Below are 56,426 nucleotides of genomic sequence, written 5' to 3'. Positions count from 1 at the left end.
CGTGCGTCCTCCGCCACGCTGGCCCGGCCCACCTTCACCTTAACGCAGGGGCCGACCGGTGCGTCGATGCGGCGTTGCTCGTGGCCGATCAGGCGGCAGCTGGTCACCTGCGGCGTCTCTCCGGGAGGCTGGACCCACTGCAGCCAGCCGGCCTCCAGGCCGAAGCGCGCGGCCGGTGGGAGCGCCCGCAGCGCTTCGGGGACGCCGGTGCCGGAGGTGGCCTGCTGCAGCTCGCCGGCGGCCCTTTCGGCACCGGCGGCGAAGAAGTGCCGGCAGGCGTCGATGCATTCGTCCAGGCCCTCGGTGCTGAACCCGGGCAACGGGGCGATCTCCGAGATGGCCCGGCATCCTTCCTCGCCCTCCCAGAACAGCAGGGCGCCGTGGCGCTCCGCAACCGGGGCCGTGCCGGGCAGAAGCGCCACCCGGTAGCGGCGAACCTCTACCGAGCGCAGCTGCGTGGACACGGTTAGGGGTTGTGCTTGAAGCGCCGGAAGTTCGGCTTGCGTTTCTCCAGGTAGGCGTTACGGCCCTCCTGCCCCTCTTCGGTCATGTAGAAGAGCATGGTGGCGTTGCCGGCCAGCTCCTGGATGCCGGCCTGCCCGTCGACGCCGGCGTTGAATGCGGACTTGAGTGCGCGCAGGGCGATGGGCGAGTGCTCGAGGATGCGCTGGCACCAGGCCACGGTCTCGCGCTCGAGCTCGCTGAGCGGCACCACCTTGTTGACCAGGTCCATGGCCCGCGCCTCCTCGGCGTCGTACTGCCGGCACAGGAACCAGATCTCCCGGGCCTTCTTCTGGCCGACGACGCTGGCCATGTAGCTGGCTCCGAAGCCGCCGTCGAAGGAGCCCACCCGCGGTCCGGTCTGGCCGAAGCGCGCGTTGTCGGCGGCCACCGTCAGGTCGCAGATCAGGTGCAGCACGTGGCCGCCACCGATGGCGTAGCCGGCCACCATGGCGATCACCGGCTTCGGACAGGAGCGGATGTCGCGCTGCAGGTCGAGGACGTTCAGGTGGTGGGTGCCCTGCTCGTCCTGGTAGCCGGAGTCGCCGCGCACCCGCTGATCACCGCCCGAGCAGAAGGCCAGGTCGCCGTAGCCGGTCAGGATGACCACGCCGATCTCCTGGTCGAAGCGGGCATCGGCGAGGGCCTGCTGCATCTCAAGGACGGTGCGCGGCCGGAAGGCGTTGCGCACCTCGGGGCGGTTGATGGTGATCTTCGCGATCCCGTCGGCCTTGTGATAGAGGACGTCCGTGTAGCCGCTGGAGCAGTCGGTCCAGTCCAGCGCCGTTTCGATGGAGTTCGGGTGCTCTTCGCTCATATCAGGGGTGCTCACCGGTGCAGATGCGTTGGATGACTGCGGCCACCGCCTCGGGGGCCTCGGCGTGGCAGTTATGCCCGACGCCATCGATTTTGACAACCGTAAGCCCCGGGGTCTGGGTGGCCAGGTCGTCGGCGATGGCCGAGAACTTCTGATCCCGCGCGCCGGCGATGTAGGCGCAGGGGGCTGCGAGGCGGCGCAGCGCCGGGCGCAGATCCGGCTGTCCGGCCAGGCTGGCGGCGCGCAGGGTGTCCGCCAGGTGCTCGGGGTGGTGGTGGGCCCGGCGCTGGATCAGCGCCCGCCGACGCGCCTCGCTCAGGTCGGCGAACACCGGCTGGCGATACCACGCATCCAGGCTCTCCGGCCATGAGCCAATGCCCAGGCGTCGCGCCCAGGCGTCATCGTGGTGACGCCGCTGCGCCCGCTCCGAGGCCTCCTGCAGCCCCGGGTGGGCGCCCTCTAGGATCAGCGCGCTGATTCGCTGGGGATGCCGGTCGGCAAGCGCGAGGGCCAGGCGACCGCCGAGGGAGTAGCCAACCAGGGCGAAGCGCGGCGGCAGTTCGGGGGCCAGGCGCGCCCAGAGGGCGTCGGCCAGCGCATCAAAGGTTTGCCCCGGCGGCGGTGCGCCGTCGTGTCCAGGCAGGGGCGGGGTTCGGCAGCGCAACCCCGGCGCCAGCGCCTCGGCCACCGGCCGCCACTCGTCGGGATCGCCCAGGAAGCCGTGCAGGCAGACGACATCGGGGGTGTGGGCGGTGGGTCCTGCATCCGCCATCGGTCACAACGCCTCGAGGGCGCGGAACAGGGCCGCTATCTGCCCGCTGCCGGCGCCGGGCGGGCACACCACTTCGATGACGCTGCCGCCGGGCCTGGATCGCGCCTCGCGGTGAGCCGCCTGGAGGCTGTCGCCGTCGCCGCAGTGCCAGTAGGGCAGCCGGAACTGCTCGGCCGCACGGGCGAACCCGTAGCCGTGGGGCATGCGGAACAGGCGGCGATGGGCCTCGCCGGTCTCTTCGCGGGCCGGCAGCAGATCGAAGATGCCGCCGCCATCGTTGTTGAGCACCACCACCACGCAGGTATGTCGGGCCTCGCCGAGCAGGGCCAGGCTGTTGAGGTCGTGCAGGGCCGATAGGTCGCCGACCACCAGCGTGACGCCGTCCCGGTGGTGGTGGGCGAAACCGGCGGCGGTGGCGATCAGCCCATCGATGCCGCTGACGCCGCGTTGCGTGACGCAGGGGTTGCCGTGGGCGGGTGCGGCGAAGAGATCGAAGACCCGGATCGGTAGGCTGTTGCCGGGGAACAGCGCCATGCCTGGTGGCAGCACCTGGCTGATTCGCTCGGCGGCGGCCGGCTCCGCGAACGGGGCGTTGGCCAGCGCCGTGCGGCACGCCTCGGCCACCCGGGCGCGGGCCTCGGCAAGGCCGGGTAGTGGCGGCTGTGGCGCGTCGGGGCGAAGGGTGCGGCATGCGGCGGCGATATCCGCCTGAACCGTGGTCGCGTGCCAGTCGGGGTCGAGATCCTCATCGCCACGGGTGACCAGCCAGCGCTGCGGTGCGTGGTCGGCGAGCCAGGCGGGCAGCCGGCGGCCGGTGAGCCGGCCACCGAACTGGACGACCTGGCGGGCGTGGCCCAGGGCCTCGCGCCCGGCGGCCGTGGCAAGCAATAGCTCCGCCCCGCCGACCACGCACGGGTGGGCGCGCAAGCGCAGCTGGCTGCCGGGGTCGGCGAGGACGGGGATGTTGCCGGCGGCGGCGGTCTCCAGCACCGCTTCGGCCTCGTCGCTGCGCAGCTCACCGGCGACGAACAGCTGCGGTGGGTCCGCCTCCTTAAGCGGCGGCGCCGCTACTTGCCCCTGGTGGCCGGGTGGCAGGGGCGGGGGCGCCGCGGGTTGTTCGGCGCCCCCGTAGAGGGGTTCGCGCAGCGGCATGTTGATATGGATGGGCCCGCTGCCGCCGGGGTCGGTGGCGGCGGTCAGGGTGGCGTCCAGACGCCGGTTCAGCCAGCGGCCGCACAGCGCCATCTCGGGTGTCGGCAGTGCCAGGGTGGCCCGTACCAGCGGGGCGAAGAGGCCCTCCTGGGGCATGGCCTGGTTGGCGCCGCAGTCGTGTAGTTCGGGCGGTCGATCGGCGCTGATCACCACCAGGGGTAGCCGGCTCTGCCGGGCCTCCGCGACCGCGGGGTGGAGGTTCGGCACTGCTGTGCCCGAGGTGGTGATCACCGCTACCGGGCGCTGGCTGGCGCGAATCAGCCCCAATGCGTAGAAGGCCAGGCCGCGTTCGTCGAAGTGGGTGTGCACGCGCAGCCCGCAGGCGGCCTCGGTTCGTCGGGCGGCGGCCAGTGCCAGAGGGGCACTGCGGCTGCCGGGGGCGATGCAGAAGTCCACCACGCCGTGGCCGTGCAGACGGTCGATAAGGCTGCCGGCCCAGGTGGCGTTGAGGTCCTCGGTGCGCACGCTGTCCCCCGGACTAGCCCTGCACGGCGGAGAGGAAGGACTCGATCTTGGCCTCCAGCTCCTGCCACTCGGCCTCGGGCTCGGAGCCCTGGACGATGCCGACGCCGGAGTAGCACCAGGCCCGGTCGCCGGCGACCAGCGCCGAGCGGATAGCCACGGCCAGCTCCGAGGCATCGCCGGAAAGCAGGCCGATGACCCCGCTGTACCAGCCGCGGCGGAAACCCTCCTGGCGGCTGATCAGGTCCTGGGCCCGGCGGCGCGGGAAGCCGCAGACCGCCGGTGTCGGGTGGAGGGCATCGAGCAGTTGGTGGTCGCCGACCCCCGGGCGCAGGGTCGCCTCGATGGGCAGCCGGCGGTGCTGGATGCGGTCGAGTTTGAGCACTCCGGCCTGCTCGGGGGCGTCGATGCGGATCGCCCAAGGCTCGAGTTCCCCGCGGATGTAGCGGGTGACCCAGGCGTGTTCGCGGACCAGCTTGGAGTCCTCCCGCAAGGACGCCTCCAGGGCGGCGTCCTCCGCCGCGGTCTCACCGCGGCGCACAGTGCCGGCCAGGGATTCGGTCTGGACCGAACGCCCGCTGCGGTAGAACAGCCGCTCCGGCGAGCAGCCCATGAAGATCCGTCCGGCGTGCTCGATGGCGAAGCAGTAGCTGCCGTCGGTGATCGCCGACCAGCGGCGCAGCGTGGTGAAGGCGGCCAGCGGGCGGTCGAGTCGGAGGGCTACCTGCCGGGCCAGCACCGCCTTGTGCACGTGGCCGACCCGGATGTCCCGGAGGATCGCCTCGATGCGGCTGCTGCACTCGGCGAAATCCAGGTCCTCCGTGCGGTCGGTGACCCGTGCCGGCCGGTGTTCGCTCACGGCTGCCGGGCGCAGATCCTCAAGGAGCCCGGTCAGCTCGCTCCGGCGTTGCCGGAGTTCCGCAGCACTTTCGGCGTACAGGTTGACACTCAGCTGCTGCCCGGCGCGGTTGCCTTGCAGTTCCACTGCGGGGAGTAGGGCCAGGCTGGCCGGGAAACCCTGCCACTCGCCGGCACCGGAGCGGCCATCGAAGGAGAAGGCGCAGAGCAGGTGGACCCCGGGGTGGCGCGCCAGGCTCTGGGCGTGGCGCAGCAGCGCGGGGTGGTCGTCCGGGGTGTCGGCCGTGTACCGCCAAGCGGCGCCGATGCCGGCCAGGCGGATCTGACCGGAGCGGTCCTGCCAGTAGCAGCGCGGCGCCAGCGGGTTGGCCTCCAGCCAAGCGAGCGGGTCGACCTCCGGTACGGGCACGCTGGCTCGCACCAGGCCCGGGCTCTCGAACCGCCACTGCCGCACCTGCACGAGCAGGTCCTCGATGGCCTGCTCCGCGGGGTCGCAGGGGCTCCCTCGACGGTGGCCGGCGTCCCCGCTCGGTGGGGTACCCGGCACGTTGGCACGTTGCGGGCTGTGAGGCATCGCGATCCAGGGGTTGGTGGTGCTGCGCCCGGCACGGATCAGGGTGTCGCGCAGGGGTTATACACTACCTGAACGAGCACTCGCGCGCACGCATGCGGCGTGCGGTTGGCGGTTCGGCGGCGCGGTGCCTGCGCGGCCCCGTGGGCCGGTTCAGCGGCGACGCACGAACCGGCCGGTCAGAGCCTCGATGCCGGCGATGCGCTCGGTGACCGCCTGCAGCCGTTCGTCGGTTCGCAGCGATTCGCCGGTGACCCGCTCGGCCACCCCCTCGATGCTCGAGACGCTGCGCGCGATCTCCTGCGAGGTGGCCCCCTGCTGTTCGGTGGCGGTGGCGATCTGGCCGGCCATGTCGCGGATCTCGTCGACGGCCGCCTGGATCTCCTGCAGCGAGCTGCTGGACTCGTCGGCGTGCGCCAGGGTCTGCTCGGCGCGACTGCGGCTCTCACGCATGGCCTCGACGGCCTCGGCCGAGCCGCTCTGCAGCGACTCGATGATGCCATCGATCTCGCGGGTCGATTCCGCCGTCTGCCCGGCGAGCTTGCGCACCTCCTCGGCGACGACGGTAAAGCTGCGCCCCGCCTCGCCGGCGCGGGCGGATTCCACCGACGCATTCAGGGCGAGCAGGTGGGTCTGCTTGGTGATCTTGCCGATGAGGGTGGCCGCCTTGCCGATGCGCTCCGCCTCGCCGTTGACCCGTTCGATGGTGGCCGCGGCGTTCTCGATGTCGCGGACCAGGGAGCGCACCGCGGCGGTGCTCTGTTCCACGGTCTGCCGGCCCCGCTCGGTCTGTTTCCCGGCGCGCTCGGTGGCATCGGCGGTGGCCGAAGCGTTCTGGGCCACCTCCTGGACCGTCGCGCTCATCTGTTCCATGGCGGTGGCTACGCTGCGGGTTTCGTCGCTCTGCTGCTGCGCCTCGTCGCGCACCGCGTGCATCGACTGGCGGGCCTCGGCGGCCTCTGCGGAGAGGCGGCGGGCGTCGTCCCCCAGGCGCTTGGCGATGGCCTGGGTCTCGGAGGCGAGGTGCAGCAGCGCCAGCTGGATCGACGCTCGATCGTCGCGGCGGCCGAGGTAGATCGCCTCGCTGAGCGGGTCATCGAGCAGCGCTCGGGCCTGCTCGCGGGCGCCACGGAGCTGACTCAGCACCTGCAGGCCGGCGGCGCCGAGGGCGGCGATGCCGGCGATGCCGAGCGACAGCTGGCCCCCGGTGCCGACCGGCAGCAGGGCGCCGAGGGCGACGCCGAGCAGTGCGGCCAGCGCACCGCCGGCCAGCCAGACGCCACCGCCCGGGCGCCGCCGTTCGATCAGCCCGGCGGGCAGGGGGCCCTTGTCCGGCTCCGCGGCGCGCAGGCGCCGGTAAGCGCGTTCGGCCCGCTCGATCACCGCCTCGTCGCCGATCTGCTGACGCACCGACTGGATCTCGGTGATGTTGCCCGTATCGTCTCGGATGGGCGTGGCGTAGGCGTGAACCCAGTAGTGATCGCCGTTCTTGCAGCGGTTCTTGATCACCCCCATCCACGGTTGCCCGGACTGCAGGCGCTGCCACATGTGCTCGAACACCACCCGCGGCATGTCCGGGTGACGGATCACGTTGTGGGGTTGCCCGATGAGTTCGTCCGGTTGGTAGCCGCTGATGCGGACAAAGTCCTCGTTGATGTAGCGGATCCGTCCGCGGGAGTCGGTGGTCGACAGGATGTTGGCGCCATCCCAGACGGCAACACGGCGCTGCGTGACCGGTTCGTTGACTCGCAACGCGGAGCCCTCCTCTGTGTCGGCGGCGGCGCGGCCGCGCCTGAACCAATGTATGATCCAGAGTACGGTCTTTCGTTGGTGGAGTCACTTCCCTGTGGGCGCGGTCGGGGTTGGGCCAACCGCTGCTCCGGGGCTACAGTGATCCCGTGGGGAATCGGTCCCCGCAGGGCCGTGGGCCGCTGGTTCCTGCACTGCTGAGGGTGGACGTTTGCCCAGATTGAATGCCGAGTCCGACCCGGACGACTTACTTACCCTGGCCGCCGAGTCGGTGGGCTTGGGCGTATGGCGTATCGACCTGCAGACCGAGTGCATCGAGCTGTGTCCGCGCGCCCGGGCCCTCTTCGGCTTGACCGACGACGCCCCGCGGCCGGCCCGCGAGGGGCTGGACCACTATGCCCTCGAGCATCGCGAGCGGTTGCAGGAGGCCTATCGCCGGTGCATCGATGACGGCACCGCCTACGATGTCGAGTTCCAAGCCCGGGTTGCCGGCGGGGAGCAGCGCTGGCTGCGCGCGACCGGGACGCCGGTGCGCGATGCCGCCGGCCGGATGACCGCGGTGGCCGGCGCCCTGCTCGATATCGAGGATTATAAGGCGCGCGAGTCCGAGCACGCCGAGGCGCGGGTGGCGGCCGAGCGCACGGACCGGGCCAAGTCGGAGTTCCTCTCGGCGATGAGCCACGAGCTGCGCACCCCGCTCAACGCCATCGTCGGCTTCGCGCAGCTGCTCTATGCCGACGATGAGCTCGATGCCGCCACCCGCAGCGAATACTTGCGCCACATCCTCAGTGCCGGCTGGCACCTGCGTGATCTGGTCGGCGACATCCTGGATCTGGCGCGGATCGAGGCCGGCCGTGCGTCACTGACGCCGGAGACGGTGCGCGTCTCCGATCTGCTGCAGGAGGGTCTGCGCCTCGTGCGTGATCAGGCCGCCGACCACGGCGTCAGCCTGCGCCTGGAGGGTTCCGGGCGCTCCAGCGGGGTGTGTGTCTGGGCGGACCGGCTGCGGCTCAAGCAGGTGGTGCTGAACCTGCTGACCAACGCCATCAAGTACAACCGTGAGGGCGGATCGGTGGTCCTCAGCTACGGATGCGACGAGGCCGGGCAGGTGTGGGTCGACGTGGCCGACACGGGGCTGGGGATTGATCCGGAGCGCCGCGAGGGGCTCTTCGAGACCTTCGACCGGCTCGGGCGCGAGACGGGAAGCATCGAGGGCGTGGGGATCGGGCTACCGCTGGCGCTGCGGCTCAGCCGCCTGATGGGCGGTGATCTGCATTTGGTCGAGAGCGCACCGGATCAGGGCTCCCGCTTCCGGCTGAGCCTGCCCGGCATCGACGGTGAGGGCTGGGATCGGCACCACACGCCGAGCCTCGACCCGCAGTTGCTGGATGAGCGCGCCGATGATCCGCCCCTGCGTGTGCTGGCGGTGGAGGACAATCGGGTCAACATGCTGCTGCTCAGCGGTTTGGTGGCCAAGCGCCGGGGCGTGGAGCTGCTCGAGGCCTACGACGGAGGCACCGGGCTGGAGATGGCCAAGCGCAAGCGGCCGGATCTGATCCTGCTCGACATGCACCTGCCGGATACCGACGGCTTTGCCTTGGCCCGGCAGCTGCGCGCCGATCCGGCGCTGCACGAGACACCGCTGGTGGCGGTCAGCGCCGATGCCAGCGACGAGGTCCGTCGCCGAGCCCTGGACGAGGGGTTCAACGACTATATCGTCAAGCCTTTCGAGCTGGAGCAGCTCGATGCGCTGATCCGCGAGGTCCGGCTGAGTCGCTAGCCGTGGGAGCCGGGGTGCAGCAGGACGCCACCACCTACTGCCTGACGCTGTTCCTTGCCGAGGCGATGCGGGTCAGAGTGGGCCGGCTCGGGATGGTGGGATTCCCCGCCGGCTGGTGGGTCTACACGGGCAGCGCGCGGCGCAACATGGATGCCCGGGTCGCCCGGCACCTGCGCCGGGACAAACCGCGGCGCTGGCACCTGGACTACCTGACCGGCGACCGGCGCGTCATCGTGGTGTCGGTCACCCGGCACGCCGAGCCGGAGTGTCGGCGCAACCGCCGCAATGGCGGTATCGTGGTGGTGTCGGGCTTCGGCGCTAGCGACTGCGTGGCCGGCTGTGGTAGCCACCTGCGCTGGCTCGGCGCGGCGCCTGTGCCGGACGCTGCGAGTGGCGGCGCCGATAGCCTCCGGCAGCACCCGCAATCCCCGGAAAGAGGACACCCATGTACGTAGATCCCATGCCCCTGAGCGCTTACCCCTGGTACCTGCGCCCTTGGTTCTGGTGGCAGCGGCGGCGCGCCGGCTCGGTGTCCGAACCGATCCGCCTGTGGGCGCGCCGGCCCCGGTTGCTGGCGCCGCTGATGCTCCTCGGGGCGGCGTTCGAGCGCCGGCGCGCCGACCTCGAGCCCGGTCTGCGCGGGTTGGTGGGGCTGCGCGTGGGGCAGCTCAACGAATGCCCTTTCACGGTTGATCAGAGCGCCCACAGCCTCCAACGACAGGGTGTGCCCTGGGAGAAGATCCGTGCGGTCGCCGATTGGGCCGAGGGGGAGGGTTTCACCAGCCGGGAGCGGGTGGTGCTCGGCTACGTCGAGGCGGTCACGCGCAGCGACACCCCGGTCAGCGCCGACGTGGTCGGGGCGGTGAAGCGCCATCTGGATGATGAGGCCCTGATCGAACTCACCGGGCTGGTGGCCTTCCACAACATGACCACCAAGTTCAACAATGCCCTCGATGTCCCGCCCCAGGGGCTGTGCGTGCTGAGCGTCAACGAGCGTGGCGAGGCGGTGGCCCGGGAGGCGAACCCGGCCCGGGGCGAGTAGGGTATCCTCCGAGAGGTGTGGATCCGAGTGACGAGGAGGTCCCGTGAGCACGCTGGAGCAAGCCCTGATTGGCAACTGCGCCTTTGCCGCGCTGGTCAACCGCCAGGCCGAGATCACCTGGGCCTGTATGCCCCGCTTCGACGGCGATCCGGTGTTCTGCTCCCTGCTCGGCGATCCGGCCGCCGGCGCCGGGGCGGGGCGGTTCGCCATCGAACTCGAGGGGTTGGCGCGCACCGAGCAGTGGTACGAGCGGAACACCGCCATCGTGGTGACGCGGCTCTACGATCATCAGGGCGGGGTGGTGGAGGTGACCGACTTCGCCCCGCGCTTCGAGCAGTTCGGACGAACCTTCCGCCCGGTGGAGTTGATCCGCCAGGTGCGCCGGGTGGCCGGTTCGCCCCTGATTCGGCTGGTGGTGCGGCCGGTGTTCGATCATGGTCGGGCGTTGCCCAGCGTCACCCAGGGCAGCAATCACGTGCGCTACGTCGGCCCGGGCCAAGTCCTGCGCCTGACCACCGACGCCTCGCTGACCGCGATCCAGGATGAGACCCCGTTCATCCTCGAGGACGACCTGACGCTCGTGTTCGGTCCCGACGAGACGCTGCCCCAGTCGCCCCATGAGACGGGCTACCAGTTCTATGAGCACACCTGCATCTATTGGCAGGAGTGGGTGCGCAACCTGGCCATCCCCTTCGAGTGGCAGGAGGCGGTGATCCGCGCCGCGATCACGCTTAAGCTCAACACCTACGAGGACACCGGTGCGGTGATCGCCGCGGTGACCACCTCGGTCCCCGAGGCGCCGGATACCGGTCGCAACTGGGACTACCGGTACTGCTGGCTGCGTGACGCGTACTTCGTGATCAACGCCCTCAACCGGCTGGGGGCGACCAAGACGATGGAGCACTACGTGCGCTTCATCATCAACACCACCGCCGGTATCGAGGGTCGCTCCCTGCGCCCGGTGTATCGCATCAACGGCCGCGATGATCTCTTCGAGACCATCGCCTACGGGTTGCCCGGATACCGGGAGATGGGCCCGGTCCGCATCGGCAACCAGGCCTACGAGCAGCAGCAGAACGACGTCTACGGCTCGGTGATCCTGGCCACGGCGCACCTGTTCTTCGATGAGCGCCTGCGCCGCCGCGGCGATGAAGCGCTGTTCCGTCGCCTTGAGCAGCTCGGCGAGCAGGCCGTGGCCGTCTACCGCGAGCCGGATGCCGGCCCCTGGGAGTTCCGCGGTTTTGAGAAGGTGCACACTTTCTCGGCGGCAATCTGCTGGGCGGCTGCCCGCAACCTGCGCGCTATCGCCGCTAAACTGGGGCTGATGGAGCGGGCCGACTACTGGCGCCGCCGCGCCGACGAGATGGCAGCCACCATCCGCACCGAGGCCTGGAACGAGCAGCGCAACAGCTACATGGCCAGCTTCGGCGGCCAGGATCTCGACGCCAGTCTGATGCTGCTCTACGAATGGGGTTTCCTGCGCGCGGGCGACCCGCGTCTGGCCGGAACCGTGCGCGCCGTGGAGCAGGAGCTGCGCCACGGCGACTTCCTGTTCCGCTACGTCCACGAGGACGACTTCGGCAAGCCGCACACGGCCTTCACCACCTGCACCTTCTGGTATATCGATGCCCTGGCCGCGGTCGGGCGTGACGCGGAGGCCCGCGCGCTGTTCGAGCGCCTGCTCGAGTGCCGCAATCACGTCGGTCTGCTCTCGGAGGATATCGACCCGTACACTGGAGAACTCTGGGGCAACTTCCCGCAGACCTACAGCATGGTCGGACTCATTAACTCGGCCATGCGCCTGAGTCGTACTTGGGAGGAACCGCTGTGAGTCGACTGGTGACCGTTTCCAACCGTGTGGCCCTGCCCAGCCAGCTGCAGGCGGCCCAGGGTGGGCTCGCTGTCGGCCTGCGCTCGGCGCTGGAGGAGTCTGGCGGGATCTGGTTCGGCTGGGACGGCGGCGTCGACGAGCGCATCGACGGGTTGCGCCAGCCGCGCGTGCAGACCGCCAACGGGGTGCGTTACGCCACCCTGCGTCTGAGTCGCAGTGAATACAACCGGTACTACCTGGGGTACGCCAACCAGGTGCTGTGGCCGCTGTTCCACTACCGCATGTCCTTCGTGCACTGCCGCCGGGAGCGCGTCGAGGGCTACTGGGAGGTGAACCGGCTGTTCGCCGAGCACCTACCGCCGCTGCTTGAGGGCGACGAGGTTATCTGGGTCCATGACTACCACTTCATCCCGCTCGGGCAGTTGCTGCGCGAACAGGGCGTCGAGGCGCCCATCGGCTTCTTCCTGCACACCCCCTTCCCGCCCTGGGATGTCTACCGCGCTCTACCGGGCCACGAGCGTCTGCTTGAGTCCCTGTGCCGCTACGACCTGGTGGGGTTCCAGACAGCCATCGACCGGGACAACTTCTTCGACTGCCTGGCGCATTACCGCCCGCAGCTCCCGCGCCCCCGGGCCGAGGTCTTCCCCATCAGCATCGATGTCGATCAGGTAGCCCGCGAGGCCCAGCGGGGTTACAACTCCCAGCAGGGGCGGCGGCTGCAGCAGAGTCTGCGCGATCGGCGGCTGATGATCGGGGTCGACCGGCTCGACTACAGCAAGGGCCTGCGCAACCGGTTCGAGGCCTACGAGGCCCTGCTCGAGCAGCACAGCGAGCAGCGCGGGGATGTGGTCTTCCTGCAGATCGCCCCCGTCTCACGCGGGGATGTGCCCGAGTACGAGGAGATCCGCCAGCACCTGGAGTACCTGGCCGGCCACATCAATGGTCGTTTCGCGGAGTACGACTGGGTGCCGCTGCGCTACCTCAACCGCGGCTTCCACCGCTCGAACATCCTTGGCTTTCTGGCGCGCAGCGATGTCGGGCTGATCACCCCGATGCGCGACGGCATGAACCTGGTGGCGAAGGAGTTCGTCGCCGCTCAGGATCCCGGTGATCCGGGTGCCCTTGTGCTCTCGCGCTATGCGGGCGCGGCGCAGGAGTTGGATGGCGCGGTGCTGGTCAATCCCTACGATGTGGACCAGATGGTCGATGCTATGCACCAGGCGCTGACCATGCCGCTGGGTGAGCGACGCGAGCGCTGGCAGCAGATGATCGAGGCCCTGCGCCGGCAGGATATCCACCGCTGGCGGACGGAGTTCATCCAGGCCCTGCACGATGCTCACCGCGCAAGGAGTTCGGAGGCGCTGTGACCCGTTACCTGCTGGCCGACATCGGCGGTACGCATACCCGCGTGGCGGAGGCGGTTCCGGGCGAACCCCCGGGGCCGGTCACGCAGTACCGCAATCGCGATCTCGCCGGCCCCAGCGAGGCGCTGCAGCGCCACCGCACCGGGCACGCCGACGAAGACTGGTGGGTGGCGGCGGCAGTGGCCGGACCCGTGGCTCAGGGGGAGGTTCGGCTGACCAACCTCGGCTGGCAGCTCGAGGTCGGCGAGCTGGCGTGCCGTACCGGGGCGGCTCGTGCCGAGCTGGTTAACGACTACCAGGCGCTGGCCCGCGCTCTGCCCGAACTGGATCCGGCGGCGCACTGCACTGTGCTGCGATCCGGTACGCCGGCGTCGGGTGGGGCGATGGCGGTGCTTGGGCCGGGCACGGGCCTGGGCGTCTCCGGGCTGGTGCCGGCCGTCCGGGGCTGGGGGGTGATCGCCGGCGAGGGCGGCCACGTCACCCTCGCCGCCGCCGACGAGACCGAGGCAACGTTGCTCGGTGCCTTGCGCGGGGAACTCGGCCACGTCTCCGCCGAGGCGGTGCTCAGTGGGCCCGGGTTGAGCCGGCTGCACCGGGTGCTCCACGGGGTCGAGGCGGCCCCGGAGGCCATTACTGCCGCCGACGGCGAGGCCGACCCGGCGGCCCGGGAGACCATCGACCGTTTCCTCGCCCTGCTCGGCGGGACCGCCGGCAACCTCGCGCTCACCCTGGGTGCGCGCGCAGGTGTGTTCCTCGCCGGCGGGATCCTGCCGCGGTTGAGTGCCTCGCGGCTAGCCGACTCGCCGTTGCTCGAGCGCTTCCTGGCCAAAGGGCGCTTCCGTAGCTACCTCGAGCCGGTGCCGGTTTGGCGCATCGACGATCCGGCGGCAGCTGCGCTGCTCGGGCTGCGCGCGTGGCTGGATGACTTGCGGTACCCTTGAGACCCGAGTGGATTCAGGCATGCGGCTGGCAGGCGAGGCCTTCTGACCATGGCATCATCCCGCATCCCGGCGGACGAGGCGCACCGCCTCGAGGCCCTGGCGCGGTACCAAGGCGGTGAAAGCGGCCCCGAGGTGGCCTTTGACCGGCTGGTGGGCTTGTGCGCAAGGGTCTTCGAGGTGCCCATCGCTTTCATCTCGCTGGTCGAGCGCGAGCGGCAATGGTTCAAGGCGGCTCGCGGGCTGGAGCTGACGGAGACGCCGCGCGAGATCGCCTTCTGCAACTGCGTGATCGAGACCGGGGATCCGCTGGTGGTCACTGACAGCCACCGGGATCCGTACTACGCGGACCATCCGCTGGTTACCGGGCCCCCGCACCTGCGCTTTTACGCCGGGGTGCCGCTGGTCGTCGATGGCGGCGCGCGGATCGGCACCCTATGCCTCGGGGATCGCCGGCCGCGGACCCTCTCCGGCGCCGAGCTGGAGACCCTGCAGGAGCTGGCGGCCATGGTGGTGGACGAGTTCGAGCTGCGCCGGGCCAACCAGCGTCTCGATCAAGAGCGGGCGCGCGCCGAGCGGGCGGCCACCGAGCTGCGCCGCGCCAACCTCGAACTGCAGCAGGCCCGCGAGGAGGCCGAGCGGGGTAATCGGGCCAAGAGCCAGTTCCTCTCAAGCATGAGCCACGAACTGCGCACGCCGCTGAACGCCGTGCTCGGTTTCGCCCAGATCCTCGATCAGGACCCGCGCGAGCCGCTCTCCGAGCGCCAGGCCGGCTACGTCGAGCAGATCCTCGGGGGTGGTCGGCACTTGCTGTCGCTGATCGACGACATCCTCGATCTCTCCCGGGTTGAGGCCGGTCGGGTGCAGCTGCAGCCGGAGTGGGTGGCGCCGGGGTCGCTGGTTGATCAGTGCGTCGAGCTGCTCGGTCCCCTGGCCGCCGATGCTGGGGTGCACCTGTCGGTGCAGCAGGCCGCTGATGCCCCGGCAACGATCCGGGCCGATCCACAGCGCATCCGGCAGGTGCTGTTCAACCTGCTCAGCAATGCCGTGAAGTACAACCGGCCGCAGGGGCGGGTGGACCTCGAGGTCGAAGCGTCCGCCGCCAACCGGATCCGGTTCCGGGTGCGGGACACCGGGGTCGGCATCCCTGAGGAGCGCCAGCGCGAGGTCTTCTACCCCTTCAATCGCCTGGGCCTGGAATCCTCGGAGGTGGAGGGGACCGGAATCGGCCTGGTGGTGACTCGCCGCCTGGTTGAGCAGATGGGCGGAGAGCTAGGCTTCTCCAGCGAGCCCGGGGTCGGGTCGGTCTTCTGGGTCGAACTGCCCTGTTTCCCTGCGGAGAGCGAGGTTTCCGGCGATGGATAAGCCGAGCTACGAGGGCAGCGGGCTGGTCAACCTGATGGCCTCCCTGGGTCGCGCATTCGCGGCCGGGTCGAGCCACTATCCAGCCCTCGACCTCGATCCGGACCTGGGGCTGGAGGATGCCCGCACGGTGATCCTCTGGATTATCGACGGCCTCGGCGACCACTTCCTGGCCCGACAGCCGGCCAGCACACTGGCCCGAGACCGGGTTCGGGGGCTGACCTCGGTTTTCCCGGCCACCACCTCGGCGGCGCTGACCAGTATCATTACCGGCCGCCCACCGCGGGGGCACGGGGTCACAGGCTGGTTCATGTACGTCCACGAGCTCGGCGCCGTCACCGCCTGGCTGCCTTTCGGGCCGCGGGTGGGCAAGGGGCAGTGGTCCGGTATCGAGCCGGAAAGCGCCGAGTTGCTTCAGCGCGACCCGATCTGGGATCGCTTCGAGGCCGAGACGCACGTCGTCCAGCCCTCTTGGCTGGTCGATACGCCGTACAGCCGCGGGGTCACGGGACGCTATGCCCGGCGCCACGGTTATCAGGGGCTGGACGAGCTGCGCGAGGTGCTCGTGCGGATCGCCCGCGAGCCCGGCCGGCAGCGCCGATTCGTCTACGCCTACTGGCCGGATCTGGATACGCTGAGCCATCAGCACGGGGTCGACAGTGCGCCGGTGCGCGATCAGTTTCGCTCCATCGATATCGCCTGGCAGCGACTGCTCGACGGGGTCCAGGGTACCGATACCGTGGTGCTGGCCACGGCCGATCACGGCCTGATCGACACCGCCCCCGAGCGGACCCTCTACCTCGAGGACCATCCGGAACTCGCCGAGATGCTGGCCCTGCCGCTGTGCGGCGAGCCGCGGGCGGCTTACTGCTACCTGCGTCCCGGCACCGAGACCGACTTCCAGCTCTATTGTCGGGAGCGCCTGGGGGCCGTCTGCCAGGTCGCCCGGGCCGAAGAGCTGCTTGCAGCCGGTTGGTTCGGTCCGATGCCCGAGCACCCCCGGCTGCGCCGGAGGATCGGCGACTGGGTGTTGTTGCCTGCGGACGGCTGGGTGATCAAGGATCGGCTGGTGGGTGAGGGCCGTTTCGCCCAGGTGGGCGTGCACGGTGGCGCCTCGGCCAGTGAGCAGTGGGTGCCGCTGATTGCCGCACGGCCGTGATAGCATCAGCAGGATGGAATCCCTGCTCTACACCGCCGAGGTGCCCTTCGAGGCCGCGCGACGCGTTGGCCGGGGCTGGCACGGCCACTCCTTCCGGCTGCGTGTGCGGGCGGCGCCCGATGGTGGTGCCGCCGATCCGGACGCGCTGGCCGATGCGTGCGCCCGCGTGACGGCGCCATTTGACTACACGCTCCTCAACGAGCGCCTCGAGGATCCCGCTGACGACCGGCTGCTCGACGAGCTCGGCCGGTGCTTGCGCACCGCTGGCGTGACCCCGCGGCGGCTGGCGCTGCGCAGTGCCCCGGATCGCGGCGTCGGCCGCGGTGAGGTGGACTGGGCGTGGCGGGCCTTCCGGTTCGAGGCGGCCCATCGGCTGCCCTACGTCCCCGAAGGCCACCCGTGCGGGCGCATGCACGGGCACGGGTACCTGGTGGTGCTCGAGGCCACCGGCGCCGATGCTGAGGGGCTGGGGGCGGCGTGGGCGCCGCTGGGCGAGGCCCTGGACCGCGCCTGCCTGAACGACTTCCTGGACAACCCCACCAGTGAACTCATTGCCGTCTGGCTCTGGGAGCAGCTCCGTCCCCGCTGCCCCGGGCTTACCCGATTGCATGTCCATGAGACGGAGCACTCTGGCTGCACCTACGACGGCGAGCGGCACACCATCTGGAAGGCCCAGCGTTTTGAGGCCGCCACCTGCGTTTCGGGGCCCGGAGATCGACGCGGCCGGTTGCACGGGCACGGCTATCGGCTGCGGGTCCATGTCACTGCCCCGCTGGACCGCGTGCTCGGCTGGACGTTGGACTACGGCGACGTCAAGGCGGCCTTCGCGCCTGTGCGCCAGGCGCTGGACCACCAGCGCCTGGACGCGATCGCCGGTCTCGAGGCCGGGGACGTGGCCAGTCTGGCCGCCTGGGTGGCGCGCTCCGCGCACCAGCGGCTGCCGGAACTCCACCGCGTGGACTGCTACGAGCGCGACGGCGTCGGGGCCATCGCCTGGCCGGATTGAGCCGTGAGCTACGCCGTCCACAGTCTGTTCTATACCCTGCAGGGCGAAGGAGGGCGAAGCGGCCGGCCGGCTGTCTTTGTGCGTTTTGCCGGCTGCAACCTGTGGAGCGGCCGGGAGTCCGATCGAGCGACGGCCGTCTGCAGGTTCTGCGATACCGAGTTCGTGGGTACCGGCGGTCCCGGCGGGGGGCGTTTCGGTGACGCCGGGGAGCTGGCCGCGGCGGTGGCGGCGCAGTGGCCCGACGGCGGTGCGCCCTATGTCGTTTGCACCGGCGGTGAACCGGCGTTACAGCTCGACGCGGACCTGCTGGCAGCCCTGCACGCCCGGGGGTTTGAGGTGGCCGTGGAGACCAACGGCACCTTGCCCCTGGCGCCGGGCGTGGACTGGCTTTGCGTTAGCCCCAAAGCAGGGACCGAGCTGGCGGTCACCGCCGGTGACGAACTCAAGCTGATCTATCCGCAGCCCGGAGCAGAGCCGGAGCGCTACGCCCACCTGGCATTCCGCCACTTCTATCTCCAGCCCTTGGACGATGCCCAGCGCGATGCGCATACCCGTGCGGCACTGGACTACTGCCGTGCGCACCCGCAGTGGTGGCTGAGCATGCAGATCCACAAAGACCTGGGTATCCCGTAGCCCTCGGGGCGCCGCTTGCGCTCGGCCGGGGACCCAGGCAACGTGGACCCTCAGGTCCGCCTCTGGCGAGGGGAAAGGTCATGTTCGAGGTCAGTCTGGATACTGTCTGCTTTATCATCCGCAAGTGCCGGGAGTTCCAGGCTAAGGAGGCGGTGGTCATCCCCGACTCGCCGGATGGCCCCGAGGACGACTGGGCGCTTCAGGTCCTTGCCGACCACGCCGATGACCTGAGCGTGCAAGAGCTGCGTGCCACCTTCGAGGACATGGAGCCGGCGGAGCAGGCCGAGGTCGTGGCGCTGATGTGGATCGGACGCGGCGATTTCGATGCCAGCGAGTGGACGGAGGCGCGCAGCGAGGCGAAGTCGGCGTGGAACCCGCGGACCGCTGACTATATCCTCGCTACGCCGCTGGCGGCCGACTACCTGGAAGAGGGACTGGATGCCTTCGGTTTCGAGTGTGACGACTGAAGGCCGCGCGGGCCGGCTACGACCGCCCGAGCCGGTTCGATAGCCAGGTGTCCAGGCGCTGGATCTCGGGCATGCAGACCGCGTGCTCCATAGGGAAATCGTGCCACTCCACGGGATGGCCTGCGGCCTCCAGCTCGGCAGCCGCCTGGCGGCCGAGTTCGATGGGAACGATCGGATCCTGCGTCCCGTGGGCCATGAAGACCGGGGCCCGTGCCCCGTCGTGGCCGGTCTCCGTGGCGCTCGGCAACCAGCCCGAAAGCGCAATGACCCCGGCCGGCGGGGTTGACGAGTTGAGCGCCGTGTAGAGGGCGGTGGCGGCGCCCTGCGAGAAGCCTGCGAGGAACAGGCGCTCGGCGGGGGTGCCGCGTTCCACCTCCCGGCGCATCAGCGCCTCGATCTGCAGTCGTGCTCGCTCGAGCCCCGGCGTATCCTCATCGATGCCGCCGCCGCCAAGGCCCCGGATGTCGTACCACGCCGGCATGGACATGCCGCCGTTGACCGTGACCGGCTGGACCGGGGCGTGGGGGAAGATCAAGCGCACGCCGTAACCGGCGCTCTGGCGGAGTTCATCGACGATGGGCGCGAAGTCGTGGCCGTCGGCGCCCAGGCCGTGGAGCCAGATGATGCTGGCGGAAACGTTCTCGCCGGTGCGCTTCTCCACGCACTCGAGCAGGGAGGTCTCGTTCATGCTTGATCCTTGGTGGTGACTCGGTTGGCCATACGCTCCAGCCGTTCACGATCCTCCTGGTGCCAGGCCAGGGCGTCGCTGGCCTGGACGGCGGCGTCGAGGATCGGCGCCACCCACGGGGGCTGCTCGGGGCTGATGCGGTAGTGGACCCATTGCCCGCGGCGTCGACACTCGACCAGCCCGGCCTCGCGGAGCATGGCCAGATGGCGGGAGATCTTGGGCTGAATAATGCCCAGTGCTTCAGTGAGCTCGCAGACGCATAACCAGCCCTCGCGGCGCAGCAGAAGCAGGCAACGCAGCCGCGTGGGGTCGCCGAAGAGTCGGAACAGGTGGTCGGGCGTCAGGGGCATGCGCTCAGGGTAGGGGGCGCGCGGTATTCGTTCAAGCGAATAGCTATGGCGCCCCCCCCCCCCCCCGGCCCGCCCCGGGGGGGGGGGGGGGGGGGCGCCGTCTTAGCGTCCGCTCACGCGGCCTTGGTGGTCTTCGCGGCCAGGCTACTGGTGCTCTCGCGGACCGACTGCTGCAGGTCCTCGGTCATCGCCTGGCTGAGCTGGGCCAGAGTCCGGGCGTCCTTGGCGAGGCTGTCCGAGGTCTCGCGGGCCGCCTCCACGCTCTTCTGCAGGTAGTTCTGCAGCTGCTCCGGCGACTGGACCTCGCTTGCCTCGCGCAGGTTGCCGAGGGTGGCGTCGGTGTAGCGCCGGGCCATGTCCAGCTGGTAATCGGTCATCTTCTCCCAGTGCTCGAGCATCTTGCTGTTCACACCGTGGAAGGGCTCGGCATAGGGCCCGAACTGGGTCTGCATCTGCTTGATCATCTCTTGGTAGTTCATCATTGCCACCGCTCCTTTCGCGCCGTTCCGGGCTTTGTCTCGATTGTTGCCATGCAGCATAGCAGTGGCCATGTTGCGTCGCAACAAAATCGGTTGAAAAAAACTCGTGGGTGGCAGGTTGCGAGGCCCCCAACTTGTGCCAATATATGGGGTGCGACCGACAGCAAGACCTGACCCTGGTCCTCATGGAGGTCGCGTCACGATGATTAATACAGAGGTTGTTTGAGATGTCAGAGCGTCAACAAGGTACGGTTAAGTGGTTCGACAACGCCAAGGGCTACGGCTTCATCAGCCGCGAGGGGGGTGAAGACGTGTTCGTCCACTTCCGTGCCATCCGGGGCGACGGTTTCCGCTCCCTGGACGAGGGTCAAGCGGTCGAGTTCAGCGTGACCCGCAGCCCCAAGGGCCTGCAGGCCGAGGACGTCGCAGCGCTTTAAACCGCCGCCAGAGCGGCAGTAAGCTGCCATTGAGAGAAAGGCCCGCCCCTGGCGGGCCTTTCTCGTTGTGGGACGTGCGTGTGCGCCCCGGCGACATGTGCTAAACAGAGGGGTCCACAGAGGGAGTTGCCCCACCCATGTCCGAACGCGTCTTCACCCTGGAAGTCCACCCCTGCCTCCCGCCGTCACTCGCCCGCCTGCGCGAGCTGGTCGATGACCTCTACTATTCCTGGGACCGGCGAGTCCGGGGGCTGTTCTACCAGATTGACCCCGAGTGCTGGGAGGCCAGCGGCCACAACCCCAAGGTTTTCCTGCGCCGGGTTCCCCAGGAGGCGTTAGAGCGTGCCGCCGAGGACCCGACCTTCCTGGAAGACTACAACCGGACCCTTTCCGCCTACGACACCTATCTGGAGCAGGACACGTCGCCGGAGGTTGCCCCGCACCTGGATCCGGACCAGGACCTGGTGGCCTACTTCTGCGCCGAGTTCGGCCTGCACGAGAGCCTGCCCCTTTACTCTGGCGGCCTCGGCATCCTCGCCGGTGACCACTGCAAGGCGGCCAGCGATCTGCGCGTGCCGCTGATCGCGGTCGGGTTGCTCTATCGCCAGGGCTACTTCATCCAGAGCATCGATCACGAAGGGCGCCAGGTGGCGCACTACGTGCCCACCGAGGTGGCGCAGCTGCCCGCCTACCCACGCCAGGATGGTGACGGCGAGGAGCTGCGGGTGGCTGTCGACTTCCCCGGACGATCGGTGCAGCTGCGCATCTGGTCGGTGCGGGCCGGCCACGTGCGTCTGTACATGCTCGACAGCGATGTGCCCGAGAACACCCCCGAGGATCGCTCGATCACCTATCAGCTCTACGGCGGCGGCACCGAGATGCGCATCAAGCAGGAGCTCTGCCTCGGCATCGGGGGCGTACGGGCGCTGCGCAAGCTTGGCGTGGCGCCGACGGTCTGGCACTTGAACGAGGGGCACTCGGCCTTCCAGCTCGTCGAGCGCTGCCGCGAGTGGGTGGCGGCCGGCGTCGATTTCGTCACGGCGATGGAGGGCGTCGCCGGGGGCTCGGTGTTTACGACGCACACGCCGGTGGCGGCGGGTCACGACATCTTCGATCCGGAGATGGTCCGCGAATACTTGGGGGCTGCGCTCGGGGACTCCGGGCTCGATATCGATACCTTGCTGGCGCTGGGCAACGGGCGGGCTGAGCAGCCGGGTTTCAACATGACCAGCCTGGCCCTGCGCGGATCGCGCTTCCACAACGGGGTCAGCCGAATCCACGGCCGCGTGGCCTCGGAGATGGAGGCGCGCATCTGGCCTGATGTGCCGGCTCAGGAGAACCCCATCCACGCCATCACCAACGGCGTGCACGTGCCGACCTTCCTGGCCCAGGAGTGGGGCAATCTCTTCGATCAGCGCTGGCCGGCCTGGCGCAGCGAGCTGAGCAACGAGGCGTTCTGGAGCGTGGTCGACGAGCTGCCCGATCACCGCTACTGGAGCATGCGCCAGAGCCTGAAGTCGCAGATGCTCCGCGACGTCTGTGCCCGGGTCGAGGCGCGGTGCAAGCGCAACGGCATGGCCGAGGCGATGATCCGGCGCATGACCCGCTTCATCCGCGACCCCGAGGCCGATGTCCTCGTGCTCGGTTTTGCCCGCCGCTTTGCCACCTACAAGCGCGCTCTGCTGATCTTCCGCGACCTCGAGCGTCTCAAGCAGCTGCTCAACGATCCCGAGCGGCCGATGATCCTGATCTTCGCCGGCAAGGCCCACCCGCACGATGAGCAGGGCCAGGAGATGATTCGGCGGATCCACGAGCTGACCCTCGATCCCGATCTGATCGGGCGGCTTCTGCTGCTGGAGAACTACGACATGGCGCTGGCGCGCAAGCTGGTGACCGGTGTCGACGTGTGGCTGAACAATCCGGAGTACCCCCTGGAGGCGTGCGGCACCTCCGGTCAGAAGGCGGCCATCAACGGGGTGGTCAATCTCTCGGTTCTGGATGGCTGGTGGGATGAGGGCTACGCCGGGGACAACGGCTGGGCGATCTACCCCCACGCGCCGGGCTTCGATCCGGAGTACCGTGACGGCGAGGAGGCCCGCGACCTGCTCGATACCCTTGCCGGTGAGGTGGCGCCGCTCTACTTCGATCGCGGTGAGCGCGGCTACTCGGCCGGCTGGGTGCAGATGTCCAAGGCCTCGATGCGCAGGACGCTGCCCCGGTTCAATGCGCAGCGCATGGTGATGGACTATGTGCGCGATCTCTATGGCCCGGCCGCCCGACATCATCGGCGCCTGACCGACGAGGAGTTGGCCGGCGCCGCTGGTCTGGCCGCCTGGAAGGAGCATGTGCGGGCCTGCTGGGACGGGACGGCCCTGGAGCTGATCGACGAGGCCCCGGACGCCCTGCGCCACGGAGAGCCGCTGCGTCTGCGGGTGAAGGCGCAGCTCAACGGGCTGGGTGGCGATGATGTCACCGTCGAGTGCCGCTTCAGCCCGGTGCCCCACCCCCGGGATCCGGGCCAGACCCAGCGTTTCGTGTTCTCGCCCACTGGCGGTGATGACGACAGGGATCCGCTGTTCTCCCTGGACATTCAACCCCGCCTCAACGGCTTGCAGTACTTCCGTATCTGCATGTACCCGAGCCACCCGCTGCTCGGTCACCCGCTGGAGCTGGGGCGGATGCGCTGGCTCTAGGCGGCGACCGCCGCCTAGAGCCGGCCGTAGAGTTCGTTGAGGGCGCGCAGCTGCCCGGCCAGGGGGTCGGGCAGCCACTCCCATTCAAAACGCCAGCGCCAGTTGCCCTCGGCAACCCCGGGCACGTTCATGCGGTGCTCGCCGCCCAGCGCCAGCAGATCCTGCAACGGGATCACGGCCAGTCCCGCCACCGACGCCAGCGCTGCCCGGATCAGCGGCCACGGCATCGGTTCGCCGGGGTGGCCCAGGTAGGCGTGGAGCCGCTGCGCCGTCGCCTCCGGTAGGTCGGCGTACCAGCCCAGGGTGGTGTCGTTGTCGTGGGTACCGGTGTAGACGACGCAGTGCCGGTGGTGCTGGTGGGGTAGGTAGGGGTTGGCGGCGTCGCTGTCGAAGGCGAAGTGCAGCACCTTCATCCCCGGCAGGGCGAAGCGCTCGCGGAGCCGCTCCACGTCCTCGGTGATCACGCCCAGATCCTCGGCCACCAGCGGGACCCGACCGAAGCGCTCCTCCACCGCCTCGAGTAGGGCGTCCCCGGGGGCTGCCTCCCAGTATCCGTCCCGGGCGGTGGGCGCCTCGGCCGGGATCGCCCAGCAGGCGCTCAGCCCCCGGAAGTGATCGATGCGCACGAAGTCGAACAGGGCCAGCTGGGTGGCCAGCCGCTCGAGCCACCACGCGAAGCCGTCGCCCTGCAGGCGCTGCCAGTCGTAGAGCGGGTTGCCCCAGCGCTGGCCCTCGGCGGAGAAATAGTCCGGTGGCACGCCGGCGACGAGGGCCGCATGCCCCTCGTCGTCGAGTCGGAAGTACCGCCGGTGGGCCCAGGTATCGGCGCTGTCGTGGGCGACGAAAATGGGGACGTCGCCGAAGAACTGGACACCGCGCTCGGCGGCGTAGTCGCGCAACGCCTGCCACTGGCTGAAGAAGAGGTACTGTTCAAAGATGTGGCGGTCGATCCGCCCGGCCAGCCGGTGGGTGGCTGCCTCCAGCGCCGCCGGTTCGCGGTCCCGCTCGGCGGCGGGCCACGTCCACCAGGCCGCGTCGCCGTGCTCCTCGCGCAGGGCGGCGTAGAGGGCGTAGTCCTCCAGCCAGTGGCCCTGCTCGCGCCGGAAGGCGTCGATCTGCGCCTCGGTCGGTGCGTCACCTTGTTCGCGCAGCCGCTGGTGGGCGCGGTGCAGGCAGGAGCGGCGCCAGGCCCGCAGCGCGACAGGATCGTCTCCGGTCTCTGGGGGGTGAAGCTCCTCCGGCGTCAGCCACCCCCGCTCGGCCAGTGCGTTTAGGTCGATGTAGCACGGCTCGCCCGCGTGAACCGACAACCCCTGGTAGGGGCTGAGGTCGTCGTGGGTGGGGCCGAGCGGCAGCATCTGCCAGATGGTGAAGCCGCTTGCCGCCAGCCAGTCCACGAAGCGGTAGGCGTGCTGCCCCAGGTCGCCGTTGCCTGCGGGCCCAGGCAGGGCGCTGAGGTGAACCAGCACCCCAGCCCGGCGCCGCTCGGCCAGCTCCGCGCCGCTCACGGCTCGGCGCGTCCGTGGCGCATCACGCCGCCGCGCTCGGGCGAGCCCCGGCCCTGGCGCGCGAAGGCGTGGCTCAGGTGCTCCGGCGGCTCCTGGCCCAGGGCGTGGTACAGCGCGGCGAGTTGGATCCGATAGAGGTGGTCGAAGTCGCGGATCACGTCGGCGGGGTTGTAGTCGCCGAACCACCAGAACCAGTCCGAACTCTCGCAGATGGCCAGCTGCGCCTCGGCGCGTTCCCGGGCGGCTTCGTCGAGCGCGCCGATACGCTGATCGAACGCCTGCTTGGCCTCGGCAAGCAGCTCCCAGGCCCGATCCTTGTCCACCTCGCCGATCCAGGTGGAGAGGGTGCCGTAGACCCAGCTGCCGGCCACCAGTCGTGACAGGGGGCGCGGCTCGAGTTCCTCGGCCGCCTCGGCGAAGGTGGTCAGCACCAGTCCCGGGTGATCGCCGAGCCGCTGATACAGGCCGTTGAGAAAATGGAAACCGTTGGCGGGGTAGTGCTCCCAGGCGTTCTCGCCGTCCATGATGATCGGGATGACCGTCTGTTCCGGTGCCTCGCAGCCGGCGGCGATGGCCTCCATGCGGCTGATTAGATTGGCGACGGCGTCGTCGCCGTGCCAGTCGGAGAACTCGAAGCCGATGGCGTCGGACAGCCCGTCGTCGCGGAAGAAGCAGCGGGTTCCGTCGCCGCTGTCGCCCTCGGCGTCGAGGGCGTAGGCCCGGTGCCACTGGCCGTTGCCGGTGCCCTCCGGGCCGAGGCTGTTGTCCAGGACCGCGCCGCCGCTGGCCGCCCAGCGGAATCCGAACTCCTGCAGTAGCCTCAGGGTGGCCTGGCTGATCGCCCCCTCCGACGGCCAGCACCCCCGCGGCCGGTGGCCGAAGGTGTGCTCAAAGCGCCGTATGCCCTGCTCGAGGTGCCAGCGCGCCCGGTCCTCGCCGCCGGGATAGCGGTCGACCACCGGCATGGAACTCTCGGGCCAGGACTCGCGGGCGCACTGCAGATCCTGGAGCAGTGGCAGGATGGGGTGCCCATAGGGGGTCATCGACAGCTCGACCCGCCCGGTCTCGGCCAGGTGGCGGTAGCGGTGGGGCAGGCCGGCGAGCAGCTCGCCGATTACGCCGAGCAGTTCGCGTCGGTCGTGGAGGGTAAAGCCCTTGCCCTGGTCGATCAGCCGCTGGACCCGCGGCTCGCCGCGGCGGACGGTCTCGCCCATCCAGCCCAGGTGGTACCAGGTGATCAGATCCACCAAGAAGGCGTCGCTGAGGTAGCGCATGCTCGCCGGGTGGGCGCTGACCATCTCGGCGATCTCGAGCAGGTGCCGGAATGCCGGGAACGGGTCCGCTAGCCGCTGGCGGTTGATGCGCTGGCACTGCTCGACCAGGCGGCGCCGCTCGTGCTCGTTGACCGGCAGGGTGGGCATGGCCAGGGCGCGCAGCAGGGGGTCGCGCAGCCGTTCGCCGCTTTCCAGGAAGCCGGCGATCTGGCGGCTGTAGTCCTCCAGCTGCTCGAGGAGAACCGGGGAGAAGTTGACCACTGCGCGCGCCGCCGGGTTGGCCTCGAGGTGGGCGGCCATGTCGGCGTAGTCCTTGATCCCGTGCAGGTAGGTCCAAGGTAGTAGGTAGTCGCCGGTGCCGGGGTCGAGGTAGCTCGGCTGGTGCATGTGCCAGCACAGCACCACGCGCACGGGCTGGGTCTCTGTCGCGTTCGGGTCGCTGGCATCAATAGACAACGTGGATCTCCTGGCCGAGCATTTCCGGGGTGACGAGGACAACACCGCTGGGGCTGACCGTAAAGCGCCGCGCGTCCTCCTCGGGATCTTCGCCGATCACGGTCCCCGCCTGGATGTGGCAGTACTTGTCGATCACCGCGTTGCGGATCCGACAGTCGGGCTCGATATGGGCCTCGGGGAGGATCACCGAGTCCTCAACCCGGGTGCGTTCATCGACGATCACCGACGAGAACAGTAGCGAGCGCCGTAGCCGCGCCCCGGAGATGATGCACCCGCCGGAGACCATGGAGTCGACTACGGTGCCGCGGCGGCCCTCCTCGTCGAAGACGAACTTGGCCGGGGGCAGCTGCTCCTGGAAGGTCCAGATCGGCCACTTGCGGTCATAGAGGTTGAGCTCCGGGGTGACGTCGATCAGCTCAAGGTTGGTCCGCCAGAAGGCGTCGATGGTTCCTACGTCCCGCCAGTACGCCTGGTCCCCGGTGGTCGGCTCCCGGAAGGGGTAGGCCATGACTCGGGCCTGGTCGATCAGCTGCGGGATGATGTCCTTGCCGAAGTCATGCTCCGAGCCGCTGCGGGCGTCCGCCCCGAGGGTTCGGAAGAGGAAGTCCCGGTTGAAGACGTAGACCCCCATGGAGGCCAGCGCACGGTCGTCGCGGCCGGGGATCGGCGTGGGGTTGGCCGGCTTCTCGTCGAAGCGAACCACCCGGCTGTCGTCATCGATGCCCATGACGCCGAAGGCGCTGGCTTCCTCGATGGGGACCTCGAGGCAACTGACGGTGACGTCGGCGCCGCTCTCCACGTGGTAGGCAAGCAGCGGCCCGTAGTCCATCTTGTAGATGTGGTCGCCGGCGAGGATCAGGACGTAGTCGGGATCGTGCAGCCGGACGATGTCCAGGCTCTGATAAACCGCATCGGCCGTGCCTTGGTACCAGGAGTCGGCGATGCGCTGCTGGGCTGGCAGCAGTTCGACGAACTCGCCGAAGTCGCTGCTCAGCGAGCTCCAGCCCTGACGGATGTGCCGGATCAGGGAGTGGGCCTTGTACTGGGTGAGTACGCCAATGCGCCGCACGCCGGAATTAATGCAGTTGGACAGGGGGAAGTCGATGATGCGGAACTTGCCGCCGAACGGAACCGCCGGTTTGGCACGCCACTGGGTGAGCTCGCGCAGCCGCGTGCCGCGGCCGCCGGCGAGGATCAGGGCCAGGGTGTCTCGGGTCAGGCGGCTGACGAAACGGGGAGAGCGATGGGATAACACGTCGGATCTTCCTGGTGACAGAGGCCTGAAGGGCAGTATGGACGGCTTTTCCGGCGATCGACAGGGTATTGCGTGCCAGCGCCCCTTCCGGCAGGGTCCATTGAAGCCGGCGAGCGGGGTGTGCGCGTGAATCGATCCATTCAGAAGGATGCCGGGGGTGACGACCGGCAGCGTATCGCGGAGGGCCGTCACGCCGACCCCTTCGCCTACCTCGGCGGGCCCCACGGCGCCGAGCGCCGGGTGCGGATCTACCACCCGGAAGCCGTGGAGGTAACCTTCAAGGACGGCACCGCGGTGCCCCGTATCGCGGGTACCGACTTCTTCGAGGCGCCGCTGCCCGCCGCCCTGCAGGCGCCGTACGTTTTCTGCTGGCGCGACGCTGGCGGGAGCTGGCGCAGCACCTACGACCCCTACAGCTTCCCGCCGGTGCTCTCCGAGTTCGATCTGCACCTCTACGCCGAGGGGCGGCACTGGCACGCCCAGCGCTTTCTAGGCGCGCACTGCACCACGGTGGAGGGGGTGGCGGGCGTGGCCTTTGCCGTCTGGGCGCCCAACGCCGAGCGGGTCAGCGTGGTGGGCGACTTCAACCGCTGGGACGGGCGTCTTCACCCCATGCGGTTGCGCCTCGAGGCCGGGGTGTGGGAGCTGTTTATCCCCGGGCTGGAGCCGGGGGCGTTGTACAAGTTCGAGTTACGCGGTCACGGCGGTTGTGGCCCCATGCTCAAGACCGACCCCTGTGCCCGGCGTTACCAGCAAAGGCCCGAAACGGCCGCCGTGGTCGAGCCGCCGGAGGCCTACGCCTGGGAGGACGGCGAGTGGATGGAGCGCCGGCGCCGGGAGGGCAGCGCCTGGCAGCAGGCGCCCTGGTCGATCTACGAGGTCCACCTTGGCTCCTGGCAGCGCGATGCGCAGGGCGGTTTCCTCGACTACCGCACCCTTGCCCACGAGCTGGTCGCGTACGTCCAGCGCACTGGGTTTACCCACATCGAGCTGCTGCCGATCACCGAGCACCCGCTGGACGACTCTTGGGGCTACCAGACCACCGGCTACTTTGCCCCGACCAGCCGCTTCGGCGGCCCGGATGATTTCCGCTACTTCATTGACTACTGCCACCGCCACGGCATCGGAGTGATCCTGGACTGGGTGCCCGCCCACTTCCCGCGGGACGCCTGGGCGCTGGCCCGCTTCGACGGTACGCCGCTCTACGAGCACGCCGATCCCCGCCAGGGGGAGCACCGCGACTGGGGGACGCTGATCTTCAACTTCGGCCGCAACGAGGTGCGCAGTTTCCTGCTCTCCAGCGCCCTGTACTGGCTCGAGGCCTACCATCTGGATGGGCTGCGCGTCGACGCAGTGGCCTCCATGCTCTATCTGGACTACTCCCGCGAGGACGGTGACTGGGTGGCGAACGTCCACGGCGGCAACGAGAACCTGGAGGCCATCGCCTTCCTGCGCGAGGTCAACACCGTTACCCACGGCGAGCAGCCTGGGACCTGCATCATCGCGGAGGAGTCCACCTCTTGGCCGCAGGTCACGCGCCCGACCTACCTCGGTGGGCTGGGGTTCACCATGAAGTGGAACATGGGCTGGATGCACGACACCCTGACCTACCTCGGCGAGGACCCCGTCCACCGCCGCTACCACCACGACCAGCTGACCTTTGGTCTGCTCTACGCCTTCACCGAGAACTTCGTCCTGCCGTTCAGTCATGACGAGGTGGTCCACGGCAAGGGCAGCCTGCTTGACCGCATGCCCGGCGACGACTGGCAGCGCCTGGCCAACCTGCGCCTGCTCTACGCCTACCAGTTCACCTATCCGGGCAAAAAGCTGCTGTTCATGGGCTGCGAGATTGGCCAGCGCAGCGAATGGGATGCCGATTCTACGGTGGACTGGGCGGCCCTATCCGATCCACGCCACGCCGGCGTGCAGCGCCTGATCGGCGATCTCAACGGGCTCTACCGGGGTGAGCCGGCGCTGCACCGGCACGACTTCTCCGAGGCGGGCTTCGCCTGGGTGGACTGCCACGACGCCGAGCAGTCGGTGCTCAGTTACCTGCGCTGCGGTGACGCCGGCGAGCGGGCAATGGTGGTTCTCAACTTCACGCCGGTGCCACGCCACGGCTATCGGCTGGGCGTGCCGGTCGCTGGGTACTGGGCGGAGCGGATGAACACCGATTCGGCCCTCTACGGCGGCTCGGATGTGGGCAACGCCGGTGGCGTGATCGCCGAGCCGGTGCCGTGGAGCGGCCACCCGTATTCGGTGGTGCTGACCCTGCCGCCGCTGGCCGGCCTGGTGCTGGTCGGGGAGGGTGCGTGAGGATCCTGTTCGCCACCGCCGAGGCTTGGCCGCTGGCCAAGACCGGGGGCTTGGGCGACGTGGCTTTCGGCCTGACCCGGGGGCTGGCTGAGCTCGATTGCGACGTACACCTGTTGATGCCCGCCTATCCGGGTGCCGCCGAGCAGCTGGAGGGCACGGTCCGCCGGCGTCAGGTGCCGTGGGCCGACGGGGATGTGGCGCTGATTGAAGGGCGGCTGCCCGGCACCGGGGTTGGGGTCTGGCTGCTCGACGATCCGCCGCTGTTCGCACGCGTCGGCGGTCCCTACGCCACGGCTGGGGGCGATGCCTGGCCGGACAATCATTGGCGGTTCTGCCGTCTGTCGCAGGTGGCTGCGGCTCTGGCAGCGGGGGATTTGCTGGACTGGCGCGCCGACGTGCTCCACGGCAACGACTGGCAGACCGCGTTGGCCCCGGTGTTCCTGCGCGAGCGCAGCGAGCGGCCGGCCACCGTGTTCGGTATCCACAATCTGGCCTACCGCGGGCTCTTTCCGGCGGAACTCTATCCCCGGCTCGGGCTGCCAGCCGAGCTCTGGCACCCCGAGGGGTTGGAGTTTTTCGGCCAGCTGGCCTTTATCAAGGGCTCGCTGGTCTTCGCCGACGCCCTGGTGACGGTCAGCCCAACCTACGCTCGCGAGATCCAGACCCCGGCCTTTGGCTGGGGGCTGGAGGGGCTCCTCCACCACCGGCGGGACCGGCTGTTCGGCATCGTCAACGGCATCGATACCGAGACCTGGGACCCGGGGCGTGACCCCCATCTGGCCGCCCGCTACGCCGAACCGGACGACCCGGCCCGGTGGGCCAATCGCGGGGCCGTGGCACGGGCCGTTGGCCTGGCGGAGGGCGACGGGCCCGTGCTCGGTTTCGTCGGTCGGCTGGTGGAGCAAAAGGGTGTGGACCTGATCCTGGCGGCGTTGCCGCGTCTGCTGGCCAGCGGCGCGCGGCTGGCCCTTCTCGGCTCGGGGGATCATAGGCTGGAGGCCGCGCTGCGTGCCGCGGCCGAACAATATCCGGGGCAGGTCGGGGTGGTGATCGGCTACGATGAGGCGCTCGCCCACCAGATCGAGGCCGGCAGTGATCTGTTTCTGATGCCCTCGCGCTTTGAGCCGTGCGGGCTCAACCAGCTCTACTCCCTGCGCTACGGGACGCCGCCGGTGGTCCACCCCACCGGCGGGCTGGCGGATACGGTCGTGGACGTGGATGCCCACCCCCAGAGCGGTAACGGTTTCCACCTGGCTGCGGCGGAGGGCGCCGCCCTGGCCGAGGCGGTGGAGCGGGCCTTGGCGCACTGGCGGGATCGGTCGGCTTGGCACGCCATCCAGGCCCGCGGCATGGCCGGGAGCTACTCGTGGGAGGCCTCGGCGCGGGCGTATCGGGATCTGTATCGCGAGCTGGGGGCAGAGCGGGGATGACGACTGCTCCGCCGGGTCAGCGCCCGCGGATTAGCGCTGGCGCCTGCCCCGCCCCCGGCCCTTTCGCTGCCGGGCCGGGGGGGCGCCCGCGGGCGGCGTCTGCCGGCGGGGGTGCTTGCCCGTCGGGGTCCGCCGCCCCTCGCCGGCGGATCCGGTGCCCGGCGGCTGGTGGGCGGGCACCAGGTGACGTTTGCTGTTGCCGATGAGGTCCGCGCGGCCCATGCGCTGCAGGGCCTGGCGCAGCAGCGGCCAGTTCTCCGGGTCGTGGTAACGCAGGAAGGCCTTGTGGAGCCGACGCGTGCGCAGACCCCGGGCGGTGTGCACCGGGGCGCCGCCCTCCGGCCCGACCCGGCGCAGCGGGTCGCGGCCGCTGTGATACATGGCGGTGGCCAGCGCCATGGGCGTGGGCAGGAAGGCCTGCACCTGGTTGGGCCGGAAGCCGTTGCGCTTGAGCCACAGGGCCAGCTGCAGCATGTCCTCGTCCGTGGTGCCCGGGTGGGCGGCAATGAAGTACGGGATCAGGTACTGCTCCTTGCCCGCCCGCCGGCTGTAGTCCTCAAACAGCGCCTTGAAGCGATCGTAGGTGTCCATGCCCGGTTTGAGCATCTGCCCCAGGGGCCCGGGCTCCGTGTGCTCCGGCGCGATCTTCAGGTAGCCGCCGACGTGGTGGCTGACCAGCTCCCGCACGTAAGCCTTGGAGTGGATGGCCAGGTCGTAGCGCACGCCCGAGGCCACCAGGACCTTCTTCACGCCGGGGCGTTGCCGGGCCTGGCGGTAGAGGTCGATCAGCGGCTCGTGATCGGTATCAAGGTTGCGGCAGATGCGGGGGTAGAGGCACGACATGCGCCGGCAATGGGCCTCGGCCTGCGGGTCCTTGCAGCCCATGCGGTACATGTTGGCACTGGGGCCGCCGAGATCCGAGATGACCCCGGTAAAGCCCTCGGTGCGCTCGGCGATCTCGTCGATCTCGCGCAGGATCGACTCCCGGGAGCGGGACTGGATCAGCCGCCCCTCGTGCTCCGTGATCGAGCAGAAGCTGCAGCCGCCGAAGCAGCCGCGCATGATGCTCACCGAGAAGCGGATCATCTCCCAGGCGGGGATCCGGCGTCCAGCGTAGTCTGGGTGCGGCCCCCGCTGGTAGGGCAGTTCGTAGAGGGTGTCCAGCTCCTCGGTGCTCAGCGGCAGCGGAGGCGGCGTGATCCAGACCTCCTGATCGCCGTGGGCCTGCACCAGGGTCCGGGCGTTGTGCGGGTTGGTCTCCTGGCGGGTGATGCGCGCCAGCTCGGCAAAACGATCCGCGTCCCGGCGCACGCTCTCCCAGTCCGGCAGCCGCAGCACGCCCTGCTGGTCGGCCGGGTCGTCCTCCGCGGGGCCGGGAGCGGGGCGGGCGTAAGCGATGCCGCGCACGTCGCGGATCCGCTGCGGCGGCTCGCCGGCGGCGATGCGGTGGGCGACCTCGACCAGGGCCCGTTCCGCGTTGCCGTAGAGCAGCAGGTCGGCCTTGGCGTCGAGCAGCACCGAGCGCCGGACCTTGTCGGACCAGTAGTCGTAGTGGGCCAGGCGGCGCAGGCTGGCCTCGATCCCGCCCAGGAGGATCGGCGTGTCGCGGTAGGCCTGGCGCAGGCGCTGGCTGTAGACGATGGTGGCCCGGTCGGGGCGGCGTCCGCCCTCGTCATCGGGGCTGTAGGCGTCGTTGCTGCGGCGCCGACCATCGGCGGTGTACCGGTTGACCATGGAGTCCATGTTGCCGGCGGTGACGCCAAAGAAGAGGTTCGGTGCCCCCAGGGCCTGGAAGTCGGTGGTGTCGCGCCAGTCGGGCTGGGCGATAATACCCACGCGGAAGCCCTGGGCCTCGAGCAGACGGCCGATGATGGCCATGCCGAAGCTCGGGTGATCGACGTAGGCGTCGCCGGTGACCAGGATGATGTCGCAGCTGTCCCAGCCCAACTCGCCCATTTCTCGCCGGGACATGGGCAGAAACGGCGCTACGCCGAAGCGGGCCGCCCAGTAGGGGCGGTAGGAGAACAGTGCGGGGGGCTTCGAGTCGTTCACGCCGTCATGGTAACCGGCGCAGCGGGGCGCGTCATGGACGTTTTATGTGCCGCGGCCGCAACTTGAGCGGATCCCGGGGCGGCGCTAGGGTGTCGGGCTCGAATCATCGCCCCGGAGTCCATGTGTCATGAAGATCGAGCAGCAGACCCTCACCGTGCAGACCCGCGGCCGTGGGACCCATGAGCTCACCCGTCGCCTCGCCGACGCCATTGGTGAGTACGGCGTTTCGCGTGGCCTCGCGCATGCCTTCTGCCACCACACCAGCGCCTCGCTCATGATCACCGAGAACGCCGATCCCAGTGTCCGCGCCGATCTGGAGCGGTTCATGGCCCGTGTAGCGCCGGACGGCGACCCCATGTACGAGCACGACATGGAGGGCCCTGACGACATGCCGGCCCACATCCGCAGCATACTCACCGGCAGCGGCGTGACCATCCCGATCAGCGGCGGTCGCCCGGCGCTGGGGACGTGGCAGGGGCTCTACCTCTGGGAGCACCGCAGCGGGGGGCATGCTCGACGCGTGACGCTGACGCTGATCGGGGAGTGACGGGAAGAGTCACGATCGAGTCACGCGGGTCGCCGGGAGGCTGGACGGAGTACGTGGGTTTTTGCGTAACGATGGATTGGAGGGCGGGAAATGGTGGGCCCGGTCGGATTCGAACCGACGACCAAGGGATTATGAGTCCCCTGCTCTAACCACTGAGCTACAGGCCCGTCGGAGGGGATAGGGATCCCGCAGGGATCAAAACACAACCCCGGGGCGCCGGCAACGGCACCCCGGGGATCGGCTCGGGCGCGGGTTACTCCTCCAAGAAGCTGCGCAGTCCCTCCGAGCGGGTCGGGTGGCGCAGCTTGCGCAGCGCCTTGGCCTCGATCTGGCGGATGCGCTCGCGGGTGACATCGAACTGTTTGCCGACCTCTTCGAGGGTATGGTCGGTGTTCATGTCGATGCCAAAGCGCATGCGCAGGACCTTGGCCTCCCGGGGCGTCAGCCCGGAGAGTACCTCGCGCACCGACTCGCGCAGGCCTTCGGAGGTGGCCGAGTCCACCGGCGAGGTGACGCTGGTGTCCTCGATGAAGTCGCCCAGGTGGCTGTCCTCGTCGTCGCCGATGGGCGTCTCCATGGAGATCGGCTCCTTGGCGATCTTGAGGACCTTGCGCACCTTGTCCTCGGGCATCTCCATGCGCTCGGCGAGCTCCTCGGGGGTGGCCTCGCGGCCCATCTCCTGAAGCATCTGCCGCGATACCCGGTTGAGCTTGTTGATGGTCTCGATCATGTGCACCGGGATGCGGATGGTCCGCGCCTGGTCGGCGATGGAGCGGGTGATGGCCTGGCGGATCCACCACGTGGCGTAGGTGGAGAACTTGTAGCCGCGCCGGTACTCGAACTTGTCCACCGCCTTCATCAGGCCGATGTTGCCCTCCTGGATCAGGTCCAGGAACTGGAGGCCGCGGTTGGTGTACTTCTTGGCGATGGAGATGACCAGGCGCAGGTTGGCCTCGACCATCTCCTTCTTGGCGCGGCGGGCCTTGGCCTCACCGATGGACATGCGGCGGTTGATCTCCTTGATCTCCGCCACGGAGAGGCCGTTCTTGTCGGCGATCTCCTTGAGATCCGCCTGGGCCTTGCGGATGGTCTCGGCGTGCGGCTTCAGTCGCTCGGCGCGCTCGCCCCCCTCGGCCAGCAGGTCGTCGAGCCAAGTGGGGTCGGTTTCGCGATCCTGGAAGCTCTTGACGAACTCCTTGCGAGCCATTCGCCCTTCGCGGGTGCACAGATTCATGATCTCGCGCTCTCGGGCGCGGATCGTATCCACCGTGCCACGCAGCCGGTCGGCCACAGCGTCCACCACCTTCGGGGTGAACTTGATGCTCAGGAAGATCTCCTCCAGCTCGCCGCGCAGTTCGGCGATGCGCGGTGCGGCCGAACCCTCGCTGGCCAAAACCTCCTGCATCTCGTTGTAGGCGGCCCGCAGGCGCTCAAAGAGCTCCGCCACCGCCTCGGGATCGGGGCCGGTTTCGGTGGCGGTGGTCTCCTCCTCGTCCTCGGTGGCGGTCTCCGGGGCGGCAGCGGGGGCCTCCGGAAGCTGCTCGGAGCCGTCCTCGCGGTCACGGAAGCCGGCAAGGATGTCGGTCAGCCGGGCCTCGCCCTCCTGGGCGCGGTCGTAGAGCATGATCAGCTGCCGGGCCGCCTCCGGGTAGGAGGAGAGGGCCATCAAAGCACGGTCGAGCCCGTCCTCAATCCGCTTGGCCAGCTCGATCTCGCCCTCGCGGGTGAGTAGCTCGACGCTGCCCATCTCGCGCATGTACATGCGCACGGGGTCGGTGGTCCGGCCGAACTCGGCGTCCACGGCGGCGAGGGCGGCAGCGGCCTCTTCGGCCTCGTCCTCGTCGGTGGCCACGGTGGTTTCAGCCAGGAGCAGCTCGTCCGAGTCCGGGGCCGTCTCATGGACGTTGATCCCCATGTCGTTGATCATGCCGATGATATCGTCGATTTGATCGGGGTCGACGATATCGTCGGGGAGGTGGTCGTTAACCTCCGCGTAGGTCAGAAAGCCCTGCTCTTTGCCCTTGGCGATGAGCTGCTTGATTTGCGACTGTTGATCCTGTGACATAGGCGATCGGTCTGATCCGCGGTTGCTCGGGGAAGGCGCCGCTGGGCGGAACCGTACAGTGTAGCGTCCAGGTTCGGGTTCCTTCAAGGGCGCGTCAGGTTTTAGAGGCGAAACGCCGCGCGAAGTTCCTCCATCTCCTGCTGTTCATCGGCGCTGATCCGGCCCCGCTTGAGCCGGTCCATCAGCAGCTGCAGTCGTGTCGCCTGACGCAGCCGCTCCTGCTCCAGGTCCATGGTCTGCTCATCCCGTTCCTCCTGCTCGAGCTCACGGACCAACCGCTTCTGCTCGTTGTGGATGATCTGCTCCTCGATCCGCATGAGGGCGTCCTGGAGTTCCTGCTGGTGGTCCCCCTCGGCCATGGCGGTTCGTTGCCAGGCCGCCAGCCGGTGTAGCGGGGTCTCGTGCGGGGTGTCGCGGAACCGCTCCAAGACCCTTGCCGTTGTGATATTGGGTTCCGTGCGCGCCAGTTCAAGGAGCTGTTGCAGCAAGTCTAGTCCAGGAATGTCTCGATCGGCGAAGCGGTCCGGGTCGCCGGCGTACGCCGCGAGCTGCGGCTGCTGCAGCAGCAGGGCGATGGCGTGGCGCACGGGGGTGCGCTGCAGGCTTGTCTCGGGACTGCGTGGGGCGCTGCGCGGCTGCGCGGCGCCTTGGTTGCGGGTGGCTTCGCCCCGTCCTTCGAGGATGCGGTCGATGCGTTCGGGCTCGGTGCGCGTCAGCTCGGCGAGCTGGCCGATCAGCGTCTCGCGCACGATGCCCCGTGGTAGCCGCCGCAGCGGGTTGCTGGCCCGTTCCAGCAGGCGGGCGCGGCCGTCGACGGTGGTCAGGTCGCACTCCTCGCCGAGGTGGGCCAGGAAGAATTCGATGACCGGCGTGGCGGCATCCAGGCGTGCTTCGAAGGCCTCGCGGCCCTCGCTGCGCACCAGGTCGTCGGGGTCGCTGCCCTCGGGCAGCAGCAGCACGCGGACCTCGCGGTCGCCCTGCAGGACTGGGAGCAGGTTCTCGACGGCGCGCAGCGCCGCGCTGCGGCCGGCGTCGTCGCCGTCGAAACAGAGCACCAGTTCGTCCGCGGAGCGCAGTAGCAGCGTCGCCTGCTCGGCGGTGGTGGCGGTACCGAGGGTGGCGACGGCGCCAGGGATGCCCTGCTGGGTCAGGGCGATGACATCCATGTACCCCTCGACCACGATCAGCCGGCCGGGGCGGCGCTCGGCTTGAAGGGCTTGGTAGAGGCCGTAGACTTCACGGCCCTTGTGGAAGACCGGGGTCTCCGGGGAGTTGAGGTACTTGGGCTCGCCGTCGGAGACCACTCGGGCGCCGAAGGCCACCACGCGACCGCGGCGATCGTGGATCGGGAAGGTAATGCGATCGCGGAAACGGTCGTAGGTCTTCTGTTCCCGTTCGATGATCAGTCCGGCGCGGATGGCCGGTCGCGGGTCATCGAGCTGGCGCAGGAGGTTGTCCCAGCCCGGCGGGGCGAAGCCGAGGCCGAAACGGGCGGCCACCTCCCCGGAGATCCCGCGCCGACGCAGGTATTCTACGGCGCTCTGGCGCGCAGGGTGGTTGCGCAGTGCGTCGCGGAAGAACTGGTGGGCGTGGGCCAGAGCGCGGTACAGCGGGGCGTATTCGTCGGCGGCCCGGCGGGCCCCGCCGCCGTCCGGGATTTCCAGGCCAACCCGGCCGGCCAGCTCCTCAATGGCCTCACGGAACTCCATGCGGTCGTGTTCCATGAGGAAGCGGATCGCCGTGCCGTGGGCACCACAGCCGAAGCAGTGGTAGGTCTGTCGTTCAGGATTGACGTTGAACGAGGGGGTGCGCTCGTCGTGGAAGGGGCAGCGCGCCTTGTAATTGCTGCCGGCCGGGCGCAACGGCACGCGCTCGCCGATGACGGCGACGATGTCGGTGCGTTGCAGCACCTCATCGATGAACTCATCGGGGATCCGCCCGGCCATCGGCCAGCCTCCGGGGTCTGGAAGGCTCCAGACGGTATCGCGGCGAGGGCGGGGTCAGCCGCCGAGGCGGTTCTTGACGCGAGCGCTGACTGCGCCGAGGTCGGCCCGCCCCTGGAGCTTCTCTTTGAGAGATCCCATGACGCGGCCCATGTCCTTGATCGATGCGGCCCCTGAGTTGTTGATGGCCTCTTCGATCAGGGCGTCGATCTCTTCATCGCTGGCCGCTTGGGGAAGGAACTCGGAGAGGATCTCGATCTCTCGTTCCTCGGCCTCGGCCCGGGCGGTCTGGCCGGCGTCGCGGTACTGCTCCGCGGACTCCCGCCGCTGCTTGACCGCCTTGGCCAGGACATCGATGGCCGCGCTGTCGTCGGTGGCGAGGTCACAGCGCTCGTCCACCTCACGCTGCTTGAGTGCCGCGCTCGCCGAGCGCAGGACCGCCAATCGCTCCTTGTCGCCGGACCGCATGGCGGATTTCACTGCCTCGAGCACGGTTTCCTTGACGCTGCTGGGTGGGGCCATCGGTTCCTGGGTCCGGGGGTCAGTAGGGCCGCTGGCGCCGCTGCTGCTCGCGGTTGAGCCGCTTCATGTGCCGCTTGACGGCGGCGGCCTGCTTGCGCTTACGCACCTGCGTGGGCTTTTCGTAGTACTCGCGCCGGCGGATCTCGGACAGCACGCCCGCCTTCTCGCAGGAACGCTTGAAGCGGCGCAGGGCCACCTCGAATGGCTCGTTTTCGCGGACTTTCACAATCGGCATGCGCTCGTCGACCCCTTCGTCGTTGTCCATGGCAAATGATTATCCGGGCATTTCAGCCCAAAGATAAACGAGCAGTCTAGTTGCCATGAGGGGGGTATTTCAACCTCGCCGTCGGCGTTTTTTCGGGTAGGGGCAACTGCCATCGGGCTGCGTGTTGAAGCGCTTGTAGGTCCACTGGTACTGCGCCGGAGCGATGCGCACGCACTGCTCGACTCCCCGGTTGATCGCCGCCGTGGCCGCGGTCGGGTCGCGGTCGGCGACGTCTGGGTCGGCGGGCAGGAAGTGCAGATCGTAGCCGCGACCGGCGGGGAGTCGCTCGGCGAACGCGAATAGTGGCACGGCGCCGGAGCGCTGGGCGATGCGCCCGGCCAGGGTCATGGTCTTGGCGGGGACCCCGAAAAACGGCGCGAAGGGTTCACTGCCGTCCGGCTCCTGGTCGGGCAGGATGCCGACCACCTCCCGGCGGGCGAGGGCGCGCAGTACGCCGCGCACGCCCTGGGGGCCGGCGGGGAGCAGGCGGGCTCCGTTGCGCGAGCGCCCGGCGAGCAGGATGGGTTCCAGAGCGGGCTGGCGGGGGGGGCGGTACAGGGCCGTGAGCGGTTGTCGCGCAGCCACCCAGAGGTTGAGCAGTTCCCAGCAGCCGATATGGGGGGCGAGCAGGAGCACGCCCCGACCTTCATCCAGGGCCTGGTCGAAGTGGGTTCGGCCGTGGACCTGGCGCACCCAGCCGACCACCCGTTCAGGCGGGCGCTTAAAGATCGGCGCGATCTCCAGCGCGGTCTTGCACGTCTCCTGCAGGGCGTTGCGAACCAGGCGGCGCCGCGCGCCCGCGGCCAGATCCGGGAAGCAGAGGCGCAGGTTGATCTCGGCGACCTGCCGCGTCCGATTGGGCAGGTAGGCCAGGGTGGTGCCGACCGCCGCACCGACGGCGTGCAGCACGGGCAGGGGCAGTCGGGCCAGGACGGAGAGGGTCCATTCCAGGCTGCGTGGTGGGGCTGGCTCTTCGGTCATGGCGATAGCTAACCTGTTCCCGGGGCGGCAAGGCAACCCGGGCGGTGGTGTTCGGGGGCAGGCTCGCTACACTTTCCCGGTGGGGTGCCATGCGCGCCCGGGGCGAGCCTTTACCCATGTGGCCGTGCCCGGAGTTCTTCGTGAGGACATACAGGAGAGGATTCCAATGAGCGGTAACCAACCGATGGAAGAAATGGTCCGGAACTGGACCGAGATGCAGCAGCGCATGTGGGATACGTGGCTGCAGACGGTGCGTGGCATGCAGATGCCCACCGGGGTGTCCCAGGGCGATGAGTGGCAGCGCCACTATCAGCAGAACCTGGAGGCCTGGGAGAAGGCGGTCCGCGAGGCCCTCGACGCCCAGGTGCAGTGGGCGCAGAAGTGGGCACAGCAGGCCGGTGCCGGAGAGCATGCCAGCGAGGGGATGCAGGAGGCGGTTAAGCAGACCCAGGAGATGATGAAGTCCTGGACCGAGGCGCAGAGCAAGCTCTGGAACGCCTGGTTCGACAGCGTGAAGAACATGGATCCGTCCCGCATGGCGGAGCAGTGGGACTCGGAGGGCCAGCGCGTGCTCCAGGCCTGGCAGGATGCGACCAAGCGGGCTCAGGAGGCGATGCAGGAGCTATCCGGAACCGCGACGTCGGGGGCTACCGGCTCGCAGAAATCCTCTGCAGGGCGCAGCACCTCTGGCGGCAGCAAGAAGGCCTGATCGGACGAAAAAAAAAGCCGACGCATCCTGCGTCGGCTTGAACCCGCTTCCCTCGGGCTAATGGGCGGGGGCCTTACTCTTCCTTGAGCGGTCCCTGAAGGCCGAGCGATCCATCGCCCCACCCAGGCTCCCGCACAATCGACTGGGCTCTTCCGTTAAGCCTCAGGAGTTCGACTGCCGGTAGCCGTGGTCTACAATGCCCCAGCGCCCGTAGCAGGGAAATCAGGGGCAGCCGCAGTGCGTGTAAGACAAATCTGACATCGTCGGCGATGATCACCGTTATTCAGCGTTCAGGAAGGGCCCGGGTTTGGGTCGAGGGCGAGGTTGTCGGGCAGATCGGGCACGGGCTGGTCGCCCTGGTCTGTGCCGTGCGCGGGGATGGCCCGCAACAGGCCCGGCGCCTGGCCGAGCGGGTGCTGGGCTACCGGGTGTTTCCGGATGACGCCGGGCGCATGAACGCCTCCGCCCTCGATCGGGCCTGCGGTGTGCTAGCTGTGCCGCAGTTCACCCTGGCCGCGGATACACGCAAGGGCATGCGGCCGAGCTTCGGACCCGCTGCCGACCCCCAGACCGGTCAGGACCTGTTCGGTATCTTTCTGGATGCTCTGCACGCCCGGGCGACGGGGCCGGTGGCCGCCGGGGTCTTTGGCGCGGACATGCAGGTTGAGCTGGTCAATGACGGGCCGGTGACCTTCTGGCTGGAGGCGCCGCCGGGGCCGGCCGGCGCCGTGTGATATCCTCGTTCGCCCGTCGGGCGTCAGGCCCGGATCGATTCCAACTGCGAGGGCGTTACGGCCATGGCCAAGCGAACGGCAGAAGTCGAGCGCACCACCGGCGAGACCGCCGTGCGGGTGCGGGTGGATCTCGACGGCGAGGGGAGCGCAGAACTCGACTGCGGGGTTCCCTTCTTCGAGCATATGCTCGCCCAGGTGGCCCGTCACGGCGGCTTGGATCTGCACGTCCAGGCCAAGGGGGACACCTGGATCGATGACCACCACACCGTGGAGGACGTGGGCATCGCGCTCGGGCAGGCGCTGGCTCGTGCGTGGGGCGACAAGGCCGGGCTGACCCGCTACGGGTACGCCTATGTGCCCCTGGACGAGGCGCTATCGCGTGCCGTGCTCGACCTCTCCGGCCGGCCCGGGCTCGTCTATGAGGCCGAGTTCCCGCGGGCGCTGATCGGACGCTTTGATACCGAACTCGTCGAGGAGTTCTTCCGGGCCCTGACCAGCCACGCTGCGGTGACCGCGCACCTGGACGTGCTGCGCGGACGCAATGCTCACCACATGGTCGAATGCCTTTTTAAGGCCTTCGGGCGCGCGCTGCGCCAGGCCGTCAGCCTGGATGAGCGCGCCGCGGGTCGGATCCCTTCCACCAAGGGGGCCCTCTAGCCATGAGCCGGGTGGCCATCGTTGACTACGGTATGGGCAACCTGCGCTCGGTCTACCGGGCCCTGGCCCACGCCGCCGGTGACGAGTCGGGTCTCGAGGTGACCGCCGACCCCGCCCGGGTCCGGGATGCCAAGCGTGTTGTACTCCCGGGCGTCGGCGCCATCGGCGACTGCATGACCGAACTCGACCGCCTCGGGCTGACCGCTGCCCTAATCGAGGCCGCGCAAAGCCGTCCCTTCCTCGGTATCTGCCTGGGGATGCAGGCGCTGCTGACCCACAGCGAGGAGAGCGGCGGGGTGGACGGCCTGGGTGTGCTGCCCGGACGTGCCGTACGATTCCCAGACGGCGAGCGCGACGGCCGCGGGCGGCCGCTGAAGGTGCCGCACATGGGCTGGAGCCGGGTGCACCGGCCTTGCCGGCACCCGCTGTGGGCCGGCATCGAGGACGGGACTTGGTTCTATTTCGTGCACAGCTACTACGTCGTGGCCGACGATCCGGGCATCATCGTCGGCCAGGCCGAGCACGGGTGCCGTTTCGCCGCCGCCGTGGCGGACGGGCCCTGCTTCGCCGTGCAATTCCATCCGGAGAAGAGCCAGGACGCGGGCCTGCGCCTCTACCGCAACTTCCTCGACTGGGACGGGAGCTGGACGTGATCGTAATCCCCGCCATCGATCTCAAGAACGGCCACTGTGTGCGGCTGCGCCAGGGCCGGATGGACGACGAGACCATCTTCGACGCCGACCCCGTGGCAGTGGCCGGGCGCTGGGTGGCGGCCGGCGCCAGGCGCCTCCACCTGGTCGACCTCGACGGCGCGGTGCAGGGCCGGCCTGCCCACGAGGAGACGATCCACGCGATCGCCCGCGCCTACCCCGATACGCCGCTGCAGATCGGCGGCGGCATCCGCAGCCGGGATACGGCCCTGCGCTACCTGGACGCCGGCGTGGGTTACGTCATTGTCGGCACCCGTGCCGTGCGCGAGCCGGCTTTCGTGGAGGAGCTCTGCCGCGAGATCCCCGGGCGGGTGTGCGTGGGGCTGGATGCGCGGGGCGGGTACGTCGCCACCGATGGCTGGGAACAGACCTCCGAGGTGGCCGCCGTCGACCTCGCTCGCCGGTTCGAGGACGCCGGCGTGGCGGCGTTGATCTTCACGGACATCGGCCGGGACGGGATGATGCAGGGCTGCAACGTCGAGGCCACCCGCGAGCTGGCCCGGGCCGTTTTCATCCCGGTGATCGCATCCGGCGGTGTCAGCAGCCTCGAGGACGTGCGCAGCCTGGCCGCGAGCCCGGAGGGCATCGCCGGGGCCATCGTGGGGCGGGCCATCTACGACGGCGGCCTTGACCTGGCCGCCGCTATCCGCACGGCGCGGGAGGCCGGCGATGACCGCTAAGCGCATTATCCCTTGCCTGGATGTGGATGGCGGCCGGGTGGTCAAGGGCGTCCGTTTCGTGGACATTCGCGACGCTGGCGACCCCGTGGAGATCGCCCGGCGCTACGACGCCATGGGGGCTGACGAGCTGACCTTCCTGGATATCACCGCCAGCCACGAGGAGCGCGATACCATCTACGATGTGGTGGAGGCGGTGGCCGGGCAGGTCTTTATCCCGTTGACCGTCGGTGGCGGCGTGCGCACCGTGGCCGACGTGCGCCGCCTGCTCAATGCCGGCGCCGACAAGGTGGCCATCAACACCGCGGCGGTTCACCGCCCGGAGTTCGTCCGCGAGGCCGCCGAACGCTTCGGCTCGCAGTGCATCGTGGTGGCGGTGGACGCCAAGCAGGTTGAGGAGGATCCGCCGCGCTGGGAGGTCTTCACCCACGGCGGGCGCAATCCCACCGGGCTCGAGGTCATCAGCTGGTGCCAGCGCCTGGTGGCGCTGGGAGCCGGCGAGATCCTGCTGACCAGCATGGACCGAGACGGCACAAGGGCCGGTTTCGATCTCGGCCTGACCCGCGCCGTCGCCGATGCGGTGACCGTGCCGGTGATCGCCTCCGGCGGCGTGGGGGATCTGGAACATCTGGCCGATGGGGTCGACGAGGGGGGAGCCGATGCCGTTCTGGCGGCGAGCATTTTCCACTTCGGCGACCACACCGTCGGCGAGGCCAAGGCGTACATGGCGGAACGCGGTATCGAGGTCCGACAATGAGCGAAGCCGGAACCGGGCGGTCGGCGGCCGACACCCTGCGCGAGCTGGCCGAGACCATCGAGCGGCGCCGCGGTGCATCGCCGGATGCCTCCTATGTGGCGCGGCTTCACCACAAAGGCTTGGACGCCATCCTCAAGAAGGTTGGCGAGGAGGCGACCGAGACGGTGATCGCCGCCAAGGGCGGCGAGCGGGAACAGATCGTTTATGAGACCGCCGATCTGTGGTTCCATACTCTCGTCATGCTCTCCGCCAGTGGGGTGTCGGTGGATGAGGTGCTGGCGGAGCTGGAGCGACGGGTGGGCCGTTCGGGCCTGGACGAGAAAGCGGCCCGCGGCGAGTGAGCAACGCATAACGGAAGGCGCCGCACGGCGTCGGAGGGTGAGGAGATGGGATTCAATATCTGGTCGCTGCTGATCATTCTGCTGATCGTGGCGCTGCTGTTCGGCACCAAGAAGCTGCGCAATATCGGCGGGGACCTTGGTGGTGCCATCCGCGGCTTCAAGGAGTCGATGCGGGAGGGCGAAGAGGAAGAGGCGCAGAAGCGCGCCGATGGGGAGTCGTCGGAGGAGCCCGAGCCGCTGGAGCACCAGGGCGACCCCGCCTCCGAGCAGGGCCACGCCCGGGAGAGCAGTGCCACCCGCCAGAGTGCCGAGCAGCACGACCGTAGCGCCTCCTGAGAGGCGCCGGCGCGCCTCCGGTACGGCCCTGACGCAGGATCGCCATGTTCGACCTCGGCTTCTGGGAAGTTCTGATCATCTGCCTGATCGGCTTGCTGGTGCTCGGCCCCGAGCGCATGGCTCGTACTGTGCGCGTGCTCGGCCGATGGGCCGGGAAGGCGCGCTCTTCGTTCAACGCCACGCGCCGCGAGGTCGAGCGCGAGCTGCGGGTCGAGGAGATTCGCAAGGCGGGCGAGTCGGTTCGGCGCGATGTCGAGCAGACCCGCCGCGCCTTCACGGGGGCTGAGGAGGACGTCGAGCGGGAGACCCGGGAGGCCCGGCGCGCCGCCCGGCTCCGCAGGGCCGAGGAATCCGAGGGCGGTAAGCCGCGCGGCGCCGACAAGGAGCAGGACCAGTGAGTGCCGGCGAGCCCGACGAGAAAGAGGGGGGTGACGAGAAGCTTCAGGAGGCACCGCTGCTTAGCCACCTGAAGGAGTTCCGCGACCGCCTGCTGCGCATCGTCGTGGTGGTCCTGGGGGCGTTCCTGCTCCTCTACCCCTTCCGGGACACACTCTACCGCTGGATCTCCGGGCCGCTTCAGGAAGTCCTGCCCGAGGGCACCTCGATGATTGCTATCAAGGTGGCCTCGCCGTTTCTGATTCCCATGAAGCTGGCCCTGGTGGCGGCCATCTTCATCACCATCCCCTACATCCTCTACCAGCTCTGGGCCTTCGTGGCGCCGGGGCTGTATCGCCACGAGCGGCGGATGATCTGGCCGTTGCTGATCTCCAGCACCGGGCTGTTCTATCTCGGGGCGGCCTTCGCCTACTTCGTGGTCTTCCCGATCGCCTTCCGCTTCTTTGCACTGGTCTCCCCGGAAGGCGTGCAGATGATGACGGATATCGGCGAATACCTGTCGTTCGTGCTGACCCTGTTCTTCGCCTTCGGTGCGGCCTTTCAGGTGCCGATCGCGACCATCCTTCTGGTGCGCAGTGGCATCTCCACCCGGGAGAGCCTGGCGGCCAAGCGCCCCTACGTGATTGTCGGTGCCTTCGTGGTGGGTATGATGCTCACCCCGCCCGATGTGCTCTCGCAGGTGCTGCTGGCCGTGCCGGTGTGGTTGCTCTACGAGATCGGCATCCTGCTCGCCGGACGGACGCAGCCCGCCGAGGCCGCCTCACCGGACGGCGGCGGAGGCGATCACGGTTAGCGGTGGCGCCCGGGGTGCGCCGGCCCGCCGGGGCCGCCGCGCCCCGGGCGCACGGGTTCTCTCCGTTCGCTCCGAGCCTTAGAGTGGTGGCATGACTGATCGCGGCCTTTTCGAACACCTTCGCAACACCTCCTACCTGCACGGGGCCAATGCGGCCTTCATCGAGGACCTGTACGAGACGTACCTGGCCGATCCGAGCCGCGTGGACCCGGAGTGGCGCGCCTACTTCCACAGCCTGACCCGGGAGTCCGGCACCGGTGAGGACATCCCGCACAGCCCCATCCGGGCCCGCTTTGAGCAGCACGCGCGGGACAATGGCGGCACTCCGGCGCGGGCCTCCGGCGCTGTCCAGGGCGGGCTGAGCGCCGAGGCGGCCGAGAAGCAGGCGGCGGTGCTGCGGCTGATCAACTCCTACCGTTTTCGGGGTCACCAGGCGGCGGATATCGACCCCCTGGACCTGCGCCCGAAACCGCCGGTGCCGGATCTCGATCCGGCCTTCCACGGCCTGTCGCCGGCGGAGCTGGACCAAACGTTCAACACCGGGTCCCTCTACGCGCCGACGCAGATGACGCTGCGCGAGATCATCGCTCAGCTCGAGGAGGTCTATTGCGGGTCCGTCGGTTCGGAGTACATGCACATCACGGATACGGTGCAGAAGCGCTGGATCCAGGAGCGGCTCGAAGGGACCGGTTGCCGTCCGCGGCTGAGCGCCGCGCGCAAGAAAGAGATCCTCGAGCGCCTGACTGCGGCCGAGGGTATCGAGAAGTACCTGCATTCCAAGTACGTGGGCCAGAAGCGGTTCTCCCTGGAGGGTGGGGACTCGCTGATCCCCCTGCTCCACGACCTGATCCAGGGCGCCGGACGCGAGGGCGTCAAGGAGATGGTGCTGGGCATGGCCCACCGGGGCCGGCTCAACGTGCTGATTAACATCATGGGCAAGGACCCGGGCGACCTGTTCGCCGAGTTTGAGGGCCATCAACCCGACGGGCTGCAGGGCTCCGGCGACGTCAAGTACCACATGGGCTTCTCGTCGGACATCCAGACCCCGGGCGGTCCCATGCACGTGGCTCTGGCCTTTAATCCGTCGCACCTGGAGATCGTCAACCCGGTGGTCGAGGGCTCCTGCCGCGGGCGCATGCGCCGGCGTCGCGATCCCCAGGGCGAGCAGGTCCTGCCCCTGCTCATCCACGGTGACGCCGCCTTCGCCGGGCAGGGCGTGGTCATGGAGACCTTCCAGCTCTCCCAGGCCCGCGGTTTCTATACCGGGGGTACGGTGCACGTGGTGGTCAACAACCAGATAGGCTTCACCACCTCGCACCCGCAAGACACGCGCTCGAGCCACTACTGCACCGAAGTGGCGAAGATCGTTCAGGCGCCGATCTTCCACGTCAACGGCGATGACCCCGAGGCGGTAGCCTTCACCACGGCCCTGGCCCTGGATTACCGCAACACCTTCCACCGCGATGTGGTCATCGATCTGATCTGCTACCGCCGCCACGGCCACAACGAGGCCGACGAGCCGGCGGCCACGCAGCCGATGATGTACCAGAAGATCCGCAACCAGCCGACGGTACGCCAGCGTTACGCCGAGCGGTTGGTGCAGGAAGGCATCCTCGGGCCGCGGGAGTCCGAGGAGATGGTCGCTGCCTACCGCGAGGCCCTTGAAAACCGGGAGGTGGTGGCGTCGAACATCCTCACCGGCGTGCGCAACGACTACGCCGCGAACTGGACCCGGTTCGTCGGCGGCGAGTGGAATGAGCCGGTGGAGACCGCCGTGGACAAGGAGCGCCTGCGCGGGCTGCAGCAGATTCTCGACGCCCTGCCCGACGGCTTCGAACTCAATCCGCGGGTGGCCTCCATCATGGAGAGCCGGCGCAAAATGGTCGCCGGTGCGCTGCCGCTGGACTGGGGCTTTGCCGAGACCATGGCCTACGCCACGCTGCTGCAGGACGGCTACCGCGTGCGTCTGACCGGCCAGGACTCCGGCCGGGGGACCTTCTTCCACCGCCACGCCGTGCTGCACAACGCCCGTGACGGCTCCAACTTCGTGCCGCTGCAGGACGTGACCACCGAGCCCCAGGACTTCGTGGTCATCGACTCGCTCCTCTCCGAGGAGGCCGTGCTCGGCTTCGAGTACGGCTACGCCACCACCGAGCCGGATACCCTGACCATCTGGGAGGCGCAGTTCGGTGACTTCGCCAACGGCGCGCAGGTGGTCATCGACCAGTTCATCGCCGCGGCCGAGGCCAAGTGGGGCCGGCTGTCGGGTCTGACCATGTTCCTGCCCCACGGCTACGAGGGGCAGGGCCCCGAGCACTCCTCCGCTCGGCTGGAGCGCTACCTGCAACTGTGTGCCGAGAACAACATGCAGGTCTGCGTGCCCTCGACGCCGGCGCAGTTCTTCCACATGCTGCGCCGGCAGATGCTGCGCCGCTACCGCAAGCCACTGGTGGTGCTGACGCCGAAAAGCCTGCTTCGGCACAAGCTCTCCACCTCCGGGCTTGACGACCTGACCGGCGGCCACTTCCACAACATCATCGATGAGGTGGACGGGCTCGATCCCGCTGCCTGCCGCCGGGTGGTGCTGTGCGCCGGCAAGGTCTACTACGACCTGCTCGAGGCCCGCCGGCGGGAGGCCCGCAATGACATCGCCATCATCCGGGTCGAACAGCTCTACCCGTTCCCGGAGAAGGCGCTGCGCCGGCTGCTGACCGAGCGCTACGCGGCCGCCACCGAGGTGGTCTGGTGCCAGGAGGAGCCGAAGAACCAGGGCGCCTGGTACTCCACCAACCACCACCTCTACAACTGCATGGGGCCGGATCAGCGGCTGCGCTACGCCGGGCGCTCGGCGGCGGCATCGCCGGCGGTCGGCTACCCCAAGCGCCACCACGAGCAGCAGCGGGCGCTGGTCGAGGATGCCCTTGGCTAGGCGGCACGCGGCGATCGAGCCCGGACGAGAACACCAGAGAAGGGGACCTGCATGAGCGTCGAGATCAAGGTGCCAGCGCTGCCCGAGTCCGTCAGCGAGGCGACGGTGGTGGCCTGGCATAAGCAGCCCGGCGAGGCGGTGAGCCAGGACGAGAACCTGGTCGATCTGGAGACGGATAAGGTGGTGCTGGAGGTCCCGGCGCCCGCCGACGGTGTGCTGCAGGGGATCGACCGTGCGGTGGGCGATACGGTCACCCCGGACGATATCCTCGGGCACGTCGAGGCGGGTGCCGCAGCCGCCACCGATGACCCCCCGGCCGCCGAGACCGCCGCGGCGGCCGCGGCCGGCGGACAGGCGTCGGACGACGCCGAGCCGGCCCCCCAGGGCGGGGAGGACACGGCCCCCGAGGCGCCCGTCGCGGCCGCGGACGCGGAGGCGGCACCGGCGGCGAGCCTGGACGGGCTCAGCCCGGCGGTGCGCCGTCTGGTCCGCGAGCACGGCCTGGATCCTGCCCGGATCGAGTCCTCCAGTGGCGACGGTCGCCTGACCAAGGAAGACGTGCTCCGCCATCTGGAGCGTCGGGCCGAGGCCGAGGCAGCGCCCACCGCGGTTACAGCACCGCAGAGCGCCCCCGCCGCCGAGGCCGCCCCGCTGGGCGACCGACCCGAGCAGCGGGTGCCCATGACCCGGCTGCGCCAGCGCATCGCCGAGCGTTTGGTCGAGGCGCAGCAGACCGCGGCCATGCTCACCACCTTCAACGAGGTGGACATGCAGCCGGTGATGGATCTGCGCGCCCGTTACCGCGAGCGTTTCGAAAAGGCCCACGACGTGCGCTTAGGCTTCATGTCGTTCTTCGTCAAGGCGGCGGTCGAGGCCCTCAAGCGCTATCCGGCGGTCAACGCCTCGATCGACGGCAATGACATCATCTACCACGGCTATTACGACATCGGCATCGCCGTCTCCTCGCCGCGGGGGCTGGTGGTGCCGGTGCTGCGCGACGCCGACCGCCTCTCCTTCGCCGAGATCGAGTCACAGATCAACGAGCTCGGCAAGCGTGCCCAGCAGGGCAAGCTGAGCATGGACGAGCTTACCGGCGGTACCTTCACCATCACCAACGGCGGGATCTTCGGGTCGCTGCTCTCCACGCCCATCCTCAACCCGCCTCAGAGCGGCATCCTGGGGATGCACAAGATCCAGGAACGACCGGTGGTCGAGGACGGTGAGATCGTGGTCCGGCCGATGATGTACCTGGCCCACACCTACGACCACCGCATCATCGACGGCCGCGAGGCGGTGCAGTTCCTAGTGGCCGTCAAGGACTGCATCGAGGATCCCGCCCGGCTGCTGCTCGAAATCTAGCGGCGCGGGCCCAGGATCCGCCCGGGGCCGGAGGCCCTCGAGCGCACATACAACCACAGAACAGGGTCGCAACATGTCCAATCACTACGATGTCATCGTTATCGGTGCCGGCCCCGCCGGATACAGCGCTGCCATTCGCTGCGCCCAGCTGGGCATGCGCACTGCCGTGGTCGACGCCTTCGTCTTCAAGGATGGCGAGCCCGCCCTCGGCGGCACTTGCCTGAACGTCGGCTGCATCCCCTCCAAGGCGCTGCTCGACAGCTCGGAGCAGTATCACAAGGTTACCGAGCAGCTCAGCGCCCACGGCATCACCGCCCAGGGGGTGGAGCTGGATGTGGAGAAGATGATCGCCCGCAAGGACAAGGTGGTGAAGGATCTCACCGGGGGCATCCGTCAGCTGTTCAAGGCCAACAAGATCGAGTGGATCCACGGTCACGGCCAGTTGGTCGAGGCGAAGACCGTGGAGGTCCGCCGCTCGGATGGCACCAGTGAGCGCTACAGCGCCGACTCCGTCGTACTGGCCACCGGCTCGCGCAGCGTCGAGATCGGCGCCGCAGCGCTGGATCACGAGCGCATCGTCAACTCCGACGGGGCGCTGGACTTCACCGAGGTGCCGCAGCGGCTCGGCATCATCGGCGCCGGGGTCATCGGCCTCGAGATGGGCTCGGTATGGAGCCGCCTCGGCTCGGAGGTGGTGCTGCTCGAGGCGCAGGACGAATTCCTCGGGCCGGTGGACCGCCAGGTGGCGCGCACGGCCCAGAAGGAGTTCAAGAAGCAGGGGCTGGATATCCGCCTGGGTTGCCGGGTCACCGGCACCCGGGTCGACGGTGGGGTCACGGTCTCCTACGAGGACAAGAACGGTGGGCAGGAGCTGGAGGTCGACCGCCTCATCGTCTGCGTCGGCCGGCGACCCAACACCGATGACCTCTGCTCGAAAGAGGTCGATCTGCTCCTCGACGAGCGTGGCTTCATCAATGTCGACGAGGACTGCAAGACCAACCTGCCCGACGTCTACGCCGTCGGCGACGTCGTGCGCGGGCCGATGCTCGCCCACAAGGGCCAAGAAGAGGGCATCCTGGTGGCGGAACGGATCGCCGGCAAGGGCGGGCGCCTCAACTACGAGACCATCCCGTGGGTGATCTACACCGACCCCGAGATCGCCTGGGTGGGTCGGACCGAGGAGCAGCTGAAGAAGGCCGGCATCCCCTACAACACCGGGGTTTTCGGCTTTGCTGCCAACGGGCGGGCCCGTGCCATGGACCAGACCGCTGGGATGGTCAAGCTCATCGCCCACGCCGAGACCGACCGGTTGCTCGGGGCCCACATTATCGGTCCGCAGGCCTCCGAACTCATCGCCGAGGCGGTGGTGACCATGGAGTTCGCCGGCTCCGCCGAGGACATCGCGCGCACCATCCACGCCCACCCGACGCTCTCCGAGTCCGTCCACGAAGCGGCCCTGGCCGTGGGTAAGCGGGCCATCCATAAGGCCAACTGAGCCGGTACGCGCCGTGCGCCGCCCCCGCACGGGGCGGCGCCCCCGCACGGGGCGGCGCCGCCGCGAGCGGTCCGGATTCCGTTGCACCGAGGCAGTGCCGCTGGAGCACCGCTTTCGGGTATTCTGGACCCATGACCACCATCCGTACCGTCGCGACCACTCTTCCGATCCTTCTCCTGCTGGCCGCGTGCGCTACTCCCGAGCGGGCGCAGGACCGCGAGCCGGCCGGGGTCCGTGAGGATCCCCCCGCCCCCTTGGCCGAGGCCGAGCCCGAGCCCATCGAGGCCCCCGAGACTGTCCCGGAGCCGGCACCGGGGCTGGGTACCGCCGATGAACCGTTCATTGCCCGCGGGCAGGAGCCGGGGTGGATGCTGCGCATGGACGGCGAGCGCATGCGGCTGCTGGCCGATTACGGCCGCCTCGAGGTGGCCGCCGCGCAGCCGGACCCGGAGGTAACGGACACGGCCCTGCGCTATACGGCGGAGACCGATAACGGCCGCGCGCTGGAGGTTGTCGTCGAGCAGGCGCTGTGCGCCGATGTGGCCACCGGCATGCCGCACCCGTACCGCGTCGACTACACCCTGGACGGTACGCAGCATCGCGGTTGCGGCGGCGATCCCCGGGCGTTGCTGACCGGGGGTGAGTGGCAGATCGTGGCCGTCGACGGCGAGATCCCCGAGGCGATCATCACGCTCGATCTCGATGCCGAGGGGCGGGTTCACGGGCAGGCGCCGTGTAATCGCTACGCCGGCGCCTACCGGCTGACCGGCGAGCGGATCGTGTTCAGCGGCCTGGCCGCCACGCGCATGGCCTGCCGCGACGCGGGCCTGGCGGAAGCCGAGCAGGCGTTCCTGGATGTGCTCGCCGGGGTGTACTTCCTCTATATGCCCGAAGTCGACCGTCTGCGCCTGCTGACCGCGGATGGCAGGCGCCTGGAGGCGGTCCGCGCGGAGGAGGCCGGCGGGGTGGCGCCGTGAGCGTTCGCCCCTGCCCCCTGTGCGGCAGCTCGGCGGTGCTGTTCCATCGGGCCGAGCGCACGTATCACCGATGCCCGAGCTGCGCCCTGGTCCACGTACCGCCCCAGCAGCACCTGTCGGCGGCGGACGAGAAGGCTGTCTACGACCAGCACCGGAATGCGGTGAACGACCCGGGCTACCGGCGCTTCCTGGCCCGGATCGCCGATCCGCTGATGGCCGCGGTGGTGCCGCCGGCGCGCGTGCTGGATTTCGGTTGCGGCCACGGCCCCGCGCTGGCGGCGATGTTCCGTGAGGCAGGCTATCAGGCCGAGGTCTACGATCCCTTCTACTTCCCCGATCCGTCGCCGTTGCGCGATCGCTACGAGGTGGTTACCGCCACCGAGGTGGTCGAGCACCTGGCCGAGCCGGCGGCCGAGCTCGACGGGCTCTGGGGGTGCGTGCGACCCGGGGGCTGGCTGGGTATCATGACCAAGCGCCAGCCGTCCGCCGAGGCGTTCGGTGCCTGGCACTACCTGCGCGACCCGACCCACATCGCCTTCTTCGCCGAGGCGACCTTCTGCTGGTTCGCCCGACGCTGGGGCGCGGAGCTGCATCTGCCGCGGGACGATGTCGCCCTGTTGCGCCGCCCGGTCGCCGGCGGCGCGGGCTGAGGACAGTCGGGGCCGTGCCTGCTATGTTCACCCGAGACCGCTGCACCTTCAGCGGCAGCCTGAAGCGAGGATTCGCAGTGCCACACGACCTCCCCGACCGCCCACGACGCCACACCCTGAAGATGATGATCAGCGCATCCCTGATGCCCCTGGTGGGCATGTCGGCCACCCCGGTTGCCGGCGCCCGGGGCGGCGAGGTGGACCGGGACGGGAGGCCGCGTATCGGCCTGGCGCTCGGCAGCGGCGGGGCCCGCGGCCTCTCCCACCTGCTGGTCTTCGAGGCGCTCGAGGAGCTCGGGGTGCGTCCGCACCGGATCAGTGGCTGCAGCATCGGCGCCATTATGGGCGCGCTCTATGCCGCCGGGCTTAGCGCCGAGGAGATCCGAGCCGGAATCGATGAGCTCGTCGCCGATCAGGACGAGAACTGGCTGCAGACGCTGATGGGCGGCAAATGGCGGCAGTGGCTCGACTTCGTGCAGCCGTCGGATCGCGACGGCGGGCTTGTGGAGTCCGACGCCTTTATCGCCCACCTGCGCAAGGAGACGGGCGTGTCGCGCTTTGGCGAGCTGGAGATTCCGCTGCAGATTGTGGCCACCGACTACTGGAAGCGCGAGGCGGTGGTCTTCGATTCGGGTGCGTTGTGGCCGGCGGTCCAGGCGAGCATGGCCATGCCGGGGCTGTTCAGCCCGGTCTCCTATCAGGATCGGGTGCTGGTCGACGGTGGCCTGACCAATCCGGTGCCGTTCGACCTGCTCGCTGAGGATTGCGACGTGGTGGTGGCGGTCAATGTGCTCGGCACCCGTGAGGAGGGCAAGGACGAGGCACTGCGCAACCCGGCGTACCTGGACAACATCTTCAACACGTTCCAGGTCATGCAGTACTCCATCCTGCAGGAGAAGCGGCGGCGGGAGGAGCCCGATATCCTGATCAGCCCGGCGATCAGCGATATCCGCGTGCTCGACTTTCACAGGGTGGATACGATCCTTGAGCAGGCCCGCCCTGAGGTGGACATCCTCCGGGACGAGCTGCGTGAACGGCTGGCCGAGTGGTGAGCGGGATGATGGCGGAATGGTTTGCCAGCGGCCGCGTCATCGACGCCATCCTGGTGCTGATGCTCCTCGAGGGGGCCCTGCTTTACGCGCTCTACCGGCGCACCGGTCATGGCCTGGCGTCGGCAACCATCGTGACCACCCTGGCGGCCGGCGGCTTCCTGCTGCTGGCGCTGCGCGCCGCGCTGACCGGTGCCCCGTGGTACTGGGTCTCGGGGTGGTTGCTGGCTGGCCTGGCGGCCCACCTGGCGGATCTGTGGCAGCGTCTGGGCCGGTCCTGACTGTTACGCTTTGTAGGCGGCGAAGCAGCGCATGACCCCGCGCGCCCGTCGCGAGGTGCCGTCGATGCGGAACCCCGCCGCGCGCACGGCTGCCTCGGTATCCCGGTTGAGGTGGCAGCCGCCGCTGACGGCGGTCCACACCGGCTGGATGCGGTCCTGCACCCGGCCCGCCAGCCCCGGTGAGCGCACGTGCTCGAGCATTCGCAGCACCCCGTGATCGTCGAGGACCCGGCGGATCTCCCGCAGCCCCGCCGCGGTATCGCCGACGCTGCAGAAACTCAGGCTGGTGGTGACCGTGTCGAAGCTGCCGTCGGCGAAGGGCAGTGCCTCCGCGCGGCCAACGTACAGCGGGACCTGCGGCGCCCGGCGCCGGGCGCGGCGCAACGCGGCGGCGTCCGGATCCACTGCCCACACCGCGGTCTCGGCGGGATAGAGCGGTAGGGTCCGTCCCGTCCCGCAGCCTACCTCCAGGACACGGCCGCGGACCCCGTCGACGAGCGCCTCGCGCCAGCGGTGCATGCCTAAGCGTTCGCAGACGGCCATACCGGCGTCGTAGAGCCACGGGATGTGCTCGACGCCGCGCACCGGGGTCACTCGCGAAGCCAGCAGGCGGCTCGATGCTCCGGGCGGGGCCGGAAGTCCGGCGGCGGCGGATCGAGCTCGCACCGACCCGCCATGGCGTGCGGGCAGCGTGGGTGGTAACGGCATCCGGTGGGTGGCTGGATCAGGCTGGGCGCCTCGCCCCCGGGGACTGGGCGGGGGCGGCCGGCGTTGGCGGCATCGGGGTCGCCGAGGGCGCTGAGCAGGGCCTCGGTGTAGGGGTGCTGGGGCCGCTGCAACAGCGCGTCCACAGGGGCCTGCTCGACGATGCGTCCGCCGTACATCACCATCGCCCGGTCCACATAGTGGCGGACCGTCGAGAGGTCGTGGGTGATGTAAAGCAGGGCCAAGTCGTGCTCCTGTTGCACCCGGTGGAGCAGGTTGAGGATCTCCACCCGGACCGAGGCGTCGAGCATGGAGACGGGCTCGTCGGCGATGATCATCGCCGGCCGCAGCAGCAGTGCCCGGGCGATGACCACGCGCTGCTGCTGACCGCCGCTGAGTTGGTGGGGAAACTTGCCGGCCACCTCGGCCGCGGGGCTGAGGCCAACCTCTTCGAGGGCTGCCTCGATGCGCCGCCAGCGCTCGGCGCGCGGGCGGACGCCGTGGATAATCAGCGGCTCGGCCAGGATCCGCTGCACCTCCATGAACGGTGGCAGGGCCCCGTAGGGGTCCTGCTGGACGTAGCCGACCTGCGCGCGGTATGTCTTGAGGGCCGCGCCGTTGAGCTCACCCACCTCGGTACCGGCGAAACGCACCGAGCCGGCGGTGGGCCGGTGCAGCCCGAGCAGGGTGCGCGCCAGAGAGCTCTTGCCGCAGCCGCTCTCGCCGACCACCGCAATGGCCTCACCGGCGTCCAGGCTGAAGGCTACGCCGTCGACGGCGCGCACCGTGCCGGTCCGCAGGAACCCCCACTGACGCAGTTCGAAGTGGGTGTGCAGGCCGTCAACGCACAGCAGTGCCTCATCGGTGCTGCCGGTGGTGCGCGCCGCGATGGGTGAGTGCAAGCTCATGGTCCCCCTCCCGAGCGGTGGTGAAGCCAGCAGCGGACTCGGTGCCGGGTATCGTAGGCAACCTCGGGTGGTGGCTCGCTGCAGCGCTCATAGGCCTTCGGGCAGCGTTCGGCGAAGCGGCAGCCGGTCGGCGGCTCGAGCAGGCTCGGGGGGCGGCCCGGTATGGCGCGTGGCGGCT

Annotated in this window: 54 protein-coding genes, 1 tRNA gene and 1 pseudogene (2 of these 56 cut by a window edge); 34 read left to right on the top strand and 22 right to left on the bottom strand. The window is 69.3% G+C overall.

The window, feature by feature from the left end; genetic code table 11:
- The 6 genes from menC to LRG07_RS05970 form a co-directional block, all read right to left on the bottom strand.
- On the bottom strand, positions 1-464 hold the start of the coding sequence (menC, locus tag LRG07_RS05995) for an o-succinylbenzoate synthase (protein WP_238641973.1). 544 nt of this gene lie to the left of the window's left edge; 464 of the gene's 1,008 nt are visible here — the first part of the coding sequence; it begins with the start codon at positions 462-464; its stop codon lies off the left edge, out of view.
- A 2-nt stretch (positions 465-466) separates the two neighbouring features.
- Complete coding sequence (gene menB / locus LRG07_RS05990; protein ID WP_238634672.1) at positions 467-1,318, bottom strand: 1,4-dihydroxy-2-naphthoyl-CoA synthase; 852 nt, start codon at positions 1,316-1,318, stop codon at positions 467-469.
- A gap of 1 nt (position 1,319) precedes the next feature.
- Positions 1,320-2,090, bottom strand: a complete 771-nt coding sequence (gene menH, locus LRG07_RS05985) for a 2-succinyl-6-hydroxy-2,4-cyclohexadiene-1-carboxylate synthase (RefSeq protein ID WP_238641972.1) — start codon at positions 2,088-2,090, stop codon at positions 1,320-1,322.
- Positions 2,091-2,093: 3 nt separating this feature from the next.
- Positions 2,094-3,767, bottom strand: coding sequence for a 2-succinyl-5-enolpyruvyl-6-hydroxy-3-cyclohexene-1-carboxylic-acid synthase (menD, locus tag LRG07_RS05980; protein WP_238641971.1), 1,674 nt, complete (start codon positions 3,765-3,767; stop codon positions 2,094-2,096).
- Positions 3,768-3,780: 13 nt separating this feature from the next.
- Positions 3,781-5,169, bottom strand: coding sequence for a chorismate-binding protein (locus LRG07_RS05975; protein ID WP_238633622.1), 1,389 nt, complete (start codon positions 5,167-5,169; stop codon positions 3,781-3,783).
- Between the two features lie 177 nt (positions 5,170-5,346).
- A complete protein-coding gene (locus LRG07_RS05970; RefSeq protein WP_238633621.1) occupies positions 5,347-6,945 on the bottom strand; it encodes a PAS domain-containing methyl-accepting chemotaxis protein in 1,599 nt (532 codons plus the stop codon).
- 208 nt (positions 6,946-7,153) lie between these two features.
- Between LRG07_RS05970 and LRG07_RS05965 the strand changes: the two genes are divergently transcribed.
- From LRG07_RS05965 to LRG07_RS05915, 12 genes and pseudogenes are all read left to right on the top strand, one after another.
- On the top strand, positions 7,154-8,722 hold the full coding sequence (locus LRG07_RS05965; protein WP_201241419.1) for a PAS domain-containing hybrid sensor histidine kinase/response regulator: 1,569 nt from the start codon (positions 7,154-7,156) through the stop codon (positions 8,720-8,722).
- Between the two features lie 14 nt (positions 8,723-8,736).
- Positions 8,737-9,177, top strand: a complete 441-nt coding sequence (locus LRG07_RS05960; RefSeq protein WP_238641970.1) for a GIY-YIG nuclease family protein — start codon at positions 8,737-8,739, stop codon at positions 9,175-9,177.
- Positions 9,168-9,764 carry a carboxymuconolactone decarboxylase family protein gene (locus tag LRG07_RS05955; protein WP_201170038.1) on the top strand — a complete coding sequence of 199 codons (597 nt, stop codon included), beginning with the start codon at positions 9,168-9,170 and terminating at the stop codon, positions 9,762-9,764. Before LRG07_RS05960 ends, LRG07_RS05955 begins: the two co-directional genes overlap by 10 nt.
- Positions 9,765-9,807: 43 nt before the next feature.
- Entirely contained in the window at positions 9,808-11,595 is a 1,788-nt protein-coding gene (locus LRG07_RS05950; RefSeq protein WP_201170036.1) for a glycoside hydrolase family 15 protein, read from the top strand.
- Positions 11,592-12,962 carry a trehalose-6-phosphate synthase gene (locus LRG07_RS05945; RefSeq protein ID WP_201170034.1) on the top strand — a complete coding sequence of 457 codons (1,371 nt, stop codon included), beginning with the start codon at positions 11,592-11,594 and terminating at the stop codon, positions 12,960-12,962. Before LRG07_RS05950 ends, LRG07_RS05945 begins: the two co-directional genes overlap by 4 nt.
- On the top strand, positions 12,959-13,900 hold the full coding sequence (locus LRG07_RS05940; RefSeq protein WP_201170032.1) for a glucokinase: 942 nt from the start codon (positions 12,959-12,961) through the stop codon (positions 13,898-13,900). Before LRG07_RS05945 ends, LRG07_RS05940 begins: the two co-directional genes overlap by 4 nt.
- A gap of 48 nt (positions 13,901-13,948) precedes the next feature.
- Complete coding sequence (locus LRG07_RS05935) at positions 13,949-15,262, top strand: GAF domain-containing hybrid sensor histidine kinase/response regulator (RefSeq protein ID WP_238634675.1); 1,314 nt, start codon at positions 13,949-13,951, stop codon at positions 15,260-15,262.
- Positions 15,255-16,418 carry an alkaline phosphatase family protein gene (locus LRG07_RS05930; RefSeq protein WP_238641969.1) on the top strand — a complete coding sequence of 388 codons (1,164 nt, stop codon included), beginning with the start codon at positions 15,255-15,257 and terminating at the stop codon, positions 16,416-16,418. Before LRG07_RS05935 ends, LRG07_RS05930 begins: the two co-directional genes overlap by 8 nt.
- 328 nt (positions 16,419-16,746) lie before the next feature.
- Positions 16,747-17,070: pseudogene (locus tag LRG07_RS13985) on the top strand (6-pyruvoyl tetrahydropterin synthase family protein); the annotation flags it as partial.
- A 9-nt stretch (positions 17,071-17,079) separates the two neighbouring features.
- Positions 17,080-17,424, top strand: a complete 345-nt coding sequence (locus LRG07_RS13980; RefSeq protein ID WP_304117854.1) for a 6-carboxytetrahydropterin synthase — start codon at positions 17,080-17,082, stop codon at positions 17,422-17,424.
- A 3-nt stretch (positions 17,425-17,427) separates the two neighbouring features.
- Positions 17,428-18,057: a 7-carboxy-7-deazaguanine synthase gene (gene queE / locus LRG07_RS05920; RefSeq protein WP_201170023.1), complete on the top strand. Its 630-nt coding sequence runs from the start codon at positions 17,428-17,430 to the stop codon at positions 18,055-18,057.
- A gap of 80 nt (positions 18,058-18,137) precedes the next feature.
- Positions 18,138-18,524: a DUF3775 domain-containing protein gene (locus tag LRG07_RS05915; protein ID WP_201170021.1), complete on the top strand. Its 387-nt coding sequence runs from the start codon at positions 18,138-18,140 to the stop codon at positions 18,522-18,524.
- Between the two features lie 16 nt (positions 18,525-18,540).
- On the opposite strand, the gene LRG07_RS05910 is transcribed toward LRG07_RS05915, so the two are convergent.
- The 3 genes from LRG07_RS05910 to LRG07_RS05900 all read right to left on the bottom strand — a co-directional run bounded on the left by LRG07_RS05910 (position 18,541) and on the right by LRG07_RS05900 (position 20,044).
- Positions 18,541-19,212, bottom strand: coding sequence for an alpha/beta hydrolase (locus LRG07_RS05910; RefSeq protein ID WP_201170019.1), 672 nt, complete (start codon positions 19,210-19,212; stop codon positions 18,541-18,543).
- Entirely contained in the window at positions 19,209-19,562 is a 354-nt protein-coding gene (locus tag LRG07_RS05905; protein WP_201170016.1) for a metalloregulator ArsR/SmtB family transcription factor, read from the bottom strand. Before LRG07_RS05905 ends, LRG07_RS05910 begins: the two co-directional genes overlap by 4 nt.
- A gap of 113 nt (positions 19,563-19,675) precedes the next feature.
- Entirely contained in the window at positions 19,676-20,044 is a 369-nt protein-coding gene (locus LRG07_RS05900; RefSeq protein ID WP_201170014.1) for a phasin family protein, read from the bottom strand.
- A gap of 224 nt (positions 20,045-20,268) precedes the next feature.
- Between LRG07_RS05900 and LRG07_RS05895 the strand changes: the two genes are divergently transcribed.
- Entirely contained in the window at positions 20,269-20,478 is a 210-nt protein-coding gene (locus LRG07_RS05895) for a cold-shock protein (RefSeq protein WP_201170011.1), read from the top strand.
- A gap of 137 nt (positions 20,479-20,615) precedes the next feature.
- On the top strand, positions 20,616-23,171 hold the full coding sequence (gene glgP / locus LRG07_RS05890; protein WP_238641968.1) for an alpha-glucan family phosphorylase: 2,556 nt from the start codon (positions 20,616-20,618) through the stop codon (positions 23,169-23,171).
- 14 nt (positions 23,172-23,185) lie between these two features.
- On the opposite strand, the gene malQ is transcribed toward glgP, so the two are convergent.
- Genes malQ through glgC form a run of 3 tightly spaced genes read right to left on the bottom strand, consistent with a single transcriptional unit; the run spans position 23,186 to position 27,664 of the window.
- Positions 23,186-24,679 carry a 4-alpha-glucanotransferase gene (gene malQ / locus LRG07_RS05885; protein ID WP_238636565.1) on the bottom strand — a complete coding sequence of 498 codons (1,494 nt, stop codon included), beginning with the start codon at positions 24,677-24,679 and terminating at the stop codon, positions 23,186-23,188.
- Positions 24,676-26,340: a glycoside hydrolase gene (locus LRG07_RS05880; protein ID WP_370641507.1), complete on the bottom strand. Its 1,665-nt coding sequence runs from the start codon at positions 26,338-26,340 to the stop codon at positions 24,676-24,678. The genes malQ and LRG07_RS05880 overlap by 4 nt, the downstream gene beginning before the upstream one ends.
- Before the next feature lie 58 nt (positions 26,341-26,398).
- Positions 26,399-27,664, bottom strand: coding sequence for a glucose-1-phosphate adenylyltransferase (glgC, locus tag LRG07_RS05875; RefSeq protein ID WP_201241757.1), 1,266 nt, complete (start codon positions 27,662-27,664; stop codon positions 26,399-26,401).
- A 126-nt stretch (positions 27,665-27,790) separates the two neighbouring features.
- Between glgC and glgB the strand changes: the two genes are divergently transcribed.
- Both glgB and glgA read left to right on the top strand, forming a co-directional pair.
- Positions 27,791-29,980 carry a 1,4-alpha-glucan branching protein GlgB gene (glgB, locus tag LRG07_RS05870; RefSeq protein ID WP_238633456.1) on the top strand — a complete coding sequence of 730 codons (2,190 nt, stop codon included), beginning with the start codon at positions 27,791-27,793 and terminating at the stop codon, positions 29,978-29,980.
- Positions 29,977-31,410, top strand: coding sequence for a glycogen synthase GlgA (gene glgA, locus LRG07_RS05865; RefSeq protein ID WP_201169998.1), 1,434 nt, complete (start codon positions 29,977-29,979; stop codon positions 31,408-31,410). Before glgB ends, glgA begins: the two co-directional genes overlap by 4 nt.
- A 30-nt stretch (positions 31,411-31,440) precedes the next feature.
- Here the strand turns inward: glgA and LRG07_RS05860 are convergent, their stop codons facing one another.
- The gene (locus LRG07_RS05860; RefSeq protein ID WP_201169996.1) at positions 31,441-33,462 is read right to left on the bottom strand and encodes a YgiQ family radical SAM protein; all 2,022 of its coding nucleotides are present in this window, start codon (positions 33,460-33,462) and stop codon (positions 31,441-31,443) included.
- Between the two features lie 127 nt (positions 33,463-33,589).
- Here LRG07_RS05860 and LRG07_RS05855 point away from each other — a divergent pair, with 127 nt between their 5' ends.
- The gene (locus LRG07_RS05855) at positions 33,590-34,009 is read left to right on the top strand and encodes a secondary thiamine-phosphate synthase enzyme YjbQ (RefSeq protein ID WP_238641967.1); all 420 of its coding nucleotides are present in this window, start codon (positions 33,590-33,592) and stop codon (positions 34,007-34,009) included.
- A 91-nt stretch (positions 34,010-34,100) separates the two neighbouring features.
- On the opposite strand, the gene LRG07_RS05850 is transcribed toward LRG07_RS05855, so the two are convergent.
- The 6 genes from LRG07_RS05850 to LRG07_RS05825 form a co-directional block, all read right to left on the bottom strand.
- A tRNA-Ile gene (locus LRG07_RS05850) sits at positions 34,101-34,176 on the bottom strand.
- An 86-nt stretch (positions 34,177-34,262) separates the two neighbouring features.
- A complete protein-coding gene (gene rpoD, locus LRG07_RS05845) occupies positions 34,263-36,074 on the bottom strand; it encodes an RNA polymerase sigma factor RpoD (RefSeq protein ID WP_201169992.1) in 1,812 nt (603 codons plus the stop codon).
- 101 nt (positions 36,075-36,175) lie between these two features.
- The gene (gene dnaG / locus LRG07_RS05840) at positions 36,176-38,020 is read right to left on the bottom strand and encodes a DNA primase (RefSeq protein WP_238636575.1); all 1,845 of its coding nucleotides are present in this window, start codon (positions 38,018-38,020) and stop codon (positions 36,176-36,178) included.
- A gap of 54 nt (positions 38,021-38,074) precedes the next feature.
- Positions 38,075-38,539 (bottom strand): GatB/YqeY domain-containing protein, encoded by a 465-nt coding sequence (locus LRG07_RS05835; protein ID WP_238641966.1) that lies wholly within the window; start codon positions 38,537-38,539, stop codon positions 38,075-38,077.
- Between the two features lie 19 nt (positions 38,540-38,558).
- Positions 38,559-38,774 (bottom strand): 30S ribosomal protein S21, encoded by a 216-nt coding sequence (gene rpsU, locus LRG07_RS05830; RefSeq protein ID WP_011813897.1) that lies wholly within the window; start codon positions 38,772-38,774, stop codon positions 38,559-38,561.
- Between the two features lie 99 nt (positions 38,775-38,873).
- The gene (locus tag LRG07_RS05825) at positions 38,874-39,785 is read right to left on the bottom strand and encodes a lysophospholipid acyltransferase family protein (RefSeq protein ID WP_238641965.1); all 912 of its coding nucleotides are present in this window, start codon (positions 39,783-39,785) and stop codon (positions 38,874-38,876) included.
- Between the two features lie 166 nt (positions 39,786-39,951).
- Between LRG07_RS05825 and LRG07_RS05820 the strand changes: the two genes are divergently transcribed.
- From LRG07_RS05820 to LRG07_RS05740, 17 genes are all read left to right on the top strand, one after another.
- A complete protein-coding gene (locus LRG07_RS05820) occupies positions 39,952-40,494 on the top strand; it encodes a hypothetical protein (protein ID WP_238641964.1) in 543 nt (180 codons plus the stop codon).
- 269 nt (positions 40,495-40,763) lie between these two features.
- Complete coding sequence (gene dtd, locus LRG07_RS05815) at positions 40,764-41,228, top strand: D-aminoacyl-tRNA deacylase (RefSeq protein WP_201169987.1); 465 nt, start codon at positions 40,764-40,766, stop codon at positions 41,226-41,228.
- A 63-nt stretch (positions 41,229-41,291) separates the two neighbouring features.
- Positions 41,292-41,885, top strand: coding sequence for an imidazoleglycerol-phosphate dehydratase HisB (hisB, locus tag LRG07_RS05810; RefSeq protein WP_201169986.1), 594 nt, complete (start codon positions 41,292-41,294; stop codon positions 41,883-41,885).
- 2 nt (positions 41,886-41,887) lie between these two features.
- The gene (hisH, locus tag LRG07_RS05805; protein ID WP_238641963.1) at positions 41,888-42,538 is read left to right on the top strand and encodes an imidazole glycerol phosphate synthase subunit HisH; all 651 of its coding nucleotides are present in this window, start codon (positions 41,888-41,890) and stop codon (positions 42,536-42,538) included.
- Positions 42,535-43,275 carry a 1-(5-phosphoribosyl)-5-[(5-phosphoribosylamino)methylideneamino]imidazole-4-carboxamide isomerase gene (hisA, locus tag LRG07_RS05800; RefSeq protein WP_238641962.1) on the top strand — a complete coding sequence of 247 codons (741 nt, stop codon included), beginning with the start codon at positions 42,535-42,537 and terminating at the stop codon, positions 43,273-43,275. Before hisH ends, hisA begins: the two co-directional genes overlap by 4 nt.
- Positions 43,265-44,029: an imidazole glycerol phosphate synthase subunit HisF gene (gene hisF / locus LRG07_RS05795; protein ID WP_201169980.1), complete on the top strand. Its 765-nt coding sequence runs from the start codon at positions 43,265-43,267 to the stop codon at positions 44,027-44,029. The genes hisA and hisF overlap by 11 nt, the downstream gene beginning before the upstream one ends.
- Positions 44,026-44,370, top strand: coding sequence for a phosphoribosyl-ATP diphosphatase (locus tag LRG07_RS05790; RefSeq protein WP_201169978.1), 345 nt, complete (start codon positions 44,026-44,028; stop codon positions 44,368-44,370). The genes hisF and LRG07_RS05790 overlap by 4 nt, the downstream gene beginning before the upstream one ends.
- Positions 44,371-44,415: 45 nt before the next feature.
- Positions 44,416-44,706, top strand: a complete 291-nt coding sequence (gene tatA, locus LRG07_RS05785; protein ID WP_201169976.1) for a Sec-independent protein translocase subunit TatA — start codon at positions 44,416-44,418, stop codon at positions 44,704-44,706.
- Between the two features lie 44 nt (positions 44,707-44,750).
- On the top strand, positions 44,751-45,104 hold the full coding sequence (gene tatB, locus LRG07_RS05780) for a Sec-independent protein translocase protein TatB (RefSeq protein ID WP_201241765.1): 354 nt from the start codon (positions 44,751-44,753) through the stop codon (positions 45,102-45,104).
- Complete coding sequence (tatC, locus tag LRG07_RS05775) at positions 45,101-45,895, top strand: twin-arginine translocase subunit TatC (RefSeq protein ID WP_201169972.1); 795 nt, start codon at positions 45,101-45,103, stop codon at positions 45,893-45,895. The genes tatB and tatC overlap by 4 nt, the downstream gene beginning before the upstream one ends.
- Before the next feature lie 91 nt (positions 45,896-45,986).
- Complete coding sequence (locus tag LRG07_RS05770; protein WP_238641961.1) at positions 45,987-48,824, top strand: 2-oxoglutarate dehydrogenase E1 component; 2,838 nt, start codon at positions 45,987-45,989, stop codon at positions 48,822-48,824.
- 51 nt (positions 48,825-48,875) lie between these two features.
- Complete coding sequence (gene odhB / locus LRG07_RS05765) at positions 48,876-50,183, top strand: 2-oxoglutarate dehydrogenase complex dihydrolipoyllysine-residue succinyltransferase (RefSeq protein WP_238634684.1); 1,308 nt, start codon at positions 48,876-48,878, stop codon at positions 50,181-50,183.
- Between the two features lie 73 nt (positions 50,184-50,256).
- Complete coding sequence (gene lpdA, locus LRG07_RS05760) at positions 50,257-51,678, top strand: dihydrolipoyl dehydrogenase (RefSeq protein WP_238641960.1); 1,422 nt, start codon at positions 50,257-50,259, stop codon at positions 51,676-51,678.
- Between the two features lie 131 nt (positions 51,679-51,809).
- Positions 51,810-52,655, top strand: a complete 846-nt coding sequence (locus LRG07_RS05755; RefSeq protein WP_201169964.1) for an META domain-containing protein — start codon at positions 51,810-51,812, stop codon at positions 52,653-52,655.
- Complete coding sequence (locus tag LRG07_RS05750) at positions 52,652-53,305, top strand: class I SAM-dependent methyltransferase (protein ID WP_238641959.1); 654 nt, start codon at positions 52,652-52,654, stop codon at positions 53,303-53,305. The genes LRG07_RS05755 and LRG07_RS05750 overlap by 4 nt, the downstream gene beginning before the upstream one ends.
- Positions 53,306-53,382: 77 nt before the next feature.
- Entirely contained in the window at positions 53,383-54,357 is a 975-nt protein-coding gene (locus tag LRG07_RS05745; RefSeq protein WP_238641958.1) for a patatin-like phospholipase family protein, read from the top strand.
- 8 nt (positions 54,358-54,365) lie between these two features.
- Positions 54,366-54,635 (top strand): hypothetical protein, encoded by a 270-nt coding sequence (locus LRG07_RS05740; RefSeq protein WP_201243024.1) that lies wholly within the window; start codon positions 54,366-54,368, stop codon positions 54,633-54,635.
- 3 nt (positions 54,636-54,638) lie between these two features.
- On the opposite strand, the gene LRG07_RS05735 is transcribed toward LRG07_RS05740, so the two are convergent.
- The 3 genes in view from LRG07_RS05735 to LRG07_RS05725 are tightly spaced (at most 5 nt apart) and all read right to left on the bottom strand, a layout consistent with a single transcriptional unit that may run on beyond the window.
- Entirely contained in the window at positions 54,639-55,220 is a 582-nt protein-coding gene (locus LRG07_RS05735; RefSeq protein ID WP_201170306.1) for a methyltransferase domain-containing protein, read from the bottom strand.
- Between the two features lie 5 nt (positions 55,221-55,225).
- Entirely contained in the window at positions 55,226-56,248 is a 1,023-nt protein-coding gene (locus tag LRG07_RS05730) for an ABC transporter ATP-binding protein (RefSeq protein WP_238634687.1), read from the bottom strand.
- Positions 56,245-56,426: the 3' portion of an ABC transporter ATP-binding protein gene (locus LRG07_RS05725; protein WP_201169959.1), read on the bottom strand. 796 nt of this gene lie beyond the right edge of the window; only the last 182 of its 978 coding nucleotides appear in the window; its start codon lies beyond the right edge, outside the window; its stop codon occupies positions 56,245-56,247. Before LRG07_RS05725 ends, LRG07_RS05730 begins: the two co-directional genes overlap by 4 nt.

The sequence above is a fragment of the Halorhodospira sp. 9622 genome, assembly GCF_022228025.1.
Classification (GTDB): Bacteria; Pseudomonadota; Gammaproteobacteria; order Nitrococcales; family Halorhodospiraceae; genus Halorhodospira; species Halorhodospira halophila_A.
The sequence above is the reverse complement of the archived record's forward strand: the minus strand, read 5'-3'. Positions and strand labels throughout refer to the sequence as shown.

What these genes read in the sequence shown, in the direction of transcription:
- LRG07_RS05790 (WP_201169978.1), top strand. Translation starts at nt 44,026, where the DNA reads ATGAGCGAAGCCGGAACCGGGCGGTCGGCGGCCGACACCCTGCGCGAG.
- menB (WP_238634672.1), bottom strand. Translation starts at nt 1,318, where the DNA reads ATGAGCGAAGAGCACCCGAACTCCATCGAAACGGCGCTGGACTGGACC.
- LRG07_RS05900 (WP_201170014.1), bottom strand. Translation starts at nt 20,044, where the DNA reads ATGATGAACTACCAAGAGATGATCAAGCAGATGCAGACCCAGTTCGGG.
- dtd (WP_201169987.1), top strand. Translation starts at nt 40,764, where the DNA reads ATGATCACCGTTATTCAGCGTTCAGGAAGGGCCCGGGTTTGGGTCGAG.
- tatB (WP_201241765.1), top strand. Translation starts at nt 44,751, where the DNA reads ATGTTCGACCTCGGCTTCTGGGAAGTTCTGATCATCTGCCTGATCGGC.
- LRG07_RS05910 (WP_201170019.1), bottom strand. Translation starts at nt 19,212, where the DNA reads ATGAACGAGACCTCCCTGCTCGAGTGCGTGGAGAAGCGCACCGGCGAG.
- LRG07_RS05895 (WP_201170011.1), top strand. Translation starts at nt 20,269, where the DNA reads ATGTCAGAGCGTCAACAAGGTACGGTTAAGTGGTTCGACAACGCCAAG.
- hisF (WP_201169980.1), top strand. Translation starts at nt 43,265, where the DNA reads ATGACCGCTAAGCGCATTATCCCTTGCCTGGATGTGGATGGCGGCCGG.
- LRG07_RS05935 (WP_238634675.1), top strand. Translation starts at nt 13,949, where the DNA reads ATGGCATCATCCCGCATCCCGGCGGACGAGGCGCACCGCCTCGAGGCC.
- tatA (WP_201169976.1), top strand. Translation starts at nt 44,416, where the DNA reads ATGGGATTCAATATCTGGTCGCTGCTGATCATTCTGCTGATCGTGGCG.
- LRG07_RS05835 (WP_238641966.1), bottom strand. Translation starts at nt 38,539, where the DNA reads ATGGCCCCACCCAGCAGCGTCAAGGAAACCGTGCTCGAGGCAGTGAAA.
- menH (WP_238641972.1), bottom strand. Translation starts at nt 2,090, where the DNA reads ATGGCGGATGCAGGACCCACCGCCCACACCCCCGATGTCGTCTGCCTG.
- lpdA (WP_238641960.1), top strand. Translation starts at nt 50,257, where the DNA reads ATGTCCAATCACTACGATGTCATCGTTATCGGTGCCGGCCCCGCCGGA.
- LRG07_RS05915 (WP_201170021.1), top strand. Translation starts at nt 18,138, where the DNA reads ATGTTCGAGGTCAGTCTGGATACTGTCTGCTTTATCATCCGCAAGTGC.
- LRG07_RS05825 (WP_238641965.1), bottom strand. Translation starts at nt 39,785, where the DNA reads ATGACCGAAGAGCCAGCCCCACCACGCAGCCTGGAATGGACCCTCTCC.
- dnaG (WP_238636575.1), bottom strand. Translation starts at nt 38,020, where the DNA reads ATGGCCGGGCGGATCCCCGATGAGTTCATCGATGAGGTGCTGCAACGC.
- LRG07_RS05770 (WP_238641961.1), top strand. Translation starts at nt 45,987, where the DNA reads ATGACTGATCGCGGCCTTTTCGAACACCTTCGCAACACCTCCTACCTG.
- hisH (WP_238641963.1), top strand. Translation starts at nt 41,888, where the DNA reads ATGAGCCGGGTGGCCATCGTTGACTACGGTATGGGCAACCTGCGCTCG.
- LRG07_RS05880 (WP_370641507.1), bottom strand. Translation starts at nt 26,340, where the DNA reads ATGCACCAGCCGAGCTACCTCGACCCCGGCACCGGCGACTACCTACTA.
- LRG07_RS05930 (WP_238641969.1), top strand. Translation starts at nt 15,255, where the DNA reads ATGGATAAGCCGAGCTACGAGGGCAGCGGGCTGGTCAACCTGATGGCC.
- LRG07_RS05730 (WP_238634687.1), bottom strand. Translation starts at nt 56,248, where the DNA reads ATGAGCTTGCACTCACCCATCGCGGCGCGCACCACCGGCAGCACCGAT.
- LRG07_RS05905 (WP_201170016.1), bottom strand. Translation starts at nt 19,562, where the DNA reads ATGCCCCTGACGCCCGACCACCTGTTCCGACTCTTCGGCGACCCCACG.
- odhB (WP_238634684.1), top strand. Translation starts at nt 48,876, where the DNA reads ATGAGCGTCGAGATCAAGGTGCCAGCGCTGCCCGAGTCCGTCAGCGAG.
- hisB (WP_201169986.1), top strand. Translation starts at nt 41,292, where the DNA reads ATGGCCAAGCGAACGGCAGAAGTCGAGCGCACCACCGGCGAGACCGCC.
- rpoD (WP_201169992.1), bottom strand. Translation starts at nt 36,074, where the DNA reads ATGTCACAGGATCAACAGTCGCAAATCAAGCAGCTCATCGCCAAGGGC.
- LRG07_RS05955 (WP_201170038.1), top strand. Translation starts at nt 9,168, where the DNA reads ATGTACGTAGATCCCATGCCCCTGAGCGCTTACCCCTGGTACCTGCGC.
- LRG07_RS05855 (WP_238641967.1), top strand. Translation starts at nt 33,590, where the DNA reads ATGAAGATCGAGCAGCAGACCCTCACCGTGCAGACCCGCGGCCGTGGG.
- LRG07_RS05820 (WP_238641964.1), top strand. Translation starts at nt 39,952, where the DNA reads ATGAGCGGTAACCAACCGATGGAAGAAATGGTCCGGAACTGGACCGAG.
- LRG07_RS05740 (WP_201243024.1), top strand. Translation starts at nt 54,366, where the DNA reads ATGGCGGAATGGTTTGCCAGCGGCCGCGTCATCGACGCCATCCTGGTG.
- glgP (WP_238641968.1), top strand. Translation starts at nt 20,616, where the DNA reads ATGTCCGAACGCGTCTTCACCCTGGAAGTCCACCCCTGCCTCCCGCCG.
- rpsU (WP_011813897.1), bottom strand. Translation starts at nt 38,774, where the DNA reads ATGCCGATTGTGAAAGTCCGCGAAAACGAGCCATTCGAGGTGGCCCTG.
- LRG07_RS05755 (WP_201169964.1), top strand. Translation starts at nt 51,810, where the DNA reads ATGACCACCATCCGTACCGTCGCGACCACTCTTCCGATCCTTCTCCTG.